Origin of the sequence: Arcobacter pernae (genome assembly GCF_049472135.1) — a bacterium.
Taxonomy (GTDB): Bacteria; Campylobacterota; Campylobacteria; order Campylobacterales; family Arcobacteraceae; genus Arcobacter_B.
Genome location: NZ_JBMOVV010000009.1, coordinates 1 through 57,671, shown reverse-complemented (window position 1 = coordinate 57,671; position 57,671 = coordinate 1). Strand labels below are relative to the sequence as shown.

50 protein-coding genes and 1 pseudogene (1 of these 51 running past the window's edge) are annotated in these 57,671 nt (G+C 28.4%); 28 read left to right on the top strand and 23 right to left on the bottom strand.

Features of this window, described 5'->3' with window-relative positions; all coding sequences use genetic code 11:
- A protein-coding gene (locus ACH5BF_RS10830) for a cache domain-containing protein (protein ID WP_423274253.1) crosses the window boundary here: on the top strand, positions 1-408 show its end. Its footprint begins 1,071 nt before the window's first position; 408 of the gene's 1,479 nt are visible here — the last part of the coding sequence; the start codon falls outside the window, past its left edge; its stop codon occupies positions 406-408.
- A 17-nt stretch (positions 409-425) separates the two neighbouring features.
- Here ACH5BF_RS10830 and ACH5BF_RS10825 read toward each other — a convergent pair whose 3' ends face one another.
- The gene (locus ACH5BF_RS10825) at positions 426-668 is read right to left on the bottom strand and encodes a hypothetical protein (RefSeq protein WP_423274252.1); all 243 of its coding nucleotides are present in this window, start codon (positions 666-668) and stop codon (positions 426-428) included.
- A gap of 113 nt (positions 669-781) precedes the next feature.
- On the opposite strand from ACH5BF_RS10825, the gene ACH5BF_RS10820 reads away from it, so the two are divergent.
- Genes ACH5BF_RS10820 through ACH5BF_RS10810 form a run of 3 tightly spaced genes read left to right on the top strand, consistent with a single transcriptional unit; the run spans position 782 to position 2,647 of the window.
- On the top strand, positions 782-1,612 hold the full coding sequence (locus ACH5BF_RS10820; RefSeq protein WP_423274251.1) for an AraC family transcriptional regulator: 831 nt from the start codon (positions 782-784) through the stop codon (positions 1,610-1,612).
- A gap of 47 nt (positions 1,613-1,659) precedes the next feature.
- On the top strand, positions 1,660-2,343 hold the full coding sequence (locus ACH5BF_RS10815; RefSeq protein WP_423274250.1) for an AzlC family ABC transporter permease: 684 nt from the start codon (positions 1,660-1,662) through the stop codon (positions 2,341-2,343).
- The gene (locus ACH5BF_RS10810) at positions 2,336-2,647 is read left to right on the top strand and encodes an AzlD domain-containing protein (protein WP_423274249.1); all 312 of its coding nucleotides are present in this window, start codon (positions 2,336-2,338) and stop codon (positions 2,645-2,647) included. The genes ACH5BF_RS10815 and ACH5BF_RS10810 overlap by 8 nt, the downstream gene beginning before the upstream one ends.
- 124 nt (positions 2,648-2,771) lie before the next feature.
- On the opposite strand, the gene ACH5BF_RS10805 is transcribed toward ACH5BF_RS10810, so the two are convergent.
- Both ACH5BF_RS10805 and ACH5BF_RS10800 read right to left on the bottom strand, forming a co-directional pair.
- Positions 2,772-2,963, bottom strand: coding sequence for a DUF6726 family protein (locus tag ACH5BF_RS10805; protein ID WP_423274248.1), 192 nt, complete (start codon positions 2,961-2,963; stop codon positions 2,772-2,774).
- Between the two features lie 37 nt (positions 2,964-3,000).
- Positions 3,001-3,651: a helix-turn-helix transcriptional regulator gene (locus ACH5BF_RS10800; protein WP_423274247.1), complete on the bottom strand. Its 651-nt coding sequence runs from the start codon at positions 3,649-3,651 to the stop codon at positions 3,001-3,003.
- A gap of 296 nt (positions 3,652-3,947) precedes the next feature.
- Between ACH5BF_RS10800 and ACH5BF_RS10795 the strand changes: the two genes are divergently transcribed.
- The 4 genes and pseudogenes from ACH5BF_RS10795 (at position 3,948) to alr (ending at position 8,436) form a co-directional block, all read left to right on the top strand.
- Positions 3,948-4,322: a RidA family protein gene (locus ACH5BF_RS10795; RefSeq protein ID WP_423274246.1), complete on the top strand. Its 375-nt coding sequence runs from the start codon at positions 3,948-3,950 to the stop codon at positions 4,320-4,322.
- A 13-nt stretch (positions 4,323-4,335) separates the two neighbouring features.
- Positions 4,336-5,583, top strand: a pseudogene (locus ACH5BF_RS10790) (NAD(P)/FAD-dependent oxidoreductase); the annotation flags it as partial.
- 34 nt (positions 5,584-5,617) lie between these two features.
- Positions 5,618-7,126, top strand: coding sequence for an alanine/glycine:cation symporter family protein (locus tag ACH5BF_RS10785; protein ID WP_423274245.1), 1,509 nt, complete (start codon positions 5,618-5,620; stop codon positions 7,124-7,126).
- A gap of 134 nt (positions 7,127-7,260) precedes the next feature.
- Positions 7,261-8,436 carry an alanine racemase gene (alr, locus tag ACH5BF_RS10780; protein ID WP_423274244.1) on the top strand — a complete coding sequence of 392 codons (1,176 nt, stop codon included), beginning with the start codon at positions 7,261-7,263 and terminating at the stop codon, positions 8,434-8,436.
- A 12-nt stretch (positions 8,437-8,448) separates the two neighbouring features.
- On the opposite strand, the gene ACH5BF_RS10775 is transcribed toward alr, so the two are convergent.
- Positions 8,449-8,925, bottom strand: coding sequence for a MarR family winged helix-turn-helix transcriptional regulator (locus ACH5BF_RS10775; RefSeq protein WP_423274243.1), 477 nt, complete (start codon positions 8,923-8,925; stop codon positions 8,449-8,451).
- 108 nt (positions 8,926-9,033) lie between these two features.
- On the opposite strand from ACH5BF_RS10775, the gene ACH5BF_RS10770 reads away from it, so the two are divergent.
- Genes ACH5BF_RS10770 through ACH5BF_RS10755 form a run of 4 tightly spaced genes read left to right on the top strand, consistent with a single transcriptional unit; the run spans position 9,034 to position 15,061 of the window.
- A complete protein-coding gene (locus tag ACH5BF_RS10770; RefSeq protein ID WP_423274242.1) occupies positions 9,034-10,263 on the top strand; it encodes a TolC family protein in 1,230 nt (409 codons plus the stop codon).
- A complete protein-coding gene (locus ACH5BF_RS10765) occupies positions 10,260-11,360 on the top strand; it encodes an efflux RND transporter periplasmic adaptor subunit (RefSeq protein WP_423274241.1) in 1,101 nt (366 codons plus the stop codon). Before ACH5BF_RS10770 ends, ACH5BF_RS10765 begins: the two co-directional genes overlap by 4 nt.
- A 1-nt stretch (position 11,361) precedes the next feature.
- Positions 11,362-14,460 carry an efflux RND transporter permease subunit gene (locus tag ACH5BF_RS10760; protein ID WP_423274240.1) on the top strand — a complete coding sequence of 1,033 codons (3,099 nt, stop codon included), beginning with the start codon at positions 11,362-11,364 and terminating at the stop codon, positions 14,458-14,460.
- Position 14,461: 1 nt separating this feature from the next.
- Positions 14,462-15,061 (top strand): TetR/AcrR family transcriptional regulator, encoded by a 600-nt coding sequence (locus ACH5BF_RS10755; RefSeq protein ID WP_423274239.1) that lies wholly within the window; start codon positions 14,462-14,464, stop codon positions 15,059-15,061.
- A gap of 63 nt (positions 15,062-15,124) precedes the next feature.
- On the opposite strand, the gene ACH5BF_RS10750 is transcribed toward ACH5BF_RS10755, so the two are convergent.
- From ACH5BF_RS10750 to ACH5BF_RS10730, 5 genes are all read right to left on the bottom strand, one after another.
- Positions 15,125-17,593 (bottom strand): ABC transporter permease, encoded by a 2,469-nt coding sequence (locus ACH5BF_RS10750; protein WP_423274238.1) that lies wholly within the window; start codon positions 17,591-17,593, stop codon positions 15,125-15,127.
- Complete coding sequence (locus ACH5BF_RS10745; protein WP_423274237.1) at positions 17,587-18,249, bottom strand: ABC transporter ATP-binding protein; 663 nt, start codon at positions 18,247-18,249, stop codon at positions 17,587-17,589. The genes ACH5BF_RS10750 and ACH5BF_RS10745 overlap by 7 nt, the downstream gene beginning before the upstream one ends.
- The gene (locus tag ACH5BF_RS10740) at positions 18,249-18,857 is read right to left on the bottom strand and encodes an arylesterase (protein WP_423274236.1); all 609 of its coding nucleotides are present in this window, start codon (positions 18,855-18,857) and stop codon (positions 18,249-18,251) included. The genes ACH5BF_RS10745 and ACH5BF_RS10740 overlap by 1 nt, the downstream gene beginning before the upstream one ends.
- Before the next feature lie 79 nt (positions 18,858-18,936).
- A complete protein-coding gene (locus ACH5BF_RS10735) occupies positions 18,937-20,163 on the bottom strand; it encodes a hypothetical protein (protein WP_423274235.1) in 1,227 nt (408 codons plus the stop codon).
- Between the two features lie 64 nt (positions 20,164-20,227).
- Entirely contained in the window at positions 20,228-22,177 is a 1,950-nt protein-coding gene (locus tag ACH5BF_RS10730; protein WP_423274234.1) for a hypothetical protein, read from the bottom strand.
- A 109-nt stretch (positions 22,178-22,286) separates the two neighbouring features.
- On the opposite strand from ACH5BF_RS10730, the gene ACH5BF_RS10725 reads away from it, so the two are divergent.
- Together ACH5BF_RS10725 and rimK are read left to right on the top strand one after the other, a co-directional pair.
- A complete protein-coding gene (locus tag ACH5BF_RS10725; RefSeq protein ID WP_423274233.1) occupies positions 22,287-22,712 on the top strand; it encodes an ATP-dependent zinc protease family protein in 426 nt (141 codons plus the stop codon).
- Entirely contained in the window at positions 22,712-23,638 is a 927-nt protein-coding gene (rimK, locus tag ACH5BF_RS10720; protein WP_423274232.1) for a 30S ribosomal protein S6--L-glutamate ligase, read from the top strand. Before ACH5BF_RS10725 ends, rimK begins: the two co-directional genes overlap by 1 nt.
- A 23-nt stretch (positions 23,639-23,661) precedes the next feature.
- Here the strand turns inward: rimK and ACH5BF_RS10715 are convergent, their stop codons facing one another.
- Both ACH5BF_RS10715 and ACH5BF_RS10710 read right to left on the bottom strand, forming a co-directional pair.
- The gene (locus ACH5BF_RS10715; protein ID WP_423274231.1) at positions 23,662-24,060 is read right to left on the bottom strand and encodes a phosphate-starvation-inducible PsiE family protein; all 399 of its coding nucleotides are present in this window, start codon (positions 24,058-24,060) and stop codon (positions 23,662-23,664) included.
- Positions 24,061-24,140: 80 nt separating this feature from the next.
- A complete protein-coding gene (locus tag ACH5BF_RS10710; RefSeq protein WP_423274230.1) occupies positions 24,141-24,644 on the bottom strand; it encodes a hypothetical protein in 504 nt (167 codons plus the stop codon).
- 118 nt (positions 24,645-24,762) lie between these two features.
- Here ACH5BF_RS10710 and mgtE point away from each other — a divergent pair, with 118 nt between their 5' ends.
- Positions 24,763-26,130 (top strand): magnesium transporter, encoded by a 1,368-nt coding sequence (gene mgtE / locus ACH5BF_RS10705; RefSeq protein WP_423274229.1) that lies wholly within the window; start codon positions 24,763-24,765, stop codon positions 26,128-26,130.
- On the opposite strand, the gene ACH5BF_RS10700 is transcribed toward mgtE, so the two are convergent.
- From ACH5BF_RS10700 to ACH5BF_RS10685, 4 genes are all read right to left on the bottom strand, one after another.
- Positions 26,127-27,923: an ATP-binding protein gene (locus ACH5BF_RS10700; protein ID WP_423274228.1), complete on the bottom strand. Its 1,797-nt coding sequence runs from the start codon at positions 27,921-27,923 to the stop codon at positions 26,127-26,129. The genes mgtE and ACH5BF_RS10700 overlap by 4 nt on opposite strands.
- Before the next feature lie 84 nt (positions 27,924-28,007).
- Entirely contained in the window at positions 28,008-28,658 is a 651-nt protein-coding gene (locus tag ACH5BF_RS10695; RefSeq protein ID WP_423274227.1) for a hypothetical protein, read from the bottom strand.
- Positions 28,642-29,079: a GNAT family N-acetyltransferase gene (locus tag ACH5BF_RS10690; RefSeq protein ID WP_423274226.1), complete on the bottom strand. Its 438-nt coding sequence runs from the start codon at positions 29,077-29,079 to the stop codon at positions 28,642-28,644. The genes ACH5BF_RS10695 and ACH5BF_RS10690 overlap by 17 nt, the downstream gene beginning before the upstream one ends.
- Positions 29,076-30,059, bottom strand: a complete 984-nt coding sequence (locus ACH5BF_RS10685; protein ID WP_423274225.1) for a DUF2156 domain-containing protein — start codon at positions 30,057-30,059, stop codon at positions 29,076-29,078. The genes ACH5BF_RS10690 and ACH5BF_RS10685 overlap by 4 nt, the downstream gene beginning before the upstream one ends.
- A 472-nt stretch (positions 30,060-30,531) precedes the next feature.
- On the opposite strand from ACH5BF_RS10685, the gene ACH5BF_RS10680 reads away from it, so the two are divergent.
- From ACH5BF_RS10680 to ACH5BF_RS10670, 3 genes are read left to right on the top strand one after another with little or no spacing between them, the layout of a single operon-like run.
- Positions 30,532-33,897 (top strand): AAA domain-containing protein, encoded by a 3,366-nt coding sequence (locus tag ACH5BF_RS10680; RefSeq protein WP_423274224.1) that lies wholly within the window; start codon positions 30,532-30,534, stop codon positions 33,895-33,897.
- A complete protein-coding gene (locus ACH5BF_RS10675) occupies positions 33,890-35,194 on the top strand; it encodes a phospholipase D-like domain-containing protein (RefSeq protein WP_423274223.1) in 1,305 nt (434 codons plus the stop codon). The genes ACH5BF_RS10680 and ACH5BF_RS10675 overlap by 8 nt, the downstream gene beginning before the upstream one ends.
- Positions 35,181-35,801 carry a hypothetical protein gene (locus ACH5BF_RS10670; RefSeq protein ID WP_423274222.1) on the top strand — a complete coding sequence of 207 codons (621 nt, stop codon included), beginning with the start codon at positions 35,181-35,183 and terminating at the stop codon, positions 35,799-35,801. Before ACH5BF_RS10675 ends, ACH5BF_RS10670 begins: the two co-directional genes overlap by 14 nt.
- Positions 35,802-36,128: 327 nt before the next feature.
- On the opposite strand, the gene ACH5BF_RS10665 is transcribed toward ACH5BF_RS10670, so the two are convergent.
- Genes ACH5BF_RS10665 through ACH5BF_RS10655 form a run of 3 tightly spaced genes read right to left on the bottom strand, consistent with a single transcriptional unit; the run spans position 36,129 to position 39,031 of the window.
- Positions 36,129-37,412, bottom strand: coding sequence for a TRAP transporter large permease (locus ACH5BF_RS10665; protein ID WP_423274221.1), 1,284 nt, complete (start codon positions 37,410-37,412; stop codon positions 36,129-36,131).
- Complete coding sequence (locus ACH5BF_RS10660) at positions 37,412-38,029, bottom strand: TRAP transporter small permease (RefSeq protein ID WP_423274220.1); 618 nt, start codon at positions 38,027-38,029, stop codon at positions 37,412-37,414. Before ACH5BF_RS10660 ends, ACH5BF_RS10665 begins: the two co-directional genes overlap by 1 nt.
- A gap of 6 nt (positions 38,030-38,035) precedes the next feature.
- A complete protein-coding gene (locus tag ACH5BF_RS10655; RefSeq protein ID WP_423274219.1) occupies positions 38,036-39,031 on the bottom strand; it encodes a TRAP transporter substrate-binding protein in 996 nt (331 codons plus the stop codon).
- A gap of 363 nt (positions 39,032-39,394) precedes the next feature.
- On the opposite strand from ACH5BF_RS10655, the gene gltB reads away from it, so the two are divergent.
- Genes gltB through ACH5BF_RS10605 form a run of 10 tightly spaced genes read left to right on the top strand, consistent with a single transcriptional unit; the run spans position 39,395 to position 52,480 of the window.
- The gene (gltB, locus tag ACH5BF_RS10650; protein ID WP_423274218.1) at positions 39,395-43,831 is read left to right on the top strand and encodes a glutamate synthase large subunit; all 4,437 of its coding nucleotides are present in this window, start codon (positions 39,395-39,397) and stop codon (positions 43,829-43,831) included.
- 1 nt (position 43,832) lies between these two features.
- On the top strand, positions 43,833-45,206 hold the full coding sequence (locus ACH5BF_RS10645) for a glutamate synthase subunit beta (protein WP_423274217.1): 1,374 nt from the start codon (positions 43,833-43,835) through the stop codon (positions 45,204-45,206).
- Entirely contained in the window at positions 45,206-45,961 is a 756-nt protein-coding gene (locus ACH5BF_RS10640; protein ID WP_423274216.1) for an inositol monophosphatase family protein, read from the top strand. Before ACH5BF_RS10645 ends, ACH5BF_RS10640 begins: the two co-directional genes overlap by 1 nt.
- Positions 45,962-45,999: 38 nt before the next feature.
- Positions 46,000-46,254, top strand: a complete 255-nt coding sequence (locus ACH5BF_RS10635; RefSeq protein WP_404307965.1) for a YfhL family 4Fe-4S dicluster ferredoxin — start codon at positions 46,000-46,002, stop codon at positions 46,252-46,254.
- Complete coding sequence (locus tag ACH5BF_RS10630) at positions 46,254-47,723, top strand: Ppx/GppA phosphatase family protein (RefSeq protein ID WP_423274215.1); 1,470 nt, start codon at positions 46,254-46,256, stop codon at positions 47,721-47,723. The genes ACH5BF_RS10635 and ACH5BF_RS10630 overlap by 1 nt, the downstream gene beginning before the upstream one ends.
- Position 47,724: 1 nt before the next feature.
- Entirely contained in the window at positions 47,725-48,633 is a 909-nt protein-coding gene (locus ACH5BF_RS10625; protein ID WP_423274214.1) for a lipid A biosynthesis lauroyl acyltransferase, read from the top strand.
- Positions 48,608-49,483 carry an ELM1/GtrOC1 family putative glycosyltransferase gene (locus tag ACH5BF_RS10620; RefSeq protein WP_423274213.1) on the top strand — a complete coding sequence of 292 codons (876 nt, stop codon included), beginning with the start codon at positions 48,608-48,610 and terminating at the stop codon, positions 49,481-49,483. Before ACH5BF_RS10625 ends, ACH5BF_RS10620 begins: the two co-directional genes overlap by 26 nt.
- A gap of 1 nt (position 49,484) precedes the next feature.
- Positions 49,485-50,585, top strand: a complete 1,101-nt coding sequence (locus ACH5BF_RS10615; protein WP_423274305.1) for a glycosyltransferase — start codon at positions 49,485-49,487, stop codon at positions 50,583-50,585.
- 13 nt (positions 50,586-50,598) lie between these two features.
- A complete protein-coding gene (locus ACH5BF_RS10610; RefSeq protein WP_423274212.1) occupies positions 50,599-51,600 on the top strand; it encodes a glycosyltransferase in 1,002 nt (333 codons plus the stop codon).
- Positions 51,581-52,480, top strand: coding sequence for a glycosyltransferase family 9 protein (locus tag ACH5BF_RS10605; protein ID WP_423274211.1), 900 nt, complete (start codon positions 51,581-51,583; stop codon positions 52,478-52,480). Before ACH5BF_RS10610 ends, ACH5BF_RS10605 begins: the two co-directional genes overlap by 20 nt.
- A 7-nt stretch (positions 52,481-52,487) precedes the next feature.
- Here the strand turns inward: ACH5BF_RS10605 and ACH5BF_RS10600 are convergent, their stop codons facing one another.
- The 5 genes from ACH5BF_RS10600 to gmd are packed head-to-tail and all read right to left on the bottom strand — an operon-like array spanning position 52,488 to position 57,653.
- Positions 52,488-53,504 (bottom strand): glycosyltransferase family 10 domain-containing protein, encoded by a 1,017-nt coding sequence (locus ACH5BF_RS10600; RefSeq protein ID WP_423274210.1) that lies wholly within the window; start codon positions 53,502-53,504, stop codon positions 52,488-52,490.
- 18 nt (positions 53,505-53,522) lie between these two features.
- Complete coding sequence (rfbB, locus tag ACH5BF_RS10595; RefSeq protein WP_423274209.1) at positions 53,523-54,548, bottom strand: dTDP-glucose 4,6-dehydratase; 1,026 nt, start codon at positions 54,546-54,548, stop codon at positions 53,523-53,525.
- Positions 54,541-55,410, bottom strand: a complete 870-nt coding sequence (gene rfbA / locus ACH5BF_RS10590; RefSeq protein ID WP_423274208.1) for a glucose-1-phosphate thymidylyltransferase RfbA — start codon at positions 55,408-55,410, stop codon at positions 54,541-54,543. The genes rfbB and rfbA overlap by 8 nt, the downstream gene beginning before the upstream one ends.
- A complete protein-coding gene (locus tag ACH5BF_RS10585) occupies positions 55,407-56,465 on the bottom strand; it encodes a GDP-L-fucose synthase family protein (protein WP_423274304.1) in 1,059 nt (352 codons plus the stop codon). Before ACH5BF_RS10585 ends, rfbA begins: the two co-directional genes overlap by 4 nt.
- Positions 56,466-56,507: 42 nt before the next feature.
- Entirely contained in the window at positions 56,508-57,653 is a 1,146-nt protein-coding gene (gmd, locus tag ACH5BF_RS10580; protein WP_423274204.1) for a GDP-mannose 4,6-dehydratase, read from the bottom strand.
- Positions 57,654-57,671 lie beyond the last annotated feature (18 nt).

The following is a 57,671-nucleotide window of genomic DNA, read 5'->3' as shown; positions in this document are numbered from 1 at the left end:
ATTGTTTCAAGTGCTTTACGAAATAATAACATCACAGTAACTATAGATGTAGATGAAAAAATAAAACTTTATACTTATCAAAATGAGTATGAACAGGTTTTATTAAATATTCTAAAAAATGCAAAAGATGTTTTAATAGAAAAAAACATACAAAATCCTAAAATCTTTATTTGGGCAAAAGAAGAAGAGTTTGATGTGGTTTTATATATTGAAGATAATGGTGGTGGTGTAATAGTTGAACCAAAAAGTAAAATATTTGAACCATATTTTACAACAAGAGATGATAATGATGGAACGGGAATAGGTCTTTATATGTCAAAGACTATTGTTGAAAAGAATATGAAAGGGAAACTTCTTGTGGAAAACATCAATGATGGAGCAAGATTTTCAATAGTAGTTCCTAAATAGGAAACTACTTTTATAAACTAAAAATATAAAATTGCTGCAACTATCATAAATCCAACACCAACTACAATTAGTTGCATTGATTTTTCTTTTTTTAGTATTGCTTCATCTACTTCAAAAACAGCAACAGATTTTAATGCACCGCTTTCTTCAAATTTTAGAAACTTATAACCTTTTTTTGAAAGTTTAGCTTTTGTTTTTTCAAGTTCTTTTTCTCTTTGTTCTTTTGTAAATCCACCAATTACAATGTTTTTTATTGCCATATATACCTCTTATAAAAAATTGCTTATATTATATCTATATTGAATTAATAAAAAAGTTTTACAATAGCAATATCGTCCAATACTTTATTTACTACTTTGCTATAATAAATATTATGAAAAAAAAAGATGAAGTAATATATGATGCAAAATTTTGGAAACCTAAAATAAATGAAGATATAGTTTTACATAAAGCTTACTTTAATAACTATGGTTTTGATAAGCATGTTCATGAAGATTATACTATAGGTTTAATATACGAAGGAGAAATGGATGCCTTTGTTGATGGAGGAAAGAAAAAGCTAAATAATACCAGTGTAATTACGATTAATCCAGATGAAACACATGCCTGCCAAAGCCAGTATAGTAAGGGGTACAGACATTATTCTTTATATCTTAAACCAAACTTTGTAAAAAAATTTCAAGAAGAAAACTTCTATAATGAAGAGCTTTTTTTCTCATCTGGAATTTTTGAAAATAAATATTTTGCTAATAAACTTACAAGTTTGATAATGCAAAATGAACATAAAATAAACTCAAATATAGATTTTGAATGTGAGTTGATAACTACTTTAAATGACTTATTCCTTGTAAATAGTAAAGCAAAGATGCCTATTATTTTAAGTGAGCATGACAAAATGATAAATAGAGCAAAAGAGTTTATGAACTATAATCTTCACCTTGATTTATCTCTTGATGATATCTCAAATGAGCTTGATATTTCAAAGTATCATTTTTTAAGACTTTTTAAACAAAAAACTTTCCTTTCTCCTCATTCGTATTTAATGCTTAAAAGAATAGAGCGAGCAAAAGAGGCTTTGCAAAAAGGTGAGAGTATTATAAATACTGCATATATATGTGGCTTTAATGATCAAAGCCATTTAAATAGAAGATTTAAATCTTTTGTTGGTTTAACTCCTGGAAATTACAAGAAATTTTTTAATTAGCAATTAGGTACAAGATTTTTGATTATGCTCTTTGCTAAAATCTATTTATGAAAAATGAATTTTTAGATGGATTTATGGCAAATATGCCAATAGGAATAAGTGTTTTCACTTATGGTTCAGTTTTAGGTGTACTTAGTACTCAAAAAGGAGTTGAGCTTTTTGAACTAGTACTTATGAATATTTTTATTTTTGCAGGTTCTTCTCAATTTGTACTAGTTCAAATGTGGGATAACACCGTTGATATAATAGCAATGATTACTGCTGCTTTACTTATAAATCTTAGATATTTTTTAGTTGGGGCTTCACTAAATCCTCTTTTTAAACAAAGTAGTAAAAAAGATAAGTTTAAATACATGCATTTTGCAACTGATGAATCTTGGGCGATAACAATGCAAAGACTAAAAAGTCAAGATATTACTCCTAAGTTTTTATTTGGTGGTGGAGTTTGTATTTTTTTGACATGGTTTATAGGAACAGTTTTGGGATATAATTTAGGGGAGTTTATAAATGACCCTAAAACTTATGGTTTGGATTTTGCTTTTGTTGCTATATTTTTTGCCTTAGCTCTTAGTATGTATAAAGGAAAAGGTGATGTTTTACCTTGGATTATAACTTGTATTGTTGCAGTACTTGCAAGTTTATATATTGAGGGTAACTTTTATATAGTAATAGCTGCTATTGTAGGTTCTTATAGTGCTGTTGTTTTACAAAAAGGAAAATCAAATGAATAGTATAGATTTAAATGCATTAATAATTATATTTTTTGTAGCAATAGGGACTTATACATTAAGAGTATCGGGACTTCTTTTATCTTCTCGGTTTGTAAAAAATGAGGGTGATTTAAAACTTTTTTTAGATTATCTGCCATCAACACTTTTATTGGCCTTGGTTGTTCCATCTATTATAAAAGAGGGAATGATTGGAGTATTAGCAGCCTTTTTGATATTTGTATGTATGTATAAAACAAAAAGTATTTTGCTTTCACTTTTAATAGGTGTGCTAACAGTAGCTTTATATAGAAACTTCTTTTTGTAAAGATGAGGTTAATTTTTATCCTCATCTTTATATTTATCTTCCATTTTTTTAGTTAAAAAAGCTAGCATTAGTACTACAAGTGTAACAATACCAAAACCAATTATTTCAGAAATAAAATCACTCATTAAAATGGTATCACCGTATCTACTACATCACCAGTTACTGAAATAGTATCTCCTACAATATCAGGTGTTACTACATTTACAGCAGCACCAACTATTTTAAAAGGAGCAGCTGCTACAGTACCTACTATACAGCCTTGAAAACTAAATACTACAAATAGAAGAAAAATAGTTTTTAGAATAAGATTTTTCATATAAACCTTTTAGTTTTAATTATTTTTGAAAGTATAGCTAATTCTTTTTAATTTTCTTGATATATCTATAAACAGATGGTTCTGACATTTGAAGTTTATCGGCTACTTCTTGAACAGCACCTCTTATATTAAAAATACCACAGTCATTTAAGGCTTTTATGATTTCAGTTTTTTCTTTAGTGTTCATTCTTTTTGGAAGAACATCAAATTGTTCTATTATTGCATCAATTTTACTTAATGTTATTTCTTGAGGATTTGTATTTAAATTCTCTTTTATATTGTTAAGTGATAAAATTTTATCATCTACATAGTTTGGAAGTAAAGAAGTTATAAAAGATAAAGATTTTTTTACTTCATGGTAATCAGAGTTTAAACATAAAGCTCCAACTATTTCATTTTTATCATCTCTAATAAAATAAGTAGAAGAGTATAAAAGTCTTCCTTCAATAGTCTTAGAGTTATAATTACATATAAACTGTTTATTTCCTTTTGATTCTGTTGCAATAAAATCTAAAACAAGATCAGTTATGGGATCACCTATTTTTCTATTACTTATATGACCATTTATAATATGTACGATTGAATGTTCATAGTTTGTCATATCATGTAGGATTATTTCAGTATTTTCTCCTAATACTTCACCTAAAAAATCTGCAATGGGAATATATTTCTTTATATAAGGATTCAAAATTTACCTTTTAGTGTTTGATTGGTGAATTATAAGAAATATATAAAAAAATGTCAATGTGATAATAAATTGTTATTACATCAATAATAAATTGTAGATTAATTTTGATAAAAGTTATTAGTTTCTTTAAAATATCAATTTTTAGACAGTAAAAGTGACTTTTATATAAGAAAAAAGCAATAACTGTATAAAAAATACAATAAAAATTTATCAATTTGTGATAAAAACTATTTACAACGATAAAATTTTATTATATACTGACTTCAATGAGAAAAAATTATCATAAAGGAATAAAAATGAAAGCAATAAATTCACTAAAAGCACCAAGTGCAATAGGACCTTATTCTCAAGCTGTAGATAAAGATGGTTTTATCTTTGTGTCGGGTCAATTACCAATTGATGAAAATACAGGAGAGTTTGCGGGAGAGCATATAAAAGATCAAGCAAAACAATCTTTAGAAAACATCAAGTTTATTTTAGAAGAAGCTGGTTTAGAAATGAAAGACATTACAAAAACAACTATTCTTTTAAAAAATTTAGAAGATTTTGTAGTTGTAAATGAGATTTATGGAAGCTACTTTAGTGAACCTTTCCCTGCAAGAGCTACATATGAAGTATCAAGACTTCCAAAAGATGCATTAATTGAAATAGAAGCAATAGCAAAAAGATAGTAAAAAATTATGGAGAGATAAAATGAAAAAAGATGTAGTGATTGTAGGTGGTGGTTGTATTGGACTTATGAGTGCTTACTGCTTACAAAAAAGTGGAAGAGAAGTTACAGTAATTGAGAAAAATGATATTACTGATGGAACTTCATTTGGAAATGCAGGACTTTTATCAGCATTTAAAAAAGCACCACTAAGTGCTCCAGGAGTAGTTTTAGATACTTTAAAACTTATGGCAAAAGGTGAATCACCTGCAAGTGTTCATCCAACTTTTGATTTACACTTATATAAATGGCTTTTAAAATTTGCAGCTAGTGCAACTGAGGCTAGATTAAAAAGAACTTTAGCTTTATTTGAAAGATATGGGCAAATAAGTTTAGATATGTATGAATCAATGGTAAAAAATGATGGTATGGACTTTCACTTTTGTAAAGATGGATTACTTATGATTTATACTGAACAAAATACATTTGATGCAAAAGCAGCTCATTGTACTAATCCTGATGCTTATGAGATTCTTTCAAAAGAGAGAACAAAAGAGTATATGCCTATCTTAAATGAAAAAGTAATTGGTTCTATTTTATTAAAAGAAAACGGTCATGTAGATCCAGGTGAATTTATGCATGAGCTTAAAAAATATCTTGAATCAAAGGGTGTAGAGTTTTTATTAAATGAAGAAGTTCAAAGATTAGAGTTTGAAGGTTCAAAGGTAAGTAAAATCAGAACATCAAAAGGCTCTTACGAGGCTGAAACTTTTGTATTATCAACGGGGGCTAATGATACACTTGCAAAGCAAGCAAAAAATAAGTTTATGATGACACCTGCAAAGGGCTATAGCATAACTTTTAAAATGAAAGATGAGCTAAAACCAAAAACATCATCTCTTTTTGCAGATTTATTTATAGCTATGACTCCAAGAAGAAACACAGTTAGAATGACTTCAAAGTTAGAGCTTGGAACTACAAATCCAGAAGTTGTAAGAAAACAAATCGATAGTATTCATAAGAATTTAGGTCTTTATACTAATAAGTTTGAGATGGAAGAACAAGTTGAGTGGACAGGCTTTAGACCACTTACTCCAAATGATATGCCAATTATTGGTTTTGATGAGAGATACAACAATCTAGTTCATGCTACGGGACTTGGATGGTTAGGTATTACTTTTGCACCTGCAATTGGAAAGATAATAGGGGATGTGATTACAAAAGATGGTAAAAATGAGACTAATGAAGATGTGTTGTTATTCTCAGCATTTTATCAAGGGTAATAAGTTTAAGTTTTAAAAGTTATAGGAGAATAAAATGATATTAAAAAATGTATTGCTATATATAGCAGTTTTATCTCTGCCAAGCCTTGGTTTTGCAGAAGAAGTTATAGGTATTGATAAACAAATAGATCAGTTTTTTAGTGATTATTTAGGTTGGTTTGCTAATGCTATCTTTTTTGGTGCTTCAATTGAAGATGGTGTTTCATTTCCTTTAATTGTAGGATGGTTATTTATTGCAGCTATTGTATTTACTATATATTTTGGATTTGTTCAATTTAAAAGATTTAGACTAGCTGTAGATATTGTTTCTGGAAAATATACTAATCCTGATGAAAAGAAATCTGGTGAAGTTTCACACTTTCAAGCCCTTACTTCTGCACTTTCAGGTACAGTAGGACTTGGTAATATCGCTGGTGTTGGTGTTGCTATTGCTATTGGTGGACCTGGGGCTACATTTTGGATGATTTTATGTGGTTTATTTGGTATGGCATCAAAGTTTACAGAGTGTACTTTAGGTGTAAAGTATAGAAATGTAAACCCTGATGGTACTGTATCAGGTGGTCCTATGTATTACCTTTCTAAAGGTTTCAAAGAGGGTGGTTATGCAACTCTTGGTAAGTTCTTTGCTGTAGGTTTTGCTATTATGACAATATTCTCAGCTCTTGGTGCTGGAAACTTATTCCAAGGAAATCAAGCAAATGCGATGATTGTTCAAACATTTGATATTGCTCCTGGATATGGTTGGGTTACTGGTGTTATTTTAGCTGTTTTAATTGCTAGTGTTATTATCGGTGGTATGCCTTCAATTGGTGCAGTTACTTCAAAACTAGTTCCATCAATGGCTTTTCTTTATATAGGAATGGCTCTAATCGTTTTAGCAGCTAACTATGACAAAATTGGTTGGGCTTTAGAGCAAATATTTGTAGGTGCATTTACTGGTGCTGGTGTAGCAGGTGGATTCCTTGGGGCATTGATACAAGGTCTAAAAAGAGCAACTTTCTCAAATGAAGCAGGTGTAGGTTCTGCTGCTATTGCTCACTCAGCAGTAAAAACAAAAGAGCCAGTAACAGAAGGTTTAGTTTCATTATTAGAGCCGTTTATTGATACAGTTGTGATTTGTACAATGACTGCCTTAGTTATTATTATTGCGGGAGTTAATACAGGTGAATTAACAGGTGTTACTTTAACATCAGCTGCATTTACACAAACGTCACCAATTTTTGAATACTTATTAACACTTTGTATTGTTTTATTTGCATTCTCTACGATGATTTCATGGTCTTACTATGGACTAAAAGCATGGACTTATCTGTTTGGAGAGGGTAAGAAAACTGAACTTGTTTATAAAACTATGTTTTGTTTATTTGTAATTGTTGGTACAAGTATTAGCTTTAGTGCAGCAATTGACTTCTCAGATGCTGCTATGTTTGCAATGTCGATTTTTAATATCATTGGTTTATACTACTTAATGCCAGTTGTAAAAAAAGAATTACAGTCATATCTTGCAAGAATTGATTCAGGCGAAATAAAAAAATATAAGTAGAGACAATTAGTACAAGAAAGTTTTGCTTTCTTGTGCTTATGTTACTTTTATGAAGACAATATAAAGTTTTGTGCTTCTTTATATTGTCTTCATAAGAATATCATGTAATAATAAGTACGAAATAGGAGAGAAAATTGGACTTAACAAGAGCAGTATGGGCTGAAATAAACTTAGATAATTTAGCAAATAATATTCGAGAAGTAAGAAGAATTACTAATCCTAAGACTAAAATATCAGCTGTTATAAAAGCAGATGGTTATGGTCATGGAGCAGTTGCTATCGCTCAGACATTGCTTGAAAATGGAGCAGATAGATTTGCTGTTGCTACTTTAAGTGAAGCACTTCAGTTAAGAAAAGAGTTTAAAGAAACTCAAATCATGGTCTTAGGATACACACCTGAACACTTAGCCCAAGAGATAATAGAAAACAACATAATCCAAACAATATATTCACTAGAACAAGCCCAAGAGTTCTCAAAAGTAGCCAAACAACTAAATAAAAATATCGTAGTTCATATAAAAATAGATAGCGGTATGAACCGTCTAGGTATGCTATGTAGTGAAGATACAGTAAACACAGTTTTACAGATAAACAAGCTAGATAACATAGTGATTGAGGGTATTTATACTCACTTCGCAGCAGCAGATGAACTAGATAAAACATATACAAAAACACAAGTAGAAAAGTTCAGTAAAATAGTAGAGCAAATAGAAGAAAAAGGTTTAACTATACCTATCAAACACGTTTCAAATAGTGCTGCTATCATAGATATGCCTGAGTTTAACTTCGATATGGTAAGAGCAGGTATCATGCTATATGGTTTATACCCTTCACAAAGTGTAAATCATAAAAGAGTAAATCTAAAAGAAGTGATGTGTCTAAAAGCAAAAATAGCCCAAGTAAAAGAAATAGAAGCAGGATCAGGCATAAGCTACGGACTTACATATAAATGTGAACACAAAACAAAAATCGCAATCCTACCAATAGGCTATGCAGATGGCTACACAAGAATGCTTTCAAACAAAGCAAAAGTTCTAGTAAAAAACAAAATAGTTCCAGTACTAGGAAACATCTGTATGGATCAATGTATCATAGACGTAACAAACCTTGATGTAAAAATGGGTGATGAGGTAGTACTATACGGAGGAAATAACAAAGATGGAATCTCAATCGATAGTGTAGCAAACCTTCTAAATACAATCAACTACGAAATCGTATGTATGGTAGATAAAAGAGTCCCAAGAGTCTACCTAAAAGATAATACTAAAACAAACTACAAAGACTATGTACTATGTCTTTGTAAAGACTAAGCAATAATAGAATTAAAAAAGCTTATAAGTAAGCTTTTTTAATATCTCTTTTAATATTTCATACTCTTTTTCATCTAAAGTATTAAATAACTCTTTTCTACTTTCAACCATTTCATCTAAGCATTTAAGTGTTATGTCTTCTCCTGCTTTTTCTAAAGATACTAACATACTTCTTTTATCTTGAGGAGAAGGACTTCTTGATATTAAATCTCTTTGTTCTAGCTTTTTTAAAACTTTTGTCATTCCTCCTGATGAAAATACAGTAGCTGAGTATAAATCTGTGGGAGATAGTATTTTACCATTGAAATATAAAGCTGCTAATACATCTATTTCTGAATGACTTAAATCAAATTTCTCTTTTATATAGTGTTCTGTTTCATTAAAAAGATTTCTATAGATTAGAGTCATAGGTAGTGCAATGGCAAATTGCTCATATTTAGGGTCTTGTGCTGTTTCATTAAAAAATTTATCTAAATGTTGTTTTTCCATTTTGAAATATTACCATAAAAAATATTAAAGAAATATATCTTTCTGGAAAGATATATTTAAGGAAACTAATGTTATCTTTCTGGAAAGATAAAATTTAAAGGAGTTTTTTTGAAAAAGTTTTATTTCTTATTTCTAATCCCCATATTTCTTATGGGACAGAATTTAGATGAACTAATTGATTTATCTATTAAAAATAGATTAGTAGACTCATATAAAAATGATTTAGAATCATTAAATAAAGAGTATAAAAGTGTAAGAAGTTCTTACTTGCCAAGTTTAAATCTTAATGCAAATTATTCTAAAGCCAAAAATGAAACAGCAGCAACACCAAATAGTAGTTCTTCTGTTAGTGCTTCACTTGATTATGTATTATATGATGGTGGCAAAAAATATGATAGATACTCAAGTTATGAAATGAGTATAAAATCAAAACAGTTAGATTTGGCATTTATAAAAAATCAATTAGCTTTAGATGTGACTACTCTTTATTATAACTACCTTTCTTTATTAGCAAAAAAAGATGCAAAAAATAAAGAGATAGAACAGTTAAATGCACAACATAAAAGACTAAGTAGATTTTTAGATGCAGGAACAACAACTAAAGATGAACTTCAAAAGATAATATTTAGAGCACAAAGCGCAAATGTAAACCTTCATGAAATAGAATTGCAACTTCAAACTATTATTCATAATTTAGAGTATATAACAGGTCAGAATATTTCTATTGAGGATGGCTCTTCAATCAAACTAGTTGAAAATAACGAAAATAAGAAGAATAGAGCTGATATTGAGTCTTTAGGTTTCCAAGTAAGCTCTTTATATGAAAATGCTCAGGCTGTAAAAAGTGATTATCTTCCTACAATCACATTAAGTAATACATACACTTATTCTGATATGAACTATGATAATAGTGGTTATCAAGTTGCAAATGATGATCAAAATATTCTTTCTTTAAATTTGAAATGGAATCTTTACTCATTTGGTGAAACAAAAGAGAAATATGAATCAAGTTTAAAAAAATATGCAAGTTCAAAAGCTAAATATGAATATGAAAAAAATAAAGCCTTAACAGATTTAAAACTTGCAAATAAAGCTTATAGTATTGCAAAAGTCAAAATAAAATCTGCACAAGCAGGATTAATGGCTGCTAATAGTGCATATGAAGTTATTAAATCAAAGTATCAAAGTGGACTTATCGATAATATCGCTTTTTTAGAGTCTCTTAGTGAGAAATATGAAGCAATTAGTGTTTTAAAAAATGCCTTTTATGATTTAGAAATAAAAAAGGCAAATATTATTTATCATAGTGGAAAAAATATAAAGGAATATATTAAATGAAAAAAAGAGTTTTACCCCTAGTTTTATTAATTGCATTAGGTTTTAATGCATGTACAGATGAAAAACAAACACAACAAACACAAGTTGTAAAGCCAAGACCTGCTCTTCCAGTAAAGGTATTTGAAGTAAAAAATGAGACACCAACAATTTCAAAAAAATATCCAGCTGTAATAAAACCTTTTGAAGAAGTAAATGTAATAGCAAGAGTTTCTGGAACTTTAGAGGAGAAGTTTTTTAAAGAAGGAGCGTTTGTAGAAAAAGGACAACTTTTATATAAGATAGAAGAGGATGTTTATAAAACAAATTTAAATATGGCAAATGCAAGTGTAAAAAAAGCACAAGCAAATTATGATAAATCTCATAAAGATTATTTAAGAGCAAATAAACTTTTAAAAACAAACTCTATTAGTATTCAAAAATATGATGAGTATGTTTACTCATATCAAGATGCAAAAGCTCAACTTGAAAGCAGTAAAGCAAATTTGGCAAAGGCAAAAATTGAATATGATTATGCGACAGTTGAAGCTCCTATTAGTGGAGTAGTAGGAATTAAAAAAAGTGATATAGGAGATTATGTTGGAACTAATTCTTCTAATTCTTTATTAGTAACAATTACGGCTGTTGATCCCGTTCATGTACAGTTTTCCCTTACAAAAGATGATGTTCAAAGCTTTTTAGGTCAAGTGAAAAGTAAGAAAGTAGATGTGACTTTAAATGTATTAAATAAAACTTATAAAGGAGAGATTGATTATATTTCACCTAAGTTAGATGAAAATACAGATACTTTACTTTTAAGAGCAAAATTTGATAACAAAAATTCAGATTTAATAGTAGGTGAGTTCACAAGAGTACAATTAAATAATATTACAGTTAAAGATGTTCATATTATTCCTGAAGAGGCTGTATTAAAAACTGCAAATGGAGATTTTGTATATGTTCTTGAAAATAATATTGCAAAATTAAAACCTGTAAAACTAGGAACATTATTGGATAGTGGAATCGTTGTAAAAAGTGGATTAAAAGTTAGTGATAAAGTTGTAGTTAGTAATATTGCTAAACTAAGACCAGATACAAAAGTACAAGTAATAGGAAAATAATATGTTTTCTTCATTTTTTATAAAGAATCCAGTATTTTCAGCTGTAGTTTCTATCATTATTGTTTTAGTTGGAACAATGTCAATGATAAATCTACCAGTTGAGCAATACCCAAGAGTTATTCCGCCACAGATTATTGTATCTGCTGCTTATCCAGGAGCTAGTGCAGAGACTATTGCAAAAACTGTTGCTGCACCAATTGAAGAGAAAATAAATGGTGCAAATAGTATGATTTATATGAACTCTGTAGCTTCTGATAATGGTACAGTTAGTATCAATGTATTTTTTGAAGTTGGAACTAACCCTAATGATGCAAAAATTGATGTAAATAATAGAGTTCAAACAGCTTTATCAAAGTTACCTGAACAAGTACAAAGACAAGGAGTAAATGTACAAGAAAGGTCTCCTAGTTTATTACAAGTAATTATGTTACATTCACCGTCAAATGCCCATGATATAAAATATTTGTCAAATTATGCTTTAATTAATATTGTAGATGATTTAAAAAGAATAAATGGTGTAGGTGATGCTACAATATTTGGTGCAAAAGATTATTCTATTAGAGTATGGATTGATCCTGCAAAACTTGCTAAACAAAAGCTTACAACTGTTGAGCTTATTGATGCAATAAAAGAGCAAAATGCTCAATATGCAGCAGGTAAATTTGCATCTGAGCCAATAATAAATAAACAAATGTTTACTTATACACTTCAAACACAAGAGAGAATGAGTTCTCCTGAAGAGTTTGGAAATATTATAATTAGAGCAAATGAAGATGGTAGTGCATTAACACTTAAAGATGTAGCAACTATAGAGTTGGGTGCACAAAGTTATAATATGACTACTAAATTAAATAACTCTCCTGCTATTCCTATTGGAATATTTTTACAAAGTGGAGCAAATGCTTTAGAAACAGCACAAGCAGTTGAAAAAGTATTAGAAGATGCAAGCAAAACTTTTCCTGCTGGATTAGAATATAAAATACCTTATGATAGTACAGACTTTGTTGAGATATCTATTAAAGAAGTTGCTAAAACTTTCTTAGAAGCTATTATTTTAGTTATTGCTATTATCTTCTTATTTTTACAAAATTGGAGAGCAACATTAATTCCTGTACTTGCAGTACCTGTATCTATTATTGGTGCTTTTGCTGGTATGTATGCTTTAGGATTTAGTATAAATTTACTTACTTTATTTGGTCTTGTATTAGCAATTGGTATTGTTGTTGATGATGCAATTATTGTTATTGAGAATGTAGAAAGACATATGAGTGAAGGAATGAGTGCTAAAGAGGCTTCTTTTAAAGCAATGAGAGAAGTATCAAGTGCATTAATTGCTATTGTGTTAGTTTTATCTTCTGTATTTATTCCTGTTGCTTTTATGGGTGGATTAAGTGGAGAAATGTATAGACAGTTTGCTATTACAATTGTCGTTTCTATTGCCATATCAGGATTTGTTGCTTTAACTTTAACTCCTTCATTATGTGCAATTATGTTAAAAGATAATCATCAAAAACCAAGAGGTTTCTTTGCTTGGTTTAATAAAATGTTTGATAAAGCTACTGAAAAATACTCTTATTTAGTACAAAAAACTATTAGATACTCTATTTTAAGTATTTTACTTTTTGGTGGTTTGATTTTTGTGTCATACGATATGATGAAAGATCTAAAAACTGGATTAGTTCCTCAAGAAGATCAAGGAACAATTTTCTTATTTAGTTATAACCCACCGGGGTCTTCTTTAAGTAGAACGGAAAATTTAACAAATGAGATAAATCAAATTGTAATGAAAGATGAAAACGTAGAAGATGTTGTTTCTTTAGCAGGATTAGATTTAGTTACATTTGGTCAAAGAACACATGCAGCTGCTACTATTATTAAGCTTAGTGATTGGGATGAAAGACCTGATTTATCGCAGCATGCAAGTGTGATTAATCAAAAGTTTAATAAAGAACTTATGGCAACATCAGATGGATTTACTTTTGGGGTATTACCTCCTCCAATTATGGGTATGAGTATCTCAGGTGGATTTGAGATGTATGTACAAGATAGAAGTGGTGGAAAAGTAGAAGACTTAAGTAAATATGTAAATCAAATAGTTGCAAAAGCAAATCAAAGAAAAGAGCTACAAGGTGTTAGAACTTCTTTGAATCCAAACATTCCTCAATATAGAATTTTAGTTGATACAAAAAAAGCTAAAGCAAAAGGGGTTAGAGTTGATGATATTTACAATACTTTAAGTACTACTTTTGGAAGTTATTATGTAAATGATTTTAACTTATATGGAAGAACATATAAAGTAAATCTTCAAGCAAAAGCAGATTATAGAAAAGGTGAAGAAGACCTTAAGTTTGTATTAGTGAAAGGAAAAGATGGGAAGTTAGTTCCTATTAGTTCTTTAGTAACTGTAAAACCTATTGTTGGTGCAGATATTATAGAGAGGTTTAATCTTTTTCAAGCAGCAAAAGTTTCTGGACAACCTGCACTTGGATATAGTTCAGGTGATGCTTTAAATGCAATAGAAGAAGTTGCAAAAGAAGTTCTTCCTCAAGGATATACAATTAGTTGGGTTGGTACAGCATATCAAGAAAAACAAATCTCAAGTAGTAGTGCTCAGGCATTTATCTTTGGTATTGTTTTATTATTTTTAATATTAGCTGCTCAATATGGAAGATGGTTATTACCTATTTCTGTACTACTTGCTGTACCTTTTGCTATTTTTGGTGCTATTGTAGCTACACATTTAAGAGGTCTTGAAAATGATATTTATTTCCAAGTTGGACTTTTGGTTTTAGCAGGACTTGCTGCTAAAAATGCTATTTTGATTGTAGAGTTTGCTCTTCAAAAACAAAAAGAAGGATTAGGATTAGTAGAAGCAGCAGTAGAAGCTGCTAAGATAAGATTAAGACCTATTATTATGACTTCTTTAGCCTTTACATTAGGTGTTGTTCCTTTAGCTTTAAGTAGTGGAGCAGGAGCAGCAAGTAGACACTCTCTTGGTACAGGAGTAATTGGTGGAATGTTAGCAGCTACTTTCTTAGCTATTATATTTATTCCATTATTTTATATCTTAGTTTCAAAATTAAGTAAGAGTAAAAACTAAAATGGCAAAGTTTTCAAAACATCAAAAAAGAGAATATATAGCCCTTTCTTGCAAGAGTATAATCTTGCAAGAAGGTATAAAAGAGCTTACTATTTCAGCTTTAGCAAAAGAAGCAAATATAGGGAAAGGTACAATTTATGAGTATTTTGAAAATAAAGAAGATATAGTTCTCGAACTAGCAAATATACTTCATAAAAAATATTTATTAGAAGTAAAGAATCTTGCTTCAAAAGCTAATAGTTTTGAAGAAAAAATCAAAATCTTAGCGCTAAGTTCATATGAAGAAAAATATAATGAATACAGAAAAATATTTAAAGAATTAATTGGAGTTTCTTACTATAGTTCAAATTGTGCTTTTATGTTTTTTCAAGATAAATGGTATAAACAAAACTATGAGTTTTTAGAAGAAATAATAAAAGAAGCAATAGAAAATAAAAAAATAAAAGAAGACTCTATAAAATTTATAGATAGTATTTTAAGTTCTCTTATCGGCTATTTTTGTCTATCATTTTCAAAATCAAATATTCAAATAACAATAACTTCAATAGAACAATACTTAGAAAACTTTTTAGAGTTGATAGAAATAAAGAACAATAAGTAATTTTAATAAAAAAGAGAAGACCTAAAAGTTTTTCTTTTAAGTCTTAAATTTTAAAAAGTCTAATCACTCTCCAAAAAGTACATTCTCTTTTTGATGTATGATTTTAGATGTAAAAAAGTTTACAACTAAAATAGTAAGTATTGGTATTAGTAAGAAATAAAGCACTAGTATATCAGCTCTAAAATCCCAATACGACTCAAAAAGCAAACTACTTATAAAGTAAGAACCAATACTTCCAAGTATGATACCTATACTACTTGCACTAACTGCTATAAGACCAAACTCCAATAAAAATGAGTTTTTGATAGTCTTATTTTTTATACCTATCATCTTTAGTCTTAGGATATTATTTTTTTGTAAGTTCATTTGATACTGTATGATGATAAAACTCATAAGAAGCCCAATAGCAACAGAGTAAAAACTCATCTTTTCAGTAATAGCTGTAACATCATCAACCACCGTGGCAAATGACTCAAACAAACTCTTCACATCTATTACAGTAAGACTAGGGAACTTATCTGTTAATGCTAGTAGCATTTTTGAAGCGTCATAGTCACCTGTAGAAATAGTTGCTAGCATAGTTTTTGGAGCGTCATTTATAGCTCCTTCTTGTAGTAGTAAGAAAAAGTTTGGAGTAAACTCTGTCCATTTAACTGACCTTATATTTACTACTTTAGAAACTACTTCAAGTCCTAAGACATCAAATACTACAGTATCTCCTAAGCTTATACCTCTTCTTTTTGCATATCTTTTCTCAACACTTAACTCAATAGGTTTTGAGAAATCAGCTGAGTTATAAACTCCACTAAATTCTCTTCCTTCTAGTATTTGCTCAGTTGTTTTCAAATCACTTCTATATGAAAGGTTTACAGCTGAGTTTCTTGCGTTTTGGCCTTCTTGTGATTGTTCTTTACCATTTATTTTAAGAACCCTTGCTCGAATCATTGGGGCTATATTTTCTAGTTTTGCTCCTAGTTTTTCAACTTCTTTACTTATATCTGATAGTTGCTCTTCTTTTGCATCAACTACAAAAAATCTAGGTCTTTCTTCTACACTTTTTGATAAGACATTTGATAAAGAACTTCCAACTTGCGGTATCAAACTAAAAAATGCAGTACATAAAAGTATGGCACTAAATAGCGTAAGTGAAGTTCTTTTTTGCCTTGTGATGTTTTTTAGAGCCAGTGATAAAGCTAGGTTATCAAGGTGTCCTGAAAAATCAAATCTTTTTAATACAAAAGAACCTATAGCAAAAAGTAGGGCGATGATTACAAGTACACTTAAAGCAAAGAAAAATCCTATATTCCGAGCTGGCGTTACAAAGTGTGAAAGCACAAGTAAAAACACAGTAAAAGGAGTAAAACTTATGATAACTCTTGATAGTTTTCTTTTTTGTCTTTGTACAAGTGGTAGTATCAAAGGAAGCCCAATAGACAAACTTAAAGCAAAAAGCACCACAGCAGACTTCACAAAAAACATATAATCAAGACTAAAATCAAAACTAAAATCAATATACTTTTGAACAAATGGTCCTATGAACTGAGAAGATGCTGTGATAAAAGCAAAAACTAGAACAGTGGCTATTGATATAAGTACAAAAAGATGAGTTAAGTAAGTCATGATAAGGTTTTTTTTACTAACTCCAATATCATTTAGAACTGTAATATCTTTTTCATGTTTTTTCAAAAAGCCTGAGTATAGATATATAAGTCCCACAAGTCCTAAAAAAAATGAAATCAAAGATACAAGTGATAAGAAGTTTGTCAAGAAGCTAAGAACGGCTATTAGTCTATCTCTTCCATCATTTGGAGATAGAACTCTAAGACTTCTATCAAGTTTTGCTTCTATTTGTTCTTCTATCTCTTCAAGTTTATCATTACTTAGGTTTTGCTCAAAAAGATAGTTTAGTTTATATCTAGCAGTAGAGCCAAACTTTAGAAGTTCACTTCTTTCAAGACCTTTAGCACTTAGATATACTTTTGGCATAAAGCCACTAAAACTTATGTTTTTAAGACTATCTTCTTTTATGACTTTTACAATAGTATAGTTTTTACTTCCTATTTTAAGAGTGCTTCCAAGACTAAGTCCTAGTAAATCTAAAACTTCTTGATATACCCAAACTTCATTCTCTTTTGGTAGGGCTTGCTCTTTTGGATAAGTTGAGCTGTCATTGAAAACTAAACCACCATAATATGGAAAACCTTTATTTATTTGCACAAGCTCCATAAGTCTAGCTCTTTTTTCTGAAGCCACCATACTTACTGTTGAGATACCTTCATCAAAACTTTTGATTTGAGGAAGTAGGTTTTTTACTTGTTCTTTTTGTTTATCACTTATTGGAAATCTAGAGTTTACTACTAAATCAGCTCCAAGTAAACTTTTGGCTTTTGTATCAAGTGAAGTATCGATACTTCCTTTAAAAAATTGCAAGTAAGATAGTGAAGCAATAGCCAAACAAAAGTTTAGTATAAAAATAAGACTAAAGGATTTTGACCTTTTAAGGGCTTTTGAAACTAGCTCGGCTACTAACATTTTTCTAAGTTTCCATGATTTAGTGAATAAGTTTCTTCACATCTAGCAGCTACATCTTTTGAGTGAGTTACTAAAATCAAAGTTGTATTGTTTTTTTTGATTAACTCAAAAAGCTTATCCATCACAGCTATTCCTGTTTCTTCATCTAAGTTTCCACTTGGTTCATCTGCTAGAATTATCTTTGGATTATGTATCAAAGCTCTTGCTATTGCTACTCTTTGTTTCTCTCCACCACTTAGTTCTGATGGTAAGTGATCAAGTCTATGTCCTAAGCCTACACTTTGTAGAAGTTCAACTGCTTTTTCTTTTGGATTTTTTATACCACATACTTTTGCAGGAAGCATTACATTTTCTAAGGCATTTAAGTATGAAACAAGATGAAAGTTTTGAAATACAAAGCCTATATTTGAAGCTCTAAAGTCATTTATCTGCTCTTCTTTCATATCTTTGTATGAAACACCATCAAGTAAGATATCACCTGATGTTGGTTTGATAATACCTGAGATTAGTGAAAGCAGGGTTGATTTTCCACTTCCTGATTTTCCCATGATAGCAACTCTTGAAGCTTTTTTCATATGAAAGTTTAAATCCTCATAGATTTTTACTTCTTGTGCGCCTTGAGTGTATGATTTTTTAAGTGATTTGATTTGTAGCATTATAACTCTTCCTTTAAAAACTTGAAAACTTCTTTTGCCATGATTTTATGACCTTTTGGGTTTGGATGTATTCCATCTGCTTGGTTTAGTTCTTGAACTCCTGCCACATCTTTTAGTAAAAATGGCATAAATCTAAGCTGGTATTTCTCTTTGATTTTTAGATACATTTGCTCAAACTCTTTTGAGTAAGCAGGGCCATAGTTAGGCGGGATTAACATACCAGCTAATAGTACTTTTGCATTTGCTTTTTTGGCATGAGTTATAATCTCTTCTAGGTTCTTTTGACTTTGAGTAAGGTTTAAACCTCTAAGTCCATCATTTGCCCCAAGAGCTACAAAAACTATATCAGGCTTTCTTTTTAGGTACCATTTTAGTCTTGATATTGCATCACTTGTAGTTGAGCCAGAAACTCCACCATTTATAACTTTGATATTTTTGTTTAGTTCATTTTTTGCTAGTTCTTGTACTAAGTTTGGATAGGCTTGATTTTTTGATACTCCTAAGCCCTCAGTTAGTGAATCTCCTAAAAACAGGATAGTTTTAGTATTTGAATTTGCTGTTAAAATTTGTAGTGTAATTATACATAGGATAAAAATTATCTTTTTCATGTTGCTATGTTATCAAAAGTTTGTTAACCGAATATAAAGAAGATAAATTAGCTTGGTTTTTATTTACCAAGCTAATTATTTATAAAAATTTATTTATAAATCTCATAAAGGCGTTAGATTTTTTTGCCATAAAAATCAAGAAGATTGGAAGTAAAATAATAATTATAGTAAATGAAACTAACCAGTGTATATCTTTGTATGGTTCAGAGTTTAGAACCTGAACTAAATCGAAGAATGCAAAAATACCTAAAATACCAATAAGTAGTGAGATTGTATCCATAAATGATTGGAATTTACCTTTTGACATCTCTGTTGTTAATTCTATAAAGTCTTTTAGTTTATTATGATTTTCTTCAAACTCTTTAGCTAAATTCCATCCACTCTCAGCTCTAATATTTTTTGATAGTTTAAGAAGATGTTCATTATGCCAAATATTTATATTGTTAAACTCATCATAATTAACTGTAAGCTCTCTTTGTAAGTGAGAACTTCTTTCTAAAAGTTCAGGATAGTCACTCTTTGAAGTTGAGGCTATATCATCTAACATAAGTGATGTTTCACTTCCTATTCTATTTTTTAGATGTTTTAAAAGATTGAAAAATGAAACACAATAGCAGTAGTAAATACTATTTTCATTGTGAGATAAAAAAGTATAGTTCCTATTTAAAAATAGTTTTGTATTTTCATCTAAAGTTTTTTGATTTGATATGTTTAACTTATCCCAGTTGTCGTTGTTTATTAAAAAACTTGTTCCATACATAGAAGGAATATAAAAGTAGTCTTTTTTTATAGAAAAGTATTTATATATTTTTTCAATAGTTTGAATATCTTTATCTTCATATTCATATTTTTTTAACTCTTCAAGTTTTAAAAACTCTTCAATACTCAAATTCTTATTTTCTAATTTTGCTAAAAATAAAAATAGTCCATAGTTTAAAATATCTCGTATATTTAAAGGATTTTCACCATATGAAAATATACTCTCTTTTGGAATCCAGTTATCTCTTATCTTTTCTATTTCATTAAGAGTTAAAGCCTCTTTTGATTTGATGTTTGCAATAACTACTATATTATCAGAAGAATGAACTAATACTTTGTGTTCTAATATGATATTTTTATCAAATAATCTAAGTTCTATTTCTCCTAGTGAGAATGTAAGAAGTCTTTCTCTTTTTACATATCTATTATTATCAAATATTTCATGTAATAGTTTTTTGTCATTAAATTCTTTTAATTTAGAAAAATTCTTTGTGAAAAAACGCCTTGGAAGAGAAAAAGCCCTTGAAGAATAAAACTCATTTGTCATTTTGAACCTTGTGTGTAATATTAACTGTTATAATATCATATGATTATTAAAAATAATAAAATTATTAGTTAAAATCAAAAAGTGATTCTTGTTTTTGTTTGAAAGGCTCTATTAGTTTATAGGCTTCTTTTATATAAAAATCAAAGTCTAAAAACTCATATGAAAAGTCATTTATATTATTGCAAAGTTCTATTTTATAACCTACATTTATTCCTATTACTCTTGGCTCGCTATTATTATTTAGAGGTGGAAGGATTTTTTTTAAAGGAAATCCATTTTTACTTATAAAATATCTTATTGTATTTGGCAGTTTCATATAGGTTTTTTCTAGGGAGTAAACTTTTTCAAGTACTAAGTCAATGTTTTTAGTAGCTTTTGTATTTAGTAAAAAGTCATATTTATTTCTATGATTATGTATAAACTCTTCTATTGAAATACCTTTTAAAAGATGAGCTTCAACAGCTTTTTGTACCACAAGGCATGAATGATTTTGATTCCAAGCAAGTTCATATTTATAAGCACCTATTTTTTTTGCTTCACCCTTTTCTTTTAGGGCTATATAGTTGTTTACATCTCTAATCCATAGTTTTTTATAAATAGTCTCTTCTAACTCTAAACCTGTAAACTCTTGCCAGTTTTTAGAAATGCTCTCGTATAAGGCTTTATCTTTTTTGTCTATTTTAAAAGTAAGACCATCTGTATTTGCTTGTATTAGTGAAACAGAGTCTATACTCATAAGTTTTTCAGCAAGCATACAAAGCATTAGTTGACCGTTTAGAGTGATGCTTAGAGTCATTTTATAGTCATAAAATGGACTAAATTTATTGTTTGTGTCTCCATATGCTGAGTTAAGAGCTAGTTTTAACATCTTGTTTTGAGAAGTTCCTTTTTTATATGAAAATCTCATATCTCTTATTTCTTTGTATATATCTACAAACTCAGCTCCTAGATGTTCTGGATAAAGCCCATTTTGTATTACAATAGATGGATAGTAACTAGCAACATCTACATCTATGATTAAGTATTCATCACTTTGGTCATAAAACTTTCCCTCTACACTTCCATGAAGTCCACCAGTCCCAAAGTAAAAAAAGAAATCTTTATAGTTAAGATGTAAAGAGGAAGCTTCATTCTTGGCATTTAATGTACAAAAAGATGATAGCTCTTCTAAGTCTTCTTTTTTGATATTTGAAAAGACTTTTGACATATCGTTTGTGTACTGTTTTTTTAGGTATTTTAAAAGAGCTTGAAACTCATAACTCTCAAACTTCACATAATCAAATATAATCTCACCAAAATTTAAAAAGTTTCTTACAGTTTGTCTTGGTTTGCCGTTTATATAGCAGATGTTTTTACCAAGTTTTTCTTCAAGATTTCGTATAAAGTATCTTTTACCTATTTTTGTATCACTGTAGTTAAGCATGTACTCATTATATTTTGAACTTAAACTTTCTCTAAACTCTATAGCTTCTAAGGAGTGATTGAAAAAAAGTAGGGTTGCTTCAACATCATGTTTATTATATTTGATAAGATTATCAAATTCATCTATTTTTAGGTTTTCACCAATAGTAAAATTTAAATCTTCAATAGAGTCCATGCACATATTTACTTCTAAAACTTTTAGACTAACTCTTGTTGCTTTATAATCAAAGTTATGTATTTTCATAAGGTCAAGTTGATTGATCTTTATAGAATCTTTGTCTTCTTTATATATGGTGTTGTTTTTTATTAAATCATCAGCAAAAAGAAATGTTTTATAAATAAGCTCTTTTATTTCATACTTTTTAGCATTTTTATAGATGTATTGAAGTACTGCGTAATCAAAGTTTAGGTTATTGTATCCTACTAGTATTTTATCAGTTTTACTTAGCCATTCTAAAGTTTTTAGAAGTTTTGCTAAATCATTTTGTCTTATGCTTAACTCAAAAACTCTAAGCTCTTTTGTTTGAGCATTTTGCATAACACAAGTAAAGATATTTGGGAAGGTTTCCAAGTCATATATGTAGTATTTCATTAAAGTAATTATAGTTTATATGAACTGTGTACTACTTTATAGAATTTAAAGGGCAATAGTATTCTATTATTTAATCATTTATATAATATTATTTTGTGAGGTTAATAAAATGAAAGATAAAACTATTATTGGTAGAAGAGAGATTATCTCTATTTTGGATTTGGATTTATATGATTTGGATGCGAAGGTTGATACTGGAGCTGATTCAAATGCTTTACATTGTGATGATATCTTTATTGATGACGAAAACTTTGTTCATTTTAAATTACTAGATGAGGTACATCCCGCTTATCATGGTAAAACTATGAAAATGCCTTTATATAAACTAAAAAAGGTAAAAAGTTCAAATGGTGTTGTTCAAGAAAGACCATCTATAAAAGTAAAAGTTGCTTTCTTTGGAAAAGAGTATAGTACTGTTATTTCTTTGACAAATAGAGCTGATATGAAGTTTCCTATGTTATTAGGTCGATTATTTTTAAAAAATAGATTTCTTGTAGATGTTTCACAAGATTATTTATCAAAACAGGAGAAGTAATGAGAGTTTATGTATTATCGAGAAATAAAAACCTTTATTCTACAAAAAGATTGGTTGAAGCTGGTGAGCAAAGAGGTTGGGAAATAAAAGTAATTGACTATTTAAAATGTACGATTGAGATTATGAAAGGTGAATTAGTTATTAACTATTTAGGAAAAGTTTTACCAACTCCTGATGCAATTATTCCAAGAATAGGTGCAAGTAGAACTTTCTATGGAACAGCAATGGTTAGACACTTTGAAATGATGGATGTATTTAGTACATCAGGAAATTTAGCAATCGCAAGAAGTAGAGATAAGTTAAGAAGTCTACAAGTTTTATCTAAAAATGACGTTGATATGCCAAAAACAGTTTTTGCATCAAATATGTCAAGCTCAAAAGACGTAATAGCTCTAAGTGGTGGAGCACCTTTAGTTCTTAAGATTTTAGAAGGAACACAAGGTGTTGGAGTTGTTTTAGTTGATAGTGAAAAAGCAGCTAAATCTGTACTTGATGCTTTTTATGGCATGGATGTAAACTTACTTGTTCAAGAGTTTATAGAAGAAGCAGGTGGTGCTGATATCAGAGCTTTTGTTGTAGGTGGTGAAGTTGTTGGAGCCATGAGAAGACAAGGTGCAGAAGGTGACTTTAGGTCAAACCTACACCAAGGTGGAACAGCAGTTGCTCATAAACTTACAAGAAAAGAAAAATCAACTGCCTTAGCTGCTGCAAAAGCTATGGGACTTGGAGTTTGTGGAGTTGATATGATTCCATCAAGTAGAGGTCCTTTAGTTATGGAAGTTAACTCTTCTCCAGGGCTTGAAGGAATTGAAAAATCAACACAAATTGATATAGCTGGTAAGATTATGGACTATATTGAAAAAAATGTAACACCTGTTGAGCCTAATAAGAAAAGAAGAATCAAAAGAGATAAAATCGGTGTTTAAGTTTATTAAGAAATAGATGAATATTATTCATCTGTTTCTTTTTTTGTATACTCTTTTTCGAAAAATGAAGGGCTATATTTAACTGTAAAGATTCTAAAAGCAAATAAAATAGCTATTATTCCTAAAATAGAAAAAACTTTTGTTGCATCAAACTTATCGTTTACAATAAGCATAATATCTCTTATAAAAAATACAATTGTAGAATCTATCATAAGTCTCATTCTAATTCTATTTTCATCACTTAGTAAAAATTCAATAAGCATTCTAACTAATTCTAAAATAATAATAAACTCTAACAAAGCAACAGCTAGTTTACTAAATGAGTTAATAGTGTTAAAATCTTTTACAAGTACAAATAATGTTAAAGCTATAATAAACTTTATTAGTGGAGGCATATTTTTTTCTACAAAAAAATTCTTCAAATCAATCCTTTTTTTTCGGAATTATAATCGAAAAAAAGGATTTTTATTCTTAAAATAATCTTATAATAAAAAATTTATCTTTAGCTGTTTTTTCTTTGTTTGTATCTAGTGATGAAACCTTCAATTAAAGAAGAAAAATCCTCTAAAATCTCTTCATCATCTCTTTGTTCTTGTGTAGTATCTTTAAGTTTTTGCGACTCTAAAGTTATAAGTAATAAACATATAGATTTATTCAAATCAAAATCTTTTTTTAATGAATAATCAATCACACAGTTTGAAACAACTTTTATAAGAGTAAATTTATTAAAACCTTGTTTATGCTTTACTCTGTATTCTGATAAAATATCAAATTTATGCTTTGCATCATCAACAATAATCTCTATAGCTTTTGTATAGTTTTTTGATTCTTTTATTTGTAAAGACTCTTTTAAAGACTCAAGTGTTTCTATATTTGAAAAATTAGAACCTTTGAAGTATTTACTTAGTTTTTTTAAAGAGTTTTGCGTATTTTCTTTAGTTGTTTTTTTATAATAAACTATTCCTAATACTAAAATTAGAAACAAGATAATATATAAAATCTCCATGTAGTGCCTTTTATGTTTAATCAAATATTATCACAAATAAATTTAAATTAAACGCTAAATTATAAATAATATGATAAATTAATTAGTGTTAAGTAAATAATTTAATAAAAGAAAATAAATGGAAGATAAAAAAGTACAAATTGAACAGTTAAAAGAAGCTATTCTAAAAGAAGTGCAAGAGTTTAAAGAAGAAGAAATAAGTGTTCATCCTTATGATATGTCAGAGCAATTACAGAAGTTAAGAAATCTTGATTTTGATACTTATGTCTTAGTTGTAAAAAAAATTCCAAGTACTCTTTTTGCAGAAGTTTTAGCAGAAATGCCTGTATATATTCAAGAAGAAATAAGTGAGTATGTAAGTGTAAAGAAGTTAACAACAATAACTTCAAATATGGATACTGATGATGCTGCAACTTTTATTCAAAATTTAAGTGAAGAAAACGAAGAGGTTGCTCAAACTATTTTAGAAAATCTTGATGAAGATGACAAAGATAATATTGAACAACTTATCTCTTATGAAGAGAATGAGTCTGGATCTTATATGCAAATGGAGCTTTTTAGTGCAAATATTGATGAAGAAATAGGAATTGCAATAAAAAGATTAAAAGAGCTAAAAGAAACAGGTGAACTTGATAATATTTGGCATTGTCATTTAGTAGATAGCAAAGGAAAATATAAAGGTTCTATTGGTTTAGAAGAGTTGATTATTTTTGACCATGATTTAAAGTTTTCAGATATAAATGAAGAGAAACTAAAGCTTTATAGTATTGAACATAAACATGATATAAAAGAGGCAGTTGAGATAGTTACAAACTACAACTTAACAACTCTTCCTGTTGTAGATGAAAGAAATAGACTTATAGGAAGAATCACTTCTGATGATATTTATGATATTATCCAAGAAAGTGCTACTGAACAAATCTATAACATGGCAGGTGTTAATGAAAGTGCAGAGCAAGAAGAGAGTATTTTAGAAATTGGGAAAAGCCGTGCTTTTTGGCTTGGAATAAATCTTCTTACAGCAATCGCTGCTTCCATTGTAATTGGCTTATTTGATACAACTATTCAATCTTTAGTTGCTCTTGCTGTATTGATGCCAATAGTAGCATCTATGGGTGGAAATGCTGGAACACAAACTTTAACAGTAACAGTAAGACAAATGGCTATGGGTGATATTAGCAATGAGGATGCAAAAAAGACTGTTTATAAAGAAGTGGTCATATCTTTAGTAAATGGATTTATTTTTGCTTTTGTTATTGGTTTAATCGCATATTTTTGGTTTAATATTCCATTATTAGGTTTAGTAATTGCAATGTCTATGGTAATAAATCTTTTAAGTGCAGGTTTCTTTGGTGCAGTAATTCCTCTTACTTTAGAAAAGCTAAAAATTGACCCAGCTATTGGAAGTACTGTAATCTTAACTACAGTTACTGATGTGGTAGGTTTCTTTAGCTTTTTAGGACTTGCTACAATTATTTTACTTTAATTTTGAGTATGTTTGATAATTAACTCTTTTAGAACATCTGTTTCTACTGGTTTACTTAAAAAGTCAACAACTCCAAGACTGAAAAACTCTTCCTTATCAGAGCTTAAAGCATTTGCTGTAAAAGCTATGATAGGAGGGTGTTTTTCATTTAGTTTATTTATATTTTCAATAGTTGTTCTTCCATCCATTTCAGGCATTTTATCATCCATGAATATGATGTCAAAATCTTTACTTTTATAATACTCTAATGCTTCTATTCCATTGTTTGCAATAGTAATTTGGGCATTTGAATCTTTTAGAATCTCTACAAATAGCATTTGATTTAGTTCATTATCTTCTGCAAGTAAGATTTTAATCTCTTTATTTATATTTTTATCTGTTTTATCATCTAAAACTTCAATTGATTCACTTTTTTCACTTAAATCAATAGGAAAATAGAAACTAAAAGTACTACCTTGATTTTTGATACTTTTTACTAAAATATCACCATTCATGATGTTTGCAAGAGACCTACTAATAGGTAATCCAAGACCTGTTCCACCATATAGTCTTGTAGTGCTACTATCTTCTTGTGTAAATTTTTCAAAGATTAAATCAAGTTTGTTTTTTTCTATACCTATTCCCTCATCTAAAACATTTATTGTAATTATTGATTTGATTGAATCATAATCAACATTTACTTTTATACATTTATTTTTAGGTGTAAATTTTATTGCATTACTCATAAGGTTTAGAAATATCTGTTTGATTCTAAGACTATCTGCCACAATTGTTTTTGGAATATTCTCATCAATATTTAACTCAAAAAATATACTTTTCTGATTTAGTTGATATGTAAATCCTTCACATATACTTTTTACTTCTTCAATAAAATTAAATTCTATTTTATTAAGCTCTATTTTTCCTGTCTCTATTTTACTAATATCTAAAACATCATGTATTAGTTGAAGTAGAGTTTTTGAACTACTATTTATAATAGATAGTTTTTTCTTTTTTTCTTCGTCTTTTTCATCATCAAGAAGAATCTTATTAAAACCAATGATTGCATTTAGTGGTGTTCTAAGCTCATGGGACATATTTGCTAAAAAGTCTGATTTTGATTGACTAGCTTTATTTGCAAGCTCTTTTTGTTTTAAAAGTTCTTTTTCTTTTTCATCTCTTTCAAGTTCATTTACACTTGCTTTATACATAATAATAATTAAAAGTATAAAGATAATAGCAAGTACTACTATTTGAATAGCAAGCATTGTTAGTTGAATCTCTTTGAATCTTTTTAGTTTTTGAGTTATGTTGTAGTAAAGTTCAAAAGCTCCCTTGAATTCATTGTTTTTCATAAGAGGAATGTAGATTTCAACAACATCTTGTGGAATAATTTTCCCATCTTCTGCTTGCATTCCTTTTTGAACAACTTTATGGTAGATAATCCCTTTTGTAACTATCTCATAAAAGGGTTTACTCATTGATTTTGTATTAATCTCTTTTTTATCAGTTGAGGCTGTAATATAGCCATTTTTATCAAAATATCTAAGTTTATATATGTTGAAGTCTTTTACAACATTGCCAATGTTTTCTAAAAATATTTTTTCATGTACTTTGAAATGTTCTGTTTCAATATGTTTTGCAACTCTTTTTGCGTCATCTTCAATGTTATAATACATTTCTTTTTGAAAATTCTCATTCATAAAGTTAAAAAGTAATGTAGGAATTAAAAGCAATAATAAACAAGTAAAAATAAAGATGTTTCTTAAAAAACTATTTTTGAAAATATTGAAAAAAGCATTATTTAGTCTCATAGTAAAAAACCTAATATAAAAATTATTTATGTATCTTACTAATATTATCTAGTTTATTGTTAAAACTTATTTACAATATTTTACTTATCTAAATTTTTCAAAAAGATTTGTTTTCTCTTTTTGTATCTCAATACCGCTATTTTTAAAGACTTTTTTCTTAAACTTCATATAAAGTTTATATTGAATTATGATAGCTAATACACCTAATATTGAACAAAAAATTAGTATATCTTCAAGTCTTATTTTTAAAAAATCAAATAACATTGCACTTAAACTTCCTAATACAACTGCTATTGAAATCATAAAAGATCTAAGCATTAAATAGTCTTTTAATTCTATTTCTTCATCTTGCATAAAATCAACTGTATGAACCCTTGCAATTTCAAAAGTAACAGCTTGAATAGTAAAGATAGATAAAATTATATATGTAAAGATAATAATATCGTAAGAGACAACCAAATAAGTACTTATTTGAATAATATCAAGTAGTATTGTAAATAGATATATATTATAAATCTTTATATTTTTAAATAAGGGTTGAACGATACCATCAAGTGCTCCTAAAAGCATGAAGAAACTTATCATAAATATAGGAAGATAAGTTCCCTCAAGTTTAGTAATATATGGTATCAAAACCCAGTCTATATAAGTAACTAAAAAAAGTGTCATTGATTGAAGGTATAAGAAATTTGATTTCTTTACTTCAAAAAATAGTTTTTTATAATGTGTTAACATCTTTTTCTCTAATCATTAAAAAAGCATCAATATTATTAGGATAGTAATCTTTGATAGTTTTTTTTATCCTAAAACCATACTTTTCATATAAAGAAATAGCAATACTATTGTTTACTTTTACTTCTAATTGGTAACTTGAATTATCCAACTGTTCAAAAGAAAATAACAATAACTTTTTACTTATTCCTTTACCTTGAAAGCTTTTATCTACACAAATAGAGTAGAGCCTGTAGTAGTTTTTTCTTTTTAGCCATAATATATAAGCACCTATTTTAGAATCTTCTTCATATACAAAAATAGGGTTTCTTTTTACATGGTAATAAAAACTGCTAAGTGAGATTCCAAACTCATCTTTTGAAAAAATAGAGCTTTCTAGATGATGTAAGTTTTTTACATCATCGATTAAAGCTTTTCTTATCATATCTTTTGATAAATAGTATATTTTGGAATCAGCATGTATGGTCTGTATGACATCTTAACTTTTTTAAGATTTTCAAATCCCATATCATCTCCAACATTGATATACTCACTTCCATAAAGTTCTCTTAGGTACTCTGTAAACTCTTTGAAGATAAATTGAGCACAACCTAATATCTCAAAATCTGTTTTTTCTATGATAATACTTGATGTTGTAGCATTGATTTTCTCACCAACAGTAAAACCTTTGATTTCATCATCTATATATAAAACCATTCCAACTACATCAAGCTTGTCATAATCATTTAACAATCTTTTTACTGCAAATCTTTCAAAGTATATTCCATCTAAAAATATCTCAACTTCTTCTTTTGGCATATAAATAGTTCTATCTTTAACCCATTTGTTGAAAAGTGAGATGATTCCATCTTTGTGTTTGTTTATATCAAGAACTTCTAATCTATAGTTTTCATAAACTTTTTTAAATTTGTTTATCTCGTTTCTTTTTGACTTATATGAATCACCTTTTAAATCAATAAGATTCTGCGCTTTGTAGATATAATCAATAAGCTTCTTTTCTATTACAAAGTCTTTTAACATATCAAAAATCAATGTACCTTCTTCTAAATAATCAACAAAACCTTCAAGAAGATTTTCATGTACATACTCGATTTTAGAGTAGTGTTTTGAGCTGTTGTGTGTATTCATAATATCAAAACAAGTAAGCATCGCATCATAAGTTTTCTCTTTTGTTCCAAGGGGAGGTAGAAGCATAGATAGCTCTCCTGAGTTTAGAATAAAAAGACAAAATGTGTCATTTATAATAGTGTAAAAACCTGTAGCTGTTGAAAGCCAGATGTAATTGCCAGCAAAAGTATAATCACTTAAATCTACTTTTAATAGTTCTAAATAGCTATCCATTTGTTCTTTAGCTTTAAGATCAAAGTGATTTAAAGTGTGATTGCCAATTGTCAAAGTTGACATTTTTTTCTCCTAGATTATTTTGCGAATTATACATCAAAAAATTCAAATTGCGTCAAGTTTTTTATGAAATAAAAAAAGAGCTGAAAATAGGTGGTTTAACAGTTATTTAAAGAGTAAAAGTTTGGTAGATATAAGTGTTGAAATATGATTTTTTATTCAAAAATATTAGAAAAATTAAATAAATAATAATTATGTATATATTTATAAAATAGTGTTATAAAAATATATTTTTTAATCTTTTATCAACTAAATAAATAATACTATAACAGTAAAATTATTTTAGTCGAGAATACACTAGATAGTGATAGTTAGCACTAATGCACTAAATCAGCTTCAAAGTTCAGGAAAGATGGTAGGTGTGATTTCCCATGTAGAAGCACTAAAAGAGAGAATTCCATTGCAGATAAAGGTAGAACCTCGAGGTGATGGGACGAGTGTTTTGGATTTATAAATAATATTTAAGGATAAAAATTTGTTAAAAAGTTATGAGTTAATTAAAAAAATAAAAGATAATGTATTATTAGTAAAAAATCTCAAAGATGAACAGTTAATAGTAAAAGTATATCCAAAAAATAGTAATGAATACTCTACAATTTATCTTCATGAGATAAAAGCTTTAGAAAAATTACTTCATCAAAATGTAGTGAAAATTGAAAAATCAGAAGAAGATGAAGATAATTATTATTTACTATTTAAGTTTATTCATGGTGAAACTATTTCTTCTGCATTTAGAAATTTAAATAATGATAGAGAAAAATACAATTTCTTAAAAACTATAAATAAGATATTGGATGCATTAAATTATATTCATTTGAATAATTATACTCATAATGATATAAAGCCAAATAATATAATAGTAAATTATAACAACGAACCTTATATATTAGATTTTGGGACAGCAACTATTTCAAATACTATCACTAAATCAGTAAGTGAATTATCACTATGGTATGCAAGTCCTGAACAGAAGAATAATCTAGATGTAGATTTACGTTCAGATTTTTATTCTTTGGGTGTTACAATAATTGAAACTTTAGTAGAAAAACAATTATTTAATAAATTCATAGAAAAAAAAATATCTATAGAAGAGTTAATAGATAGTATAACTTTTTTTACAGATGGTAAAAATGAAGAATTGAAAAATATTCTAAAACAAATGACATATGAAGATAGAAATCATAGGTTTGACAATGCTAAAGAAATTATCACTCGTATAAACAATATTTTGAGTTTCTTTAATTTTGAAAATGAATATGAGTTAAACCTTAGTGAAACAGTAAAAAAGCAATTAATTGAAGATTATAATAAATCTCCTTGGGATGTATTAGAATTTATAAATGAGAAACTTAATAATGAAATAAAATATGTAGAATATGGTAAAGATCAAGAAGATAGGGATCAAGTAAAAATTTGTACTAAAGATTTAGTATTTTATTGTGGAATTAAAAGTAATGATCACTTTTATGTTTTTAGATATTCTCAAAGAGTACCAGATTCGATTAAACAAAATGGGCATATACTCGAAGATAAATTTATATTATCAGAAGGACATCCTTTATCTAAATATAATTTAACTGATGAATTAATTGATAAGTTAATTAGATTAGATAAAAAAGAAACAAAAGAAAAAGAAGAAAGAAAAGAAAAAAAAGATTTTTTAACAAAAACAGAACAGCAGTTAAAAATTGAAAGAGCAATTTTAGATAAAAAGAATATTTTTTTATATGCATATACAGAAAATATAAAGAAGGCAAAAAAAGAGTTTACAGCCAAGGTCATCAATCAATCTAATATTAAGATTAGAAAAGAACATTTAAAAAGTACAATAGAAGAGAAATTTATACATCAACTATTCAATGATGGTTTTATTGATGATCCGAATAACCAAGATTTAGTTGAATTATTAAATAGTTTGATTGAAAACTTCTTTTTTGAATACAGTAAAAATGATATAGCAAAAAAACTTTCAATTATGCAAAAGAAGAAAAAAGAAGATGTAAAGAAAAAATTGATTTCAAACTATGAAGAAATTGAAACTAACATGAAAAAGTTAAAGTTTAATGCTGAGTTATTGTTTTTTATGTATCCAGAATATTTAATCAAACAAAAAGAAGAGGATGATTTTTTTGAACAAAACGATGATGTGATAGTTGAAGGATTAAATAAAAAAAATAAGTTTAATTCACAATGCTATGTACAAAACATAAGTGTTATAAAAAAAGAAATAAATTTAAAACATGATAAAGAAATATCAAAAATTCCAGATGAAATAAAAATATCTTTTGATTATGCTCGTAGTAGTGGAGTTTTAAATAAGCAAGAGTATTCAATAAAGGATTTAAAAAGTAATAGTACGATTATTGATAACTTACTGGGTAAGATTTCTAATCCAAACTCCCTTGCACCAAAAAGAGAAATTCCTAAAATAGATATAGATTTTCTTGTTAATAAAAGGTTAGATGAGAATCAAAAAGAAGCAGTTGAAAAGGCACTTAGTTTAGAAATGGGTGAATACCTTGTTATTCAAGGACCTCCAGGAACAGGTAAAACTACAGTAATAACAGAAATAATTCAACAAATTTTGAAAAGAAACAAGTTAGCTAAAATTTTGGTTACTTCACAATCTAATCAAGCAGTAGATAACGTATTGGAAAAAATATGTGAAAATGAAAATAAAATTGTCAGATTTGGTAATGATAAAAGTAAATTTTCTGATACAGCACTAAAATATCATGAAGAATCAGTTTTTTATAGTTATTTACAAGAAGTAAAAAAAAGATTGGATAACGATAATACAAACTATTTTTTAAAAGGAGAACAGCTAGACTCTCTTCATAAAAGATGGAGGAATACTATACTTCAAGGTGATGATGAGTTAAAAACACTTTTATTTAAAAAAATAAGAGTAATTTTTGGGACTTTAGTTGGAATAAGTAGTTGGCAAGATTTTAGAAGTATAGAGTTTGATTATATTATTGTTGATGAGGCAGGTAGAGCAACTTTACCTGAGTTGATGATACCACTTAGAAAAGCAAAAAAATTTATTTTAGTAGGAGATCATAACCAATTACCACCAATTGTTGATAATACCGTTTTATCAAAAATGATAGACTACAACAAAAAAGATTTAGAAACAACACTGTTTGAAGAACTATATAAGAAAATAGAGCATAATGATTTTAAACATTTTTTAAAATATAATTATCGTTCACATTCAAGTATTGCTAAATTGTATAGTGAAGTTTTTTATGATGGAAATATTGAAACTAAAGATGATTTAGTTAGAGAGCATCAACTAGACTTTGAAAAGAAAGTTTACTTCTACAGTACTTCAAATATTGAAGGCAGATTTGAAAAACATAAGGGTAATGGAAACATAACTAATAACACAAATAAAAAGGTTATTATAAATATCTTAAAGGAACTTCAATTAAATGCAATTAAATATGATAAATATAAATCTGTGGGAATTATAACACCTTATTTGACTCAGAGAGATAATTTACAATCTTCAATTGGACAAATGAAATCAAAATTTGATAAATTAGATATTGATATTAATTCAGTAGATGCATTTCAAGGAAGTGATAGAGATATAATTATTTATGACATGGTACGAAGCAAATCTAATTCAAAAGTAAATATAGAGTTTATTGCTGATGAAAAGAGGTTAAATGTAGCACTTTCAAGAACAAAAGAGTTATTATTTTTAGTTGGTGATGCAAATTTTATTTATAGTTGTAATTCAAAAGAAGGAAATAATCCATGTAAAAAAATTATTGAATTGATTAGTCAAGATAAAGATTATTATGAAATTAAAGAGGTGACAGATGAATAATATACAAAATACTATAGAATATAAGGAAATACTTACAAGAAAATATTATGAATATTATCATGATGAAAAATATGAGTTGTATGATATTCAAGAATTTTATTATCCTTATTTTAAAATCATATGTAATTGTATTTTTAGAGAAAAAACAAAATTATCAATAATAGAAGAGATTTTTTTAAGTGCTATAAAAGAAGGTATAAATGATTTAAAGGAACTAGAAAGTTTTTTAGCTCTAGATAAAGAAGTCTTTGAAGAATTAGCTGCACGTTTACATATCGATAAACTTTTTGTAGAAACACCTATTTTAACTTTAACAGATGCAGGTATTAAAGTACTGAATGATAGTGGAATACTTACAACTCAAGAAGATGACAGATATGTACTCTTAGATGCTATTTTAGGTACTCCTATTTCTATAGACATAACAGATGAGCGAAAAAAAGACAAATCTAAAAATAAAAACAATTTAAGAGTACAAATACCATATCCTAAAACTGAAACATTGGATAAAAATGTTAATAATAAAGCATTACAGACAGTATTGTTTGAAAGTATAAAAAGTACAAATAATAAAGAGAAAGAAATATATGAAATAAAAGAAATATTAGATACATATAAATTTCATAAAAAATATTATGCACTTTTTTTTAAGAATGAAAATAATCCTAAAAAAATATTAATTTTAAATAATGGTGAACCAAACGATGAGTTAACTAATATAGTTAGTGATTTTGAACAAAAAGGAAAGAATTTATTTGATTTATCAAAACTTGCTAAGGAAGAACATCTAGAACTATCAAAAGATAAAACTATAAAAGAGTATTCTGAAATAGATAACTTAGATAATGGTACTCAATTAAGTACATATGAACATCCTAAGTTTTTTGATTATGCATTTAAATATTCAAAAAAAGAAGTTGTAATAGTTTCCCCTTGGATCAATTGGAATGTAATAAAGGAAAAAAAAGACTACATAGAAGATGCATTAAAAAGAAATGTAAGAATTACGTTTAATTATGGTATGGGAGAAATAAAAGATTTAGATAAAGAATCAAAAGAATTCTTTGATAAAATGAGAGCTAAATATAATAACTTATTGGTATATATTACGCGTAATGTACCTGATCATTCTAAAATATTAATTTGTGATAGGGATTGGATGATTACAACAAGTTTTAACTGGACATCCTTTAAAGGAGATATAAATAGAGCGAAAAGGAAAGAAAAGGGTACATTTTTAAATGATAGAAGTGAGATTTTAAAAAATATTGAAGAATATTCAAGTGAACCTCTCTAAATCCCTCTACACAAAAGGCATCCAATGCCCCAAATCACTTTGGCTTAAAAAATATAAGCCAAGTGTACTAACACCTCCTGACGAGTCTGCACAAGCTATATTTGAAACAGGAAATATAGTAGGCAACTTAGCTTGCACTTTATTTCCTGATGGAAAAGAAGTATCATATACAAAAGATTTTGATGAGATGATATCTACTACAAAAGAGTTTTTAGAAGAGGGCATATCAAATATCTACGAAGCTACATTCAACTTCGATGGAATACTTATCATGGTAGATATACTAAATATCACCGACAACACTATAAATATCTACGAAGTAAAAAGCTCTGCAGAGGTAAAAGATATCTATATACACGATGTATCTATAAAGTATTATGTACTTAAAAATGCCCTTGAACCAATGGGCTATAAAATAAATAGTACAAATGTAGTTCATATAAATAGTGAGTACACAAGAGGTGATGAACTAGATATAAACCAACTTTTCAAAATAGTTGATGTCACTTCGCAAGTTCAAGCTTTGCAAAAAGATATTCCAAATACTTTATCAAAGTTTAGTGAAATTTTGAGTGAGAAGGAACTTGAATTAAATATAGATATATGAAAACATTGTAATAAACACTACGAATGTGATGCAAAAGAGCATATTTTATATGCTGTATTTTTCTAATTTATATATCTATCAATAGCTATGAATCTTATTGAATAGTATTAAGTGTTTTTTGAAAAATGAGATGTCTTATTTAGGTTTATGATTTTTTGATTTTAAAACTGTGCAGTTACTGTGCAGTTTTTTTTGTTCAGTTTTACTTCTCTGAACAAAAAATGAGAAAAATATAATCAAATTATTCCTCTATAGTTTTGCTTGTAAATCCGATTTTATAGGAAAAGATCCCATAAAACCGTGAATTAATAATTTTAGTAGATTTTATCATCCACCATACATTAGATTTGGAAGCCATAAAGCAACCTCTGGGATGTATGTAGTGATTAATAATCCTGCTAAGATTGTCATTGTCCATGGGAATGCCGCAACAATAACATCTTTGATACTCATACCTGTAAGTCCTGAAGTTACGAATAAGTTCAATCCAACAGGTGGGGACACCATTCCAAGCTCCATATTGATTGTAATTACAATACCAAAGTGAATTGGGTCAATTCCAAGTGCAATAGCAACAGGAAGTAATAATGGAACCATAATCATAATAATAGCACTTGGCTCCATAAATGAACCAGCTAAGATTAATAAGATATTTACCATTAATAAGAACATATATTTGTCAACATTTGCTTCAATTAACGCATTTGTGATTCCTTGAGGAATGTTTTCAATTGTTAAGAAGTGAGCAAATAACATAGCATTAGCAATAATAAACATAATCATCGCAGTTGTTTTTGCAGACTCTAAAGCAGTTCCCCAAATTTCTGTGATTTTAATATCTTTGTAGATAAATACAGAAACAATAAATGCCCATACACAAGCAACAGCTGCAGCTTCAGTTGGAGTAAAGATACCACCATAGATACCACCAATAACAATAACAATTGTCATTAATCCCCATGCTGCATCTTTCATTTTAGCAAGTCTTACTCTTAATGGAGCTGGTTCAGTTCTTTCAAAACCAAGTCTTCTAGCACCAATATATGTAACAACCATCATCATTAATCCAAGCATTAAACCTGGAACAACACCTGCCATAAATAGTTTACCGATAGAAACTTCTGCAGTAACACCATAAACGATAAGTACAATTGATGGTGGAATTAAGATACCTAAAGAACCAGCAGTTGCAATAGTACCAACAGCATATCTCTTAGGATAACCAGCTTGCATAATTGCACCAAACATAATAGATCCAATAGCAACAACAGTTGCAGGAGAACTACCAGATACAGCAGCAAAAATAATAGATGCGAAAATAGCAGAGATAGGTAATCCACCAGGTAAGTGACCTACACAAGCTTTTGCAAACTCAATAATTCTAGTTGCAGCAGAACCTTTTGATAGTAAATTACCTGCAAAAATGAACATAGGAATTGCCATTAAAGAGTAATGCTCAACTTTTTCAAACATCATTGCCGAAATCTCAATTGGAGAAATTGGCGTAAATAACATCAATGTTACGAACGTTGCTACACCTAAACAGATTGCAATCGGAGCTCCAAGAACTACAAGGAAGAAAAATATACCGAATAATACACTTACACTCATTATAGCATTCCTCCTGTTTTCTTTTCTACTTCTTTAACCATATCATTTAACTCTTTTACATGTTTGTTTGAATTATCATCATGTTTAACACCTAATTCAGCTAAAACCATTTCAGCTTCACTTTCAGGTACAACTTTATCATGTGGAGTTTTGATAATATGTACAATTTTCTCACCCACTCTATATGCACCAAATGCGAATGAAACTGGTATAACTAAATACACAATCCACATAGGCATATCCCATAAATCAATCGATCTTTCATCAATTTCATGAACTAATAGTAAATATTCGTATCCATAGTATGAAACAGCAACTAAAAAGAAGAATGTTATAATATGTGAAATTAATAACATTGGCTTAGCGATTTTAGTTGGTACTACATCTAATACTACAGTAACTGCAATGTGTGCATCTTTCTTGAAACAATACGCGGCTGCAAAGAATACACTCCATAAAAATAAAAAAACCGTAAGCTCTGTTGCCCATACTAATGATGCGTCAAATACATATCTTGCAACAACATTAGTAAAAGCAATAGCAACACCGGCAGTAATACCGATGGCTGCTATTGATTGATTTATAAAGCCTATAATTTTACTTATAAAACTAAACATTATTAACTACTTAGTGTTAATAGTTTTTTTGATTAAATCTTCACCAATTGTTCTCTCAGAGTAGAATTCTGGGTAAATTTTACTAACTTTATTTCTCCAAGCTTCTCTTTGCTCAGTTGTTAAAGTATGGATTTTTAATTTTCCAGTAGTTTCTGCATACTCTTTGATTTTTTCTAATTGTGAATCATTTAATTCTTGCGCGTATTGTCTTTCTTTTTCAGTTGCTTCTTTCATAGCTTGTTTTACATTTGCTTGTAAATCAGATGGTAATGAATTCCAGAATCTTTTTGACATTACAACTAAGTAACCTAAGTAACCGTGGTTAGAAATAGTTAAGTCAGTTTGTACTTCGTGGAATTTCTTAGTGTAGATATTAGAAATTGTATTTTCTTGACCATCAATAACACCTTGCTGTAACCCTGAGTAAACTTCAGAGAATGGCATCATTTGTGGGTTTGCATCTACTGCATGGAATTGAGCTTCTAATACTTTCGAAGACATAATTCTAAACTTTTGACCTTTTGCATCTTCTGGGTTAATTAAAGCTTTTGTAGAAGATGATAATTGTTTAAATCCATTATCCCAGAAATCTAAAGCAATAATACCTTTAGCTGTAACCATATCTTTTAATGCTTGTCCTACTTCACCATCTTGAACTCTATGTAAGTGGTCGATATCTTTGAAAAGGAATGGTAAATCAAAAATTGCTAAGTTTGGAACAATCTTACCAAATTTAGAAAATGAAGGTGCTGCCATTTGAACAGAGTTTAATCTTAATGCTTTTAATACTGCATTATCTTTATATAATTGAGATGATGGATAAACTTGAACATCAATTTTTCCACCAGATAACTCTTCTAATCTCTTTTCAAAGAAATCTGCTGCTTTACCCTTTGGTGTATTTGGGCTAACTACGTGTGAGAACTTTAAAGTATACTCAGCTGCTAATCCTGAAGTTGCAACCATTGCTGCTGCAATAGTTCCTAGTACTAATTTTTTCATATCATTTCTCCTTAATTAATTTGATATATGAAAATTATAGTAAAAAGTTATGTCACAATTATGTACAATTGTTTAAATTTTAAAACTTATTGTTACTTACTATATAACATTAATTAAATCTCTTAAGTTTTATATAAGTATTACAAAATGTAATACTAAAAGTAGTGTTTCTAAAGTCACAAAATAGTTTCATAAAAGTTTCATAAAGTTGCTAGAGCTACCATCATAGCATGAATAGAAAAAATCATATATTTTTTAAGTGAAAATTAAAGGCAAATTTTTTTTAACCATTTTTTAAACAATATAAAGGTATTATATCCCACTTTTCTTAAGGAATATAAAAGATTAAAATAAAGGAAAATGATGGGTTGTAATTTAGACTTACTAACTTCTTTTAAAGACAACTGTGGTTTTGGTCTTGTTGCAGATATGAAGAACAGACCAAGTCATAAGAATTTAGAAGATGCGATAACTTCACTAGAAAGAATGATGCACAGAGGTGCAGTGGCAGCCGATGGTAAAACTGGAGATGGTTCAGGTTTACTTTTATCTATGCCAGATGAATTTATGAGAAAGATAGCTGCGCAAAATGATGTTGCGTTACCTGAAAAGTATGCAGTAGCTATGATTTTTACAAAAGATTTACAAGACATAGATACTTTTAAAGAGTACTGTGATACAAATGATTTAAAAGTTGTTTTAACTAGAGATGTACCAGTTGATACTGATGCTTTAGGACAACAAGCTTTAGAAACATTACCACATATTATTCAAGTATTTGTAACTCCAAATACTTTAATGTCATCAAAGAGATTTGATGCAATGTTATACATGACAAGAAAAGAGTGTGAGCACAAACTAATAGATAAGAAAGATTTTTATATTCCTACATTCTCATCTACAGTAATTGCGTATAAAGGGCTTGTAATGCCTACGCATATTAAACACTTCTATGTTGATTTAAGAGATGAAGACTTCAAAATCTCATTCTCATTATTTCACCAAAGATTCTCTACAAATACATTACCTCAATGGAGATTAGCACAACCATTTAGAGCAATTGCACATAATGGTGAGATTAACTCGGTTGAAGCAAATAGATTTAATGTAAAAGTTAAATCTGAAAATATTAAATCTGAAATATTCTCTGATGAAGAGCTTGAAAGATTATTCCCAATCTTACAAGAAGGTGGATCTGACTCCGCTTCTTTAGATAATATGTTTGAATTTATGTTAGCAAATGGAGTAGATTTCTTTAAAGCGGCAAGATCTTTAGTTCCTGCACCTTGGCAAAATGCTCCTCATATGGACTCTGATTTAAGAGCATTCTATGAGTACACTGCTACTGCAATGGAAGCATGGGATGGACCTGCTGCTGTATCTTTAACTGATGGTAGACATATTGGTTGTTTAATTGATAGAAATGGATTAAGACCATCAAAATATGTAATTACAAAAGATGACAAATTATATATTACTTCTGAGTATGGTACTTTAAAAATTGATGAAGAAAACATTTTAGAAAGAGGAAGATTACAATCAGGACAAATGATTGGACTTGACCTTAAACATGGAAAAGTTTTAAAAGAAGAAGATATCAATAACTACTTAAAATCATCTCAACACTATTCTAAATGGTTAAATGATGATATGGATTACTTACAAGAGTATATTGAAGATTCATTCTTAAATACATCTGATTACAAAGTAAAAGATTTAGAAAAGAAACAAAAATACTTCAATATTACTTATGAAGCAATCGATCAAATGATTGAGCCAATGGCACAAGATGGTAAAGAACCAGTTGGATCAATGGGTGATGACACTCCACTTGCATGTTTCTCAACTGTAAACAGAAACTTTACAGACTTCTTTAAACAAAAGTTTGCACAAGTTACAAACCCACCAATTGACCCATATAGAGAAAAAGTTGTAATGTCTTTAGAAACAGGTTTTGGTAAGGTTCAAAATGTATTAGTTGAAAAACCAGAAGATGCAAAGAGAATTAAAGTAGCTTCTCCTATTTTAATGAAAGAAAAATTTGATGTATTATTCTCATTTGGTGATGAAAACTCTCCAAGATATGATGAATACTACAAAAATAAAGTTTTCTCAACAACATTTAAAACAGATTTAAAAACAGCATTAGAAAACTTAGCTTCGAAAGTTGTAAAAGCAGTTAAAGAAGATGGTGTTTCAATTGTTATTTTAGATGATAGAAATATCAGTGAAAATAATAAATTAATTCCAATGGCTATGGCTGTAGGATATGTAAACCAAGCTTTATTAAAAGCTAAAGTAAGACATAGTGCTTCAATTGTACCTGTTACTGGTGAAGTTTATGATCCACATATGGCTGCTGTAATGTTAGGATTTGGTGCACAAGCTTTATATCCATACATGATGTATGCTACTACTGTTGCATTATTTGAAAGACAAGATGTATCTAAGTATGAAATGCAAAGATTACTTAAAAATACTCAAAAAGCAGTAAATGCTGGTTTATTAAAAATCATGTCTAAAATGGGTATTTGTACTATTGCTTCATACAGAAACTCTTCATTATTTGATGTAATTGGATTATCTGATGAAATTATTGGTGATTGTTTCCCTGATGCTTATTCTGAATTAGCTGGACTTGGTTATGAAGATATTGAAGCTAGAGTTGAAAAATCACATATTAATGCATTCCATGATGATAATCACATGTTCCCACTAGATTTAGGTGGTTTCTATAAATATGCAAACGGTGGTGAGTACCATGATTATGGTCCAGCTACAACTAGAGCTATGCACAATAAGTCTGCTACAACAAAAGAAGAAATTACTGATTTTGATGGACTTAAAAAATTAGTTCAAAACAGAGATAAAAAATTCATCAGAGACTTCTTAGAATTTAATTCTGATAGAAAATCAATTTCAATTGATGAAGTTGAATCTAAAGAAGATATTTTTAAAAGATTTGCATCAGCTGCAATGTCATGTGGTTCTATTTCACCAGAAGCTCACGAAGCATTAGCACAAGCTATGAATACAATTGGTGGTTCGTCAAACTCAGGTGAGGGTGGAGAAGATCCAGCAAGATTTAATACTCTTAAAAACTCTAAGATTAAGCAAGTTGCATCAGGTAGATTTGGTGTTACTCCAGGATACTTAAGAAGTGCAGAAGAGTTACAAATTAAAGTTGCTCAAGGTGCAAAGCCTGGTGAAGGTGGACAATTACCAGGTCACAAGGTTACTCCATTAATTGCAACATTAAGACATACTGTTCCTGGTGTTACATTAATTTCACCACCACCACATCACGATATTTACTCAATTGAGGATTTAGCGCAGTTAATTTTTGACTTAAAACAAATTAACCCATTAGCAAAAATCACAGTTAAGTTAGTTTCATCTATTGGTGTTGGAACAATTGCAGCAGGTGTTGCTAAAGCATATGCTGATAAAATTATTATCTCAGGTGGAGATGGTGGTACTGGTGCAGCTCCATTAACATCTATTAAACATGCAGGTAACTCTTGGGAGATGGGTCTTTCTGAAGCTCATAATGCTTTAAAAGCGAATAACTTAAGATCTTCTGTTCATGTACAAACAGATGGTGGATTAAAAACTGGTTTAGATGTTGTTAAAGCTGCATTATTAGGTGCTGAATCTTATGCGTTTGGTACAGCTGCATTAACACTTCTTGGATGTAAAATCTTAAGAATTTGTCATACAAATAAATGTTCTGTTGGTGTTGCAACTCAAGATGAAGATTTAAGAGGTCACTTCACAGGAACTGTTGAAAGACTTATTTCTTACTTTACATTTATTGCAGAAGAAGTTAGAGAAATCTTAGCTGAGCTTGGATATAAATCAATTGAAGAAATCGTTGGTAGATCTGACTTATTAAAAGTAATTGATGATGAATTTGCACAAAAATTTGACTTCCAAAATATTTTAAGAAGAATTGATGGAGTTGATACTTGTCAAAAAGAATCAAATGAGCCATTTGATGATAACAAATTCGAGAAAGAATTATTAAAGAAAGTTCATAGAACAATTGAAAACCCAAATACACCAGTAAAAGTAAATACTGAAATTTCTAACTTAAATAGATCATTCGGTGCTTTAATTTCTGGTGAAATTGCAAGATATTATGGAGATACTGGTTTACCAGAAAACTCTATAAACATTAACTTAACTGGAATTGCTGGTCAATCATTTGGTGCTTTCATTTCAACTGGTATGAACTTAACATTAACAGGTGCTGCTAATGATTACGTTGGTAAGGGAATGAATGGTGGTAAAATCATTATTAATCCTGCTCACCAAGGTCAAGAATTTGCTGGTGCTGGTAATACTTGTTTATACGGTGCAACAGGTGGTAAACTTTATGTTAGAGCTGCTGTTGGTGAAAGATTTGGTGTTAGAAACTCTGGTTGTATTGCAGTTGTTGAAGGTACAGGTGATAATGCTTGTGAATATATGACTGGTGGTATTGTAGTAATTTTAGGAAATACAGGTATTAACTTCGGTGCTGGTATGACAGGTGGTCTTTCATTTGTTTATGATCCAGAAAAATCATTTGTTGATAAAATGAACCAAGAGTTAATTGAAGCTGTAAGAATTGATACAGATGATACAGAAAGAGAAAGATTATACTTAAAAAGATTACTTTTAGATTATGTTCATGAAACTGAAAGTGAAGCTGCTGAGAAAATCTTAGGAAACTTCAGAGCTGAAATTAGAAACTTCTGGATGGTAAAACCAAAAAATATGACAGTATTACCATTAGATCCAGATAAGGGAGATTAATATGTTAAACTTTACTAAATTTGAAAGAATTAACCCTGAAAAAAGAGATGTACTTCAAAGATTAAAAGACTTTAATGAAATCTATGAAGTATTTGGAACTCAAAGAGCAAAAGAGCAAGCAGACAGATGTATGCAGTGTGGAGATCCATACTGTCATACAGGTTGTCCATTAGGAAACTTCATTCCTGCATGGTTAAAACAAACTGCAACTAAAAATCCTGATTTAGCATTTGCTTTATCAAATGAGACATCTCCTTTCCCAGAAATTTTAGGAAGAATTTGTCCTCAAGATGTACTTTGTGAAGGTGCTTGTTCTTTAAATACTGGACACGGTGCTATTTCAATTGGTGCAATTGAAACTCATATTAGTGAAGAAGCATTCTCTAAAGGATTAAAACCTAAATTTACTGATAAAAAAGTAGAGAAAAAAGTAGCTGTAGTTGGTTCTGGTCCTTCTGGTATCTCTGCTGCAACTTTCCTTTTAAGAAAAGGTTATGAAGTTGAAATGTTTGAAAGAGAAGATAGAGCTGGTGGATTATTAATGTATGGAATCCCTGGATTCAAACTTGACAAATCTACTGTTGAAAGAAGAATTAACTGGTTAGTTGAAGCTGGTATGAAATTACACCTAAATTGTGAAGTTGGAAAAGATAAATCTGTTGAAGAACTTGAAGAAGAGTTTGATGCTATTTATTTAGGAACTGGTGCAAAAGATGGTAGATATACTGGTATGGAAGGTGAAAAAGAAGCTTCTAATGTTCATTTAGCAATGGATTTCTTAACTGGTATTCAAAAAAGAAACTTAGGTACAAAAGTTGATTATATTGATGTTGAAGATAAAAATGTAGTTGTAATTGGTGGTGGAGATACTGCTATGGACTGTGTTAGAACATCAGTAAGAGAAAAAGCTAAGTCTGTTAAATGTTTATACAGAAGAGATGAAGCTAATATGCCTGGTTCTAAAAAAGAAGTTGTAAATGCAAAAGAAGAGGGTGTTGAATATGTATTTAATGTTTCACCTAAATCTTTAAAAGTTGAAGATGGAAAAGTAACTGCTGTTGAGTTATTAACTACTTCTATGTCTGACCCAGATGAATCAGGAAGACAAAGAGTTGTTATCAATGAAGGTACAGAGTACTTTGAAGAAGCTGATATTGTAATTTTAGCATTAGGGTTTTCTCCTGAGAAACCACAATTCTTAAAAGAGTTAAATGTAGAAACTAACTCTTGGGGTGGAATTGAAACTTCAAATTACCAAACTTCTAATGAAAAAGTATTTGCAGGTGGAGATTGTCAAAGAGGTGCGCACTTAGCCGTAACAGCAGCTCTTGATGGTAGAGAAGCAGCAAAAGCTATTATCAATAAACTTTCATAATGAACTTTACTATTACAGAAGATTATAAAGAAAACTTTATAAACTCTGTAATAGAAGCTAACAAAGAACTATATCAATATTTACACTACAATTTAGATGAAGAAGACCTTGAATATTCCAATACTATTGGATATGGAGGGGATAACTCTTTAAATATTGATTTATATGCAGAAAAGATTTTTATTAAGCATTTAAAAGAATTTGGAAATATTTATTCTGAAGAGTGTGGTTTTTTAGATTTTAATAAAGATTTTACAATTATTATAGACCCAATTGATGGGAGTGACAACTTTTACTCAAATTTAGAATATTATGGAAGTTCTGTTGCTTTAAAACATAAAAATGAAATTGTTGCTGGATTTGTATGTAATCTTGCAACTGGAAACTTTATATATAAAGCTTTTGAATATAGTTTAAAAGAGTTTAATATTATTGGTAAAAATGTTTTAAAAAGAGGAAAAATTAAAAAATTTGGAATTTTTGAGAGAGCATATAAATATCCTAAAATTTCAAAGAAGTTACATGAAAGTAATATTAAATTCCGTTCTTTAGGTGCAGCTGCAGTTTCACTTGCATTTTCAAAAAATTTCGATTTTGTTCTTTTTGTTGGTGAAATAAGAGAGTTTGATATTGCTGCTTCTTTGTATATTTGTAACGATCAAAATATTTACAAAAGTAAAGATTTTTTGCTTATATCTAAAAATAAACAAAAACTTGAGCTGATTAAAGAAATTATAAAGAATAATAGGTTATAACTCCAAGATAATATTTTAAAACTAGGGATTGGTGTTATATGTCTTTAATTATTACTGATGAATGTATCGCATGTGATGCATGTAGAGATGAGTGTCCAAATTATGCAATTGAAGAGGGAGATCCAATATATTTAATCGACTCTGATAGATGTACTGAGTGTGTTGGTCACTTTGAAGAGCCACAATGTATCGAGGTTTGTCCAGTTGATTGTATTATAATCGACCCAGATAATCAAGAGACAATGGAAGAGTTAAAGTTCAAATATGAACAAATAATGGAAGAAGAAGCTTAATGGCTAAGATTACAACTATTATAGATATTGGGTCTAACTCAATGCGTATGGTTGTATTGGAAAAAAGCAGTAGATATGCTTTTAACCTAATCAATGAAACTAAAAGTAGAGTTAAAATTTCTGAGGGTTGCTACGAAAATGGTGGCAATCTTCAAGAAGTTCCTATGCAAAGAGCCTATGAGTCTTTAAAGTCTTTTTTAAATATATCTAAATCATTAAAATCAAGAAAAGTTATATGTGTTGCAACTTCAGCATTAAGAGATGCTCCTAATGCAAAAGTTTTTTTAAACAGAATCAAAAATGATTTTGGACTAAATATAAAAGTTATTGATGGAGAAAAAGAAGCCTTCTATGGTGGTGTAGCTGCATCAAATCTAATTCATGATGATGATTTTGTTACAATTGATATTGGTGGAGGTTCTACAGAATTTTCATTTGTACGAAATGGTATTATTTTAAAATCTATATCACTAAATATTGGTACAGTAAGAATGAAAGAATTGTACTTTAATAAAAATGATATTACAGGTGCTAAAAAATATATATTAGATAATTTAAAAGAGATTTTTAACCTAAACATTCATATTCCTAGTGTTGCTGTAGGAATTGGTGGTAGTATAAGAGCATTGTCAAAGTTAATAATGCAAAAGAATGAATATCCGTTAGATATTTTACATGGATATAAATATAGTGTAGATAGTGAAATTTCACATCTTGATTTAATAGTTAATGCTAAATCAACTAAACAACTTAAAAATCTTGGTGTAAAAAAAGATAGATTTGATACTATAAAAGAGGGAACTTTTATATTTAAAACTATTTTAGAAGAATTAAATATCAAAAAAGTAATTACTTCTGGAGCAGGAGTTAGAGAAGGTGTTTATCTTTGTGATTTATTAAGATCAAACAATAACAAATTCCCTTCAAACTATAATGTAAGTGTTCGAAGTTTACTTGATAGATTTCAAATTGATCAAAGACAAAGTGCATACTTTGGTTCTAATGCTGGAAAGATTTTTGATGTTTTAAAACCTTTACATAATTTAGAAGATAGATTTAGACAGCTATTAATTATTGCTTCAAAACTTCATACTATTGGTAGTTCATTAAACTTCTATAAATCAAATGATAATGCTTTTGATTTTATATTAAATGGTTTAAATTACGATTTTCAACATAGTTCACGAGTTATCATAGCACATACAATTAAGTACTCTAAAAAGTCTTTACCAACAAAATTAGATTTAGAAAAGTTTAAAGAGCTTTTACCTAAAACTTCAGATATGAAATGGATGTCTTTTATGATTTCATTAAATTTGGCGATTAATGAAGACTTATCAAGACCAAATGTTGAGTATATTTTAGAAGGTGATACTTTAAAAGTAAAACTTGAAAATAACTCATTTATGATTATTTCAAATATTGAGAAGTTAGAGTTACCTAAAAATCTAAATATTGAGTTATTGTAAAATGAGCAAAATTGTATATCAAATATTTCTTTTTTTAGTTTTTGTTTTAAGAAAGATCCCTCAATCATTTAGAAGGGCTTTCTTTAAATCTATCTCAACTTTAGCATATTTATTTGCTAGAAATACAAATAGAATTATCAAATCTAATGTCGATTTAGTTTTTAATGGTACGATTAATGACAAAGAATTAAAAGAGATTCAAAAATACTCTTATTTTAATATGATTTTATGGGTTCAATCACTAATCGAAAATCTTGATGTAAGCGATGAAGAACTAAAAAAAACAGTTAAACTTGAAAATGAAGATATTATTCAAAAGTTAAAAGATGAAAAAAAGCCTATTATTCTAATCTCTGCTCATTATGGTAATATGGAAATGTTAAGTTGTTATTTAAACAAATTTGTAACACCTATTCATCAAGTAGCAAGACAATCAAATTTTGAAGAAATGGATAATTTTATTGTAAAAGCTAGAGAAAAATCTGGTGCAAAGATTATTTTTAGAGCAGGTGCTGTAAAAAAACTTGTAAAAGCATTAATGAAAAAAGAAGTTGTCTCTTTAATAATTGATCAAAATATTAATTCAAAAGATGGTACTGAAGTTGAGTTTTTAGGTAAGAAAGCTTATCAAACAAGTACATCGGCACTTTTATCGAGAAAGTTTAATGCTTATGTTGTTCCTGTTGCTATTTTCAATGAAGATAACTATAATTACACAATCAAAATATATGATTCTATAGCGCCAATAAAAACAGATAATGAAGAAGAAGATATAAAAGCTGCTTCACAGTTGCATGCTAATGCAATATCTGATATAATACTCACTGATAAAAAACAGTGGTTCTGGCCTCATAAAAGATTTAAAAGCCACTATAGAGAGATATATGAAAAGAATTTTAATAATAAGTGATGGGAAACCAGGTCACTTAAACCAATCAATTGCATTTTGTAAAATTAAAAATATAAGTTATGATATTTTAGAAGTAAAATTTAAATCTAAATTACATAAAGCAATGTCTTATTTTTTTGATAGAATTAATTATTATACTGATGAATTATTTGAAGATTATAGAAAATATTATTATGAATTTTACGATGCTGTTGTAAGTACGGGTTCAAGTACTTATTATTTTAACAAATTTATCAGTAAATCAAATAATAAAAAATCAATAGTTCTTATGCTTCCAAAAGGATATAGATATGTTGATTTTGATTATATAATTGCTCAAGAACACGATAAAGCACCAAAGTTAGATAATATTTTAGAAATTCCATTAAATCTATCTTTTTCAAAACCGAAAAATATTCTTAAAAAAGATGAGAATAAAAAAGCTTTAGGAATTATAGTTGGTGGAAATAATTCTGTATTTACTTTAGATATTGATGATTTAAGAGAAGAATTAAATAATATATTTGAAGAAAAAAGTGATTATTTAAAATATATTACAACTAGTGCAAGAACACCTTTTGAAGTAGATGGATTGATTGATGAATATGATTTTGATTATAAACTTATTTATTCAAGAGAACCTGAAATAAATCCTGTTTATGATTTTATTAATGTTTGTGATGAACTATATATTACTCAAGATTCAACTTCTATGTTAAGTGAAGCTCGAGCGAATACTGATGCAAAAATAAATATAATTAATTTAAAGTCAAAAAAAGAGAATACTAAATATCATAGATTAGTAAATAAAGTATCTATTTTAGATAAGAAAATAGACTTTGAAAAACTTTTAGAAAGAGTGGAAATATAAAATTAAAAAGCTTAAAGTAGTTCAAGTCTTACCTGAATTAAATGAAGGTGGAGTTGAAAGAGGAACAGTTGAATCAAGTAGAGAGTATATAAAAAGAGGTATTGAGTCTATTGTAATAAGCAATGGAGGAAAACTGGTACCTCAAATTGAAAAAGATGGTGGTAAACACTATACTTTTGATGTTTGTAGTAAAAATATTTTTACTATATTTTTTAGAGTTTTTCGTCTAAAAAAATTATTAGAGGAAATTAAACCAGATATAATTCATGTAAGGAGCAGGGTTCCTGCTTGGTTAGTCTATTTTGCAAATAAAGAATTGAAAATACCATTTGTTACAACTGTTCATGGTTTAAACAGTGTAAATAAATATAGTGAAATTATGACTAAAGGTGATGAAGTTATCTGTGTTAGTGAAGTTGTAAAAGACTATATTGTTAATAACTATAATTTAGATGATTCTAAATTTACTGTAATTCAAAGGGGAGTTGATTTAAATAAATTTAATCCTAATAATGTTGATAGTAAATTTATTAAAAACTTTAAAGATGAGTTTAATTTAAATAATAAGTATATAATCTCTTCTGTTGGAAGAGTAACATGGTTAAAAGATTATGAAACATTTATTAAATCAATTGCGATAATTAAAAATGATATCCCTAATGTAGTGGGATTAATTGTTGGTGGAGTAAGAGAAGATAAGAAAGATTATGCCCAATCTTTAAAGGAATTAGCAAAAGAGTTAGATGTTGAAGACGATATTATATTTACAGGTAGTCAAAAGAATATTGCAGAAGTTTACTATTTAAGTGATATTGTTGTTAATGCTTCTTTAAAGATGGGTAATGTAGGAAGAACAGTGGTTGAGGCTTTAGCTTTAAATACTCCAGTTATAGCAACAACTTATGAAGGTTTAAATAATATTGTTAAAGATAATATTAATGGTGCAATAATAGAAACAAAAAATGAAAAGCAACTTGCTACTAAAATCTTAAAAGTAAAAGATGATTCTTTTGAATCAATAATTGATACTATTCCTTATGAGTATACATTAAATGCAATGGTTGAAAGTACTATTAATATATACAAAAGATTAACAAAATAGGTAAATTAATATTATGAAAGTTTGTCATTTTATTTCTTCTCAAGGGTTAGGGAGAGGAGAATTTTATATAGATCTTATAAACGAACAATGTTTAAATGAAGGGATTGAGTGTTATTTATTAGTCCCAAAGAATTCAAAGTTTAAAGATAGGGTGAGCTCTAGAGTAGAAATAATAGAATATAAATCAAAAGATAGTAGATATAATATTTTTTTATATTTCGAACTTATGAAAATATTTAATAGTTTTAAATTTGATTTAGTACATACTCATTTCGCAAAATCTACTGAAGTTTTTTATAGATTAAATAAATTATTAAATATAAATCATGTTGCTACAAAACATAATTCAAGAAAAGGTAAAATATTTAATAAGTTAAAATATGTTACAGCAGTGTCAAAAGGTGTTGCTAAAACTATTTCTATTGAATCTAAAGTAATTTACAATGGTATTAAATATAATGCCCTTAGAAATTCAAATATTAATGATAAATTTACTATTTGTGCAGTAGGAAGACTTGATAAAATCAAGGGCTTCGATATTTTAATTAATGAACTTTCAACTTTAAAAGAAGATTTTATTCTTAATATTGTTGGTGATGGTGAAGAAAGAGAAAGTTTAGAATCTATAATTAAAGAAAAGAGCTTAGAAAATAAAGTAAAACTTCTTGGTTTTAGAACAGATATTCCTCAGATTTTAAATAAAAGTGATTTAGTTATTATGAGTTCACATTCTGAAGGTTTTAGTGTTTTAATGATTGAATCAATCTTTTATGCTAAGGTTTTTATTTCAACTAATGTAAATGGTTGTAATGAAGTTTTAAGTGATAGACTATTGATTGATGGGTTTAGTATCGCAAATAAAGTTAAAGATGTAATAAATAACTATAATGACTATGTTTCTGAGTTTAAGAAAATAAAAGATATTCAAAAAGATACTTTAAAACTAGAAAATATTGCAAAAGAATATATTAAATATTATGAGTGGGTGATAGAAAATGAAAATAGCAGTAATTAGATTTAGTGCACTTGGAGATATAGCATCAATTAGACCAATAGTTAATTCTATGAAGTTTAAACCTACTTTGATTACTTCTATAGTTGGGTATGAATATTATAAAGATGAATTTGATGACTTTATTATTTTAGAAAATAAAAAAATATTAACAGTTTTTAAATTAATTATGAAACTAAGAAAAAGAAAATTTGATGTGATTTTCGATTTTCAATGTAATGATAGAAGTAGATTAATTACTAAGTTCTCAAATTCAGAAGTATTTGATAACAAAGATTTAGATGTTCCATCTATGACTAACTTTGAAATATTTTATGCTATTGCAAATAGAAAAGGCTTATTAAATAATATAGATGAACAAAACTCTTTTAAAAAGAAATTTGATAATTATATAGTATTAAATTGTGGTTCAAGTATACAATGGCAATCAAAAAGATTGCCAGAAGATAAATGGTTAGAAATTATTGAAATTTTATCAGTAAAATATGATATGCCATTTTATTTTGTTGGTGATTCTTCTGAAGTTAAATATTTAGAATCAATAGCAAAGAAGATAAATTATGAGTATACAGTGTTAGCTGGAAAAACTTCATTAACCCAGTTAAAAAAGGTTCTTTCTAATGCCTATTTGACTGTTACTACTGATTCTGCTGCAATGCATATCTCAGCTACTTTAGGAAGACCAACAATAGGTTTATTTGGTGCAACGAACTGGAAAAGGTCTAGACCTTATGGAAAATGGTCTACTGTGACTTATGATAAAAATTATTTTAAAGACAATGAACCTTTACAGGTAAATACTAAAGAAGTTAATCATTCTATGTATGAAAATATTTCTATTGAAGATTCTTTAGTAGAATTAGAAAACTTTCTTAAAGTTTAAAAGAGTATTATTTTTTGTACTCTTTTAAATGGTTATTAATTCTAAATTTTAAAAACTTATATAGATCGCTTATGTTTTTTGCTCTCATTTTTCTTCTACAGTAAATCTTTTTATTAGGAGTAAACTCATATTTTTTTGATGATTCCACAATTTTATTAATCATAGCTAATAGGTTGTATTCTTCAATTACTCTTCTTCTTGCTTCAATTACTGCAGGAAGTCTTCTTTTATATTCATCTTTATTTGAGATTATTTCTTTAATTTCTTTGATACTTTTATCCATATTTTTAATATCTATTGGAATTAGACTGTCTTTTGGAAAATAATCGTATACATTAGGACAACCGTAATATATAGGTACACTATATCCTAAAAATGCATCTGCTAACTTTTCTGTCCAAACATTGTTTTCTATGTGATTTTCAATGGCAACATGAAATTCATAATTATCAATTGCTTCTGCTTTTGTATCAATCCATTTGAAACCTCTACCAAATCTTTCAAGCTCTTTGATTTCATTTTCCATTTTTTTCGTAAAGTTAAATCTCATTTTATGAACTGTATGTCCTTGTTGTTTATTTGAACATATTGTAGAGATTTTTTTTGTTTTTTCATGTGGAATATTTTCTTCTAACAAGGAATCATAATCTTTACCATACATCCATACATTTCCCGTATGAGAACGTAATGCATTTTTATGAGGTAAATTATTTTCTTTATGATTTGTAATTAAATATTCAAATTGATTTACAAAGGCTTTTCCATAATATGAAATAGAGCTTGGTTCCGTTGAAACAAATATAGTGTTTTCTTTTGGACATTTTAATTCTTCGGTCCAGTTTTTTAAAAGTTTAGGAATATCGTCAATAACTACAAGCCAATCATAGTTTTCATCTAATGGATCAAAAGTAAATTCACATGAACCTAATATACCTTTATTTCCTGGAGTTTGAGGTCTCCAAAATGATTCTTGTGTTGCTTTACTTCCTCTATTTACTAGTTTTACTCTTACTTTTTCTTTCATTTTTTTCCTAAGATTAATTTACAATGCTTTAATTTTATTTAAGTACCAATCAACTGTTAAAATAATACCTGTATCAAAGTTCTCATCTGCTTTCCAACCAAGCTCATCTTCTAACTTACTTGCATCTATTGCATACCTTCTATCGTGTCCTGCTCTATCTTCTACAAATGTAATTAAATCTTTATATGAAGTAGAATCTTCTTTTGGAATCTCTTTATCAAGGATTGAACAAATTCTATCTACAATTTGTAAATTTGTTCTCTCATTTCTTCCACCAATATTATATGTTTCACCTTTTAACCCATTGTGATAAACTAAATCAATTCCTTTACAGTGATCTAGTACATACAACCAATCTCTAATATTCTTTCCATCACCATAAATAGGAATAGATTCGTTAGACAAAGCCTTTCTTATAATTGTTGGTATCAACTTCTCATCATGTTGTTTTGGCCCATAATTATTACTACAGTTTGTAATAACGCAATTCATTCCAAATGTTTCGACATAAGATCTAATAATCATATCACTAGATGCTTTAGAAGCAGAGTATGGAGAATTCGGTGCATATGGTGTTGTTTCAGTAAAAAGGTCATTAGGATCATCACTTAATGTTCCATAAACTTCATCTGTTGAGATATGATGGAATCTACAATCCTTATATTCATCTTTATATTCAAATGGTTTATTCATCCAGTATTTTTTAGCAACATCTACTAAAGTATATGTTCCATTTACATTTGTTTGGACAAACACACCAGGATTTTTAATAGAGTTATCAACATGAGATTCTGCTGCAAAGTGAATAACACCTCTTATATCATATTCTGAAAATATAAATTCAATCAGTTCTCTATTACAAATATCACCTTTTATAAATTTATACCGTGGATTACTTTCACATTCTTTTAAATTAGCTAAGTTTCCTGCATACGTTAACAAATCTAAATTTATTAAATTATATTCAGGGTATTTGTCTAAAAAATAAGGAACAAAATTTGAGCCTATAAATCCTGCTGTTCCTGTTAATAATATATTAGTCATTTTTTACTAATTCCTTTAAATATTGCCCATAACCATTTTTACTTAGAGGTTCTGCAATTTTTAATACTTCTTCTTTTGTAATCCAATTATTATTATACGCAATTTCTTCTAAACAAGCTATTTTATAACCTTGCCTATGTTCAATTGTTTGAACAAACTGTCCTGCTTCGATTAAACTATCATGAGTACCTGTATCTAACCAAGCAAAACCACGACCAAGAAGTTCAACCTGAAGTTTTCCTTTTTTTAGATACTCTTCATTTACAGTTGTTATTTCTAACTCACCTCTCTGAGATGGTTTTACATTTTTAGCTATTTCTATTACACTATTATCATAAAAGTATAATCCTGTAACTGCAAAGTTTGATTTAGGTTTTATAGGTTTTTCTTCAATACTGATAGCTTTTTTATTTTCATCAAATTCAACCACTCCAAATCTTTCAGGATCTTTTACTTGATAACCAAATACAACAGCCCCTTCTTTTAAAGAGGCTGCTTTTTTTAACATTGGAGTAAAACCTTGTCCATAAAATATATTATCTCCTAAAATTAAACAAACATCATCATCACCTATAAATTCTTCTCCAAGTATAAATGCTTGAGCTAAACCATCAGGACTTGGTTGAATTTTATATTCAAGCTTTATTCCCAAATCTTTACCATCACCTAATAACTCTTCAAATTTATTTATATCTTCTGGAGTTGAAATAATTAATATTTCTTTTATTCCAGCTAGCATTAAAACAGATAAAGGATAATAAATCATTGGCTTATCATAAATTGGTAAAAGCTGCTTACTTATAGACTTTGTAATAGGGTAAAGTCTTGTCCCACTTCCCCCTGCTAGTATTATTCCTTTCATTTTTTATCCCCTTTACTTAAATACCAATTAAACATAGTCTTAATACCATCTTCAAGCTCAACTTTATGTTTCCATCCCAAACTATGAAGTTTAGAAGGATCAGTTAACTTAACCATCGTTCCATCTGGTTTTTCTGTATTAAATACTAAGTCACCCTTAAATCCAATAATATCTTGAATTAAAGTTGCTAACTCTTTTATAGATATATCTACACCTGTTCCTATATTTATATGTGTATTTCTTACTTCTTTTTGATTTTTATCATAAGTATCTGTAAAATCTCTATTCTCTAGTAAAAATACACAAGCATCTGCCATATCTTCTGAATATAAAAACTCTCTTCTTGGTTTCCCTGTTCCCCATATCTCTACTGAGTCTTTATTCACACCAAATTTTTCAAGGTAATTGTTAGCTTCTTCTAAAGAATTCATATTTAAATCATCTAATACAGCTTGTGTATTTCCTTCATTTAAAAGTTTTGCTAAGTATATCTTTCTAATTAGTGCTGGAAGTACATGTGATTTCTCTAAATCAAAGTTATCATTTGGTCCATATAGATTCGTTGGCATTACAGATATAAAGTTTGTTCCATATTGTAAGTTATATGATTCACACATTTTTATACCAGCTATTTTTGCTATTGCATATGGTTCATTTGTATATTCTAGTGGACTTGTTAATAAACAATCCTCTGGCATTGGTTGAGGAGCCTCTTTTGGATAAATACAAGTTGATCCTAAGAATAGAAGTTTTTTTACTTTATGTACATATGATTGGTGTATTACATTATTTTGAATAGCAAGATTTTCATATATAAAATCTGCTCTATATGTATTATTTGCAACTATTCCACCAACTTTTGCAGCAGCAAGAATTACATACTCTGGCTTTTCTAGACTAAAAAACTCTTCTACTGCATTTTGATCTGTTAAGTCTAGTTCTTTATGTGTTCTATAAATAATATTTGTATAACCTTTTGATTGAAGGTTTTTAACTATTGCAGAACCTACTAAACCTCTATGTCCTGCTACATATATTTTTGAATTTTTATTTATTATATTTGACATATTTAAATATACTTTATATTAATTTTATTACTATTCAAAGTAACTCATAATTTTATAACCACCATCTTTTAGATATTGGTCTTTTGTCATAAGTTTTATATCACTTTGCATCATATCTTCAACTAAGTCTTGAAGATTATACTCTCTATTCCATCCAAGCTTCTTCTCTGCTTTTGAAGGATCACCTAATAGTAAATCAACTTCTGTTGGTCTAAAGTATCTTGGGTCTACACAAACAACTGTTTGGTTAAGTTTTAAATGAGATAAATCAATACCCGATACTTTTGCTTTTTCTTCATCAAAACTATCTATAATACCAATTTCATCAACACCTTCATTTTCAAATCTTAAATTAATACCTGCATAAGCAAAAGCAAACTTAACAAAGTCTCTTACTGTTGTAGTTTGTCCTGTAGCAATAACCCAATCTTCTGGTTCATCTGCTTGTAAAATCATCCACATCATTCGAACATAATCTTTTGCATGTCCCCAATCTCTTTTTGCATCTAAATTACCTAAATATAATTTATCTTGTAAATTTAGTGCTATTTTAGAAGCTGCTCTTGTAATTTTTCTTGTTACGAAAGTCTCACCTCTAACAGGAGATTCATGATTAAATAAAATACCATTACACGCATACATTCCATATGCTTCTCTATAATTTACTGTAATCCAGTAAGCGTACATTTTTGCAACTGCATAAGGAGATCTTGGATAAAAAGGAGTTGTTTCACTTTGAGGTGTTTCTTGAACTTTTCCATATAATTCTGAAGTAGAAGCTTGATAAATCTTTGTTTTTTTCTCTAAACCTAGTAGTTTCACTGCTTCTAAAATTCTTAATGTTCCTGTACCATCAGCGTTTGCTACATATTCAGGTGTTTCAAAAGAAACTGCAACATGGCTCATTGCAGCTAAATTATAAATTTCATCTGGTTGACACTCAGCAATAATTCTTGTTAAATTCATAGAATCTGTCATATCACCATAATGTAATATTAGGTTTCTATTTTCTACATGAGGATCTTGGTATAAGTGATCTATTCTATCTGTATTAAATAAAGAAGACCTTCTTTTTATACCATGTACGATATATCCTTTTTTTAGTAAAAATTCTGCAAGATATGATCCATCTTGTCCTGTGATTCCTGTTATTAATGCTACTTTTTGCTCTGCCATTCTTATTATTTTCCCTTT

Excerpts from the sequence above, each read along its gene's own strand:
- ACH5BF_RS10805 (WP_423274248.1), bottom strand. The coding sequence starts at position 2,963 with ATGAAAAATCTTATTCTAAAAACTATTTTTCTTCTATTTGTAGTATTT.
- ACH5BF_RS10810 (WP_423274249.1), top strand. The coding sequence starts at position 2,336 with ATGAATAGTATAGATTTAAATGCATTAATAATTATATTTTTTGTAGCA.
- rimK (WP_423274232.1), top strand. The coding sequence starts at position 22,712 with ATGAGAGTTTATGTATTATCGAGAAATAAAAACCTTTATTCTACAAAA.
- ACH5BF_RS10815 (WP_423274250.1), top strand. The coding sequence starts at position 1,660 with ATGAAAAATGAATTTTTAGATGGATTTATGGCAAATATGCCAATAGGA.
- ACH5BF_RS10755 (WP_423274239.1), top strand. The coding sequence starts at position 14,462 with ATGGCAAAGTTTTCAAAACATCAAAAAAGAGAATATATAGCCCTTTCT.
- ACH5BF_RS10725 (WP_423274233.1), top strand. The coding sequence starts at position 22,287 with ATGAAAGATAAAACTATTATTGGTAGAAGAGAGATTATCTCTATTTTG.
- rfbB (WP_423274209.1), bottom strand. The coding sequence starts at position 54,548 with ATGACTAATATATTATTAACAGGAACAGCAGGATTTATAGGCTCAAAT.
- ACH5BF_RS10630 (WP_423274215.1), top strand. The coding sequence starts at position 46,254 with ATGGCTAAGATTACAACTATTATAGATATTGGGTCTAACTCAATGCGT.
- ACH5BF_RS10745 (WP_423274237.1), bottom strand. The coding sequence starts at position 18,249 with ATGCTACAAATCAAATCACTTAAAAAATCATACACTCAAGGCGCACAA.
- ACH5BF_RS10665 (WP_423274221.1), bottom strand. The coding sequence starts at position 37,412 with ATGAGTGTAAGTGTATTATTCGGTATATTTTTCTTCCTTGTAGTTCTT.
- ACH5BF_RS10685 (WP_423274225.1), bottom strand. The coding sequence starts at position 30,059 with ATGTCAACTTTGACAATTGGCAATCACACTTTAAATCACTTTGATCTT.
- ACH5BF_RS10735 (WP_423274235.1), bottom strand. The coding sequence starts at position 20,163 with ATGACAAATGAGTTTTATTCTTCAAGGGCTTTTTCTCTTCCAAGGCGT.
- ACH5BF_RS10750 (WP_423274238.1), bottom strand. The coding sequence starts at position 17,593 with ATGTTAGTAGCCGAGCTAGTTTCAAAAGCCCTTAAAAGGTCAAAATCC.
- ACH5BF_RS10825 (WP_423274252.1), bottom strand. The coding sequence starts at position 668 with ATGGCAATAAAAAACATTGTAATTGGTGGATTTACAAAAGAACAAAGA.
- ACH5BF_RS10655 (WP_423274219.1), bottom strand. The coding sequence starts at position 39,031 with ATGAAAAAATTAGTACTAGGAACTATTGCAGCAGCAATGGTTGCAACT.
- gltB (WP_423274218.1), top strand. The coding sequence starts at position 39,395 with ATGGGTTGTAATTTAGACTTACTAACTTCTTTTAAAGACAACTGTGGT.
- ACH5BF_RS10605 (WP_423274211.1), top strand. The coding sequence starts at position 51,581 with ATGAAAATAGCAGTAATTAGATTTAGTGCACTTGGAGATATAGCATCA.
- ACH5BF_RS10695 (WP_423274227.1), bottom strand. The coding sequence starts at position 28,658 with ATGTTAACACATTATAAAAAACTATTTTTTGAAGTAAAGAAATCAAAT.
- ACH5BF_RS10620 (WP_423274213.1), top strand. The coding sequence starts at position 48,608 with ATGAAAAGAATTTTAATAATAAGTGATGGGAAACCAGGTCACTTAAAC.
- ACH5BF_RS10710 (WP_423274230.1), bottom strand. The coding sequence starts at position 24,644 with ATGGAGATTTTATATATTATCTTGTTTCTAATTTTAGTATTAGGAATA.
- gmd (WP_423274204.1), bottom strand. The coding sequence starts at position 57,653 with ATGGCAGAGCAAAAAGTAGCATTAATAACAGGAATCACAGGACAAGAT.
- ACH5BF_RS10645 (WP_423274217.1), top strand. The coding sequence starts at position 43,833 with ATGTTAAACTTTACTAAATTTGAAAGAATTAACCCTGAAAAAAGAGAT.
- ACH5BF_RS10690 (WP_423274226.1), bottom strand. The coding sequence starts at position 29,079 with ATGATAAGAAAAGCTTTAATCGATGATGTAAAAAACTTACATCATCTA.
- ACH5BF_RS10795 (WP_423274246.1), top strand. The coding sequence starts at position 3,948 with ATGAAAGCAATAAATTCACTAAAAGCACCAAGTGCAATAGGACCTTAT.
- ACH5BF_RS10760 (WP_423274240.1), top strand. The coding sequence starts at position 11,362 with ATGTTTTCTTCATTTTTTATAAAGAATCCAGTATTTTCAGCTGTAGTT.
- ACH5BF_RS10700 (WP_423274228.1), bottom strand. The coding sequence starts at position 27,923 with ATGAGACTAAATAATGCTTTTTTCAATATTTTCAAAAATAGTTTTTTA.
- ACH5BF_RS10775 (WP_423274243.1), bottom strand. The coding sequence starts at position 8,925 with ATGGAAAAACAACATTTAGATAAATTTTTTAATGAAACAGCACAAGAC.
- ACH5BF_RS10820 (WP_423274251.1), top strand. The coding sequence starts at position 782 with ATGAAAAAAAAAGATGAAGTAATATATGATGCAAAATTTTGGAAACCT.
- ACH5BF_RS10640 (WP_423274216.1), top strand. The coding sequence starts at position 45,206 with ATGAACTTTACTATTACAGAAGATTATAAAGAAAACTTTATAAACTCT.
- ACH5BF_RS10765 (WP_423274241.1), top strand. The coding sequence starts at position 10,260 with ATGAAAAAAAGAGTTTTACCCCTAGTTTTATTAATTGCATTAGGTTTT.
- ACH5BF_RS10785 (WP_423274245.1), top strand. The coding sequence starts at position 5,618 with ATGATATTAAAAAATGTATTGCTATATATAGCAGTTTTATCTCTGCCA.
- ACH5BF_RS10600 (WP_423274210.1), bottom strand. The coding sequence starts at position 53,504 with ATGAAAGAAAAAGTAAGAGTAAAACTAGTAAATAGAGGAAGTAAAGCA.
- ACH5BF_RS10635 (WP_404307965.1), top strand. The coding sequence starts at position 46,000 with ATGTCTTTAATTATTACTGATGAATGTATCGCATGTGATGCATGTAGA.
- ACH5BF_RS10610 (WP_423274212.1), top strand. The coding sequence starts at position 50,599 with ATGAAAGTTTGTCATTTTATTTCTTCTCAAGGGTTAGGGAGAGGAGAA.
- ACH5BF_RS10625 (WP_423274214.1), top strand. The coding sequence starts at position 47,725 with ATGAGCAAAATTGTATATCAAATATTTCTTTTTTTAGTTTTTGTTTTA.
- ACH5BF_RS10730 (WP_423274234.1), bottom strand. The coding sequence starts at position 22,177 with ATGAAATACTACATATATGACTTGGAAACCTTCCCAAATATCTTTACT.
- ACH5BF_RS10660 (WP_423274220.1), bottom strand. The coding sequence starts at position 38,029 with ATGTTTAGTTTTATAAGTAAAATTATAGGCTTTATAAATCAATCAATA.
- ACH5BF_RS10675 (WP_423274223.1), top strand. The coding sequence starts at position 33,890 with ATGAATAATATACAAAATACTATAGAATATAAGGAAATACTTACAAGA.
- ACH5BF_RS10740 (WP_423274236.1), bottom strand. The coding sequence starts at position 18,857 with ATGAAAAAGATAATTTTTATCCTATGTATAATTACACTACAAATTTTA.
- mgtE (WP_423274229.1), top strand. The coding sequence starts at position 24,763 with ATGGAAGATAAAAAAGTACAAATTGAACAGTTAAAAGAAGCTATTCTA.
- rfbA (WP_423274208.1), bottom strand. The coding sequence starts at position 55,410 with ATGAAAGGAATAATACTAGCAGGGGGAAGTGGGACAAGACTTTACCCT.